53 protein-coding genes and 2 pseudogenes (1 of these 55 running past the window's edge) are annotated in these 57,671 nt (G+C 29.9%); 40 read left to right on the plus strand and 15 right to left on the minus strand.

Annotation, left to right across the window (positions count from 1 at the left end; genetic code table 11):
* Window positions 1-293: 293 nt before the first annotated feature.
* From B3W71_RS05760 to B3W71_RS05815, 12 genes are all read left to right on the plus strand, one after another.
* Window positions 294-956, plus strand: a complete 663-nt coding sequence (locus tag B3W71_RS05760) for an HAD family hydrolase (RefSeq protein WP_346887989.1) — start codon at window positions 294-296, stop codon at window positions 954-956.
* Window positions 957-1,505: 549 nt separating this feature from the next.
* Window positions 1,506-1,829: a CD3324 family protein gene (locus tag B3W71_RS05765; protein ID WP_346888041.1), complete on the plus strand. Its 324-nt coding sequence runs from the start codon at window positions 1,506-1,508 to the stop codon at window positions 1,827-1,829.
* Between the two features lie 316 nt (window positions 1,830-2,145).
* The gene (locus tag B3W71_RS05770) at window positions 2,146-2,604 is read left to right on the plus strand and encodes a GNAT family N-acetyltransferase (RefSeq protein ID WP_346887990.1); all 459 of its coding nucleotides are present in this window, start codon (window positions 2,146-2,148) and stop codon (window positions 2,602-2,604) included.
* A 283-nt stretch (window positions 2,605-2,887) separates the two neighbouring features.
* Window positions 2,888-4,063 carry a hypothetical protein gene (locus tag B3W71_RS05775; RefSeq protein WP_346887991.1) on the plus strand — a complete coding sequence of 392 codons (1,176 nt, stop codon included), beginning with the start codon at window positions 2,888-2,890 and terminating at the stop codon, window positions 4,061-4,063.
* 386 nt (window positions 4,064-4,449) lie between these two features.
* The gene (locus B3W71_RS05780; RefSeq protein ID WP_346887992.1) at window positions 4,450-5,205 is read left to right on the plus strand and encodes a GNAT family N-acetyltransferase; all 756 of its coding nucleotides are present in this window, start codon (window positions 4,450-4,452) and stop codon (window positions 5,203-5,205) included.
* A gap of 102 nt (window positions 5,206-5,307) precedes the next feature.
* A complete protein-coding gene (locus tag B3W71_RS05785) occupies window positions 5,308-5,940 on the plus strand; it encodes a GNAT family N-acetyltransferase (protein WP_346887993.1) in 633 nt (210 codons plus the stop codon).
* 344 nt (window positions 5,941-6,284) lie between these two features.
* The gene (locus B3W71_RS05790) at window positions 6,285-7,163 is read left to right on the plus strand and encodes a GNAT family N-acetyltransferase (protein ID WP_346887994.1); all 879 of its coding nucleotides are present in this window, start codon (window positions 6,285-6,287) and stop codon (window positions 7,161-7,163) included.
* Window positions 7,164-7,479: 316 nt separating this feature from the next.
* The gene (locus tag B3W71_RS05795) at window positions 7,480-8,643 is read left to right on the plus strand and encodes an ABC transporter substrate-binding protein (protein WP_346887995.1); all 1,164 of its coding nucleotides are present in this window, start codon (window positions 7,480-7,482) and stop codon (window positions 8,641-8,643) included.
* A gap of 81 nt (window positions 8,644-8,724) precedes the next feature.
* Window positions 8,725-9,618: a branched-chain amino acid ABC transporter permease gene (locus B3W71_RS05800; protein WP_346887996.1), complete on the plus strand. Its 894-nt coding sequence runs from the start codon at window positions 8,725-8,727 to the stop codon at window positions 9,616-9,618.
* Window positions 9,619-9,622: 4 nt separating this feature from the next.
* Window positions 9,623-10,711 (plus strand): branched-chain amino acid ABC transporter permease, encoded by a 1,089-nt coding sequence (locus tag B3W71_RS05805; protein ID WP_346887997.1) that lies wholly within the window; start codon window positions 9,623-9,625, stop codon window positions 10,709-10,711.
* Window positions 10,704-11,549: an ABC transporter ATP-binding protein gene (locus tag B3W71_RS05810; protein WP_346887998.1), complete on the plus strand. Its 846-nt coding sequence runs from the start codon at window positions 10,704-10,706 to the stop codon at window positions 11,547-11,549. The genes B3W71_RS05805 and B3W71_RS05810 overlap by 8 nt, the downstream gene beginning before the upstream one ends.
* Window positions 11,539-12,267, plus strand: a complete 729-nt coding sequence (locus B3W71_RS05815) for an ABC transporter ATP-binding protein (RefSeq protein ID WP_346887999.1) — start codon at window positions 11,539-11,541, stop codon at window positions 12,265-12,267. Before B3W71_RS05810 ends, B3W71_RS05815 begins: the two co-directional genes overlap by 11 nt.
* Here B3W71_RS05815 and B3W71_RS19255 read toward each other — a convergent pair.
* Together B3W71_RS19255 and B3W71_RS05820 are read right to left on the minus strand one after the other, a co-directional pair.
* On the minus strand, window positions 12,251-12,565 hold the full coding sequence (locus B3W71_RS19255) for an IS3 family transposase (RefSeq protein ID WP_414631989.1): 315 nt from the start codon (window positions 12,563-12,565) through the stop codon (window positions 12,251-12,253). The two genes, B3W71_RS05815 and B3W71_RS19255, sit on opposite strands and share 17 nt — an antisense overlap.
* 241 nt (window positions 12,566-12,806) lie before the next feature.
* On the minus strand, window positions 12,807-14,849 hold the full coding sequence (locus tag B3W71_RS05820; protein WP_346888000.1) for a methyl-accepting chemotaxis protein: 2,043 nt from the start codon (window positions 14,847-14,849) through the stop codon (window positions 12,807-12,809).
* A 438-nt stretch (window positions 14,850-15,287) separates the two neighbouring features.
* On the opposite strand from B3W71_RS05820, the gene B3W71_RS05825 reads away from it, so the two are divergent.
* The 4 genes from B3W71_RS05825 to B3W71_RS05840 all read left to right on the plus strand — a co-directional run bounded on the left by B3W71_RS05825 (window position 15,288) and on the right by B3W71_RS05840 (window position 20,811).
* Window positions 15,288-15,881, plus strand: a complete 594-nt coding sequence (locus tag B3W71_RS05825; RefSeq protein WP_346888001.1) for a LuxR C-terminal-related transcriptional regulator — start codon at window positions 15,288-15,290, stop codon at window positions 15,879-15,881.
* Between the two features lie 57 nt (window positions 15,882-15,938).
* The gene (locus B3W71_RS05830) at window positions 15,939-17,468 is read left to right on the plus strand and encodes a carboxypeptidase M32 (RefSeq protein WP_346888002.1); all 1,530 of its coding nucleotides are present in this window, start codon (window positions 15,939-15,941) and stop codon (window positions 17,466-17,468) included.
* Window positions 17,469-17,542: 74 nt separating this feature from the next.
* A complete protein-coding gene (locus tag B3W71_RS05835; RefSeq protein ID WP_346888003.1) occupies window positions 17,543-18,799 on the plus strand; it encodes an MFS transporter in 1,257 nt (418 codons plus the stop codon).
* Between the two features lie 65 nt (window positions 18,800-18,864).
* Window positions 18,865-20,811, plus strand: coding sequence for a Xaa-Pro dipeptidyl-peptidase (locus B3W71_RS05840; protein ID WP_346888004.1), 1,947 nt, complete (start codon window positions 18,865-18,867; stop codon window positions 20,809-20,811).
* Window positions 20,812-21,164: 353 nt separating this feature from the next.
* Here the strand turns inward: B3W71_RS05840 and B3W71_RS05845 are convergent, their stop codons facing one another.
* Complete coding sequence (locus B3W71_RS05845) at window positions 21,165-22,403, minus strand: helix-turn-helix domain-containing protein (protein WP_346888005.1); 1,239 nt, start codon at window positions 22,401-22,403, stop codon at window positions 21,165-21,167.
* Window positions 22,404-22,624: 221 nt separating this feature from the next.
* Between B3W71_RS05845 and B3W71_RS05850 the strand changes: the two genes are divergently transcribed.
* From B3W71_RS05850 to B3W71_RS05880, 7 genes are all read left to right on the plus strand, one after another.
* Window positions 22,625-24,889: a glycoside hydrolase family 3 C-terminal domain-containing protein gene (locus B3W71_RS05850; RefSeq protein ID WP_346888006.1), complete on the plus strand. Its 2,265-nt coding sequence runs from the start codon at window positions 22,625-22,627 to the stop codon at window positions 24,887-24,889.
* Window positions 24,890-25,032: 143 nt separating this feature from the next.
* Window positions 25,033-27,405, plus strand: coding sequence for an ABC transporter permease (locus tag B3W71_RS05855; RefSeq protein ID WP_346888007.1), 2,373 nt, complete (start codon window positions 25,033-25,035; stop codon window positions 27,403-27,405).
* 14 nt (window positions 27,406-27,419) lie between these two features.
* On the plus strand, window positions 27,420-28,181 hold the full coding sequence (locus B3W71_RS05860) for an ABC transporter ATP-binding protein (protein WP_346888008.1): 762 nt from the start codon (window positions 27,420-27,422) through the stop codon (window positions 28,179-28,181).
* Between the two features lies 1 nt (window position 28,182).
* Window positions 28,183-28,863, plus strand: coding sequence for a response regulator transcription factor (locus tag B3W71_RS05865; protein ID WP_346888009.1), 681 nt, complete (start codon window positions 28,183-28,185; stop codon window positions 28,861-28,863).
* Window positions 28,850-30,121: a HAMP domain-containing sensor histidine kinase gene (locus B3W71_RS05870; RefSeq protein WP_346888010.1), complete on the plus strand. Its 1,272-nt coding sequence runs from the start codon at window positions 28,850-28,852 to the stop codon at window positions 30,119-30,121. Before B3W71_RS05865 ends, B3W71_RS05870 begins: the two co-directional genes overlap by 14 nt.
* Window positions 30,122-30,286: 165 nt before the next feature.
* Entirely contained in the window at window positions 30,287-32,524 is a 2,238-nt protein-coding gene (gene helD, locus B3W71_RS05875; protein ID WP_414631990.1) for an RNA polymerase recycling motor HelD, read from the plus strand.
* A gap of 425 nt (window positions 32,525-32,949) precedes the next feature.
* Window positions 32,950-33,570, plus strand: a complete 621-nt coding sequence (locus tag B3W71_RS05880; protein ID WP_346888011.1) for a hypothetical protein — start codon at window positions 32,950-32,952, stop codon at window positions 33,568-33,570.
* Between the two features lie 69 nt (window positions 33,571-33,639).
* Here the strand turns inward: B3W71_RS05880 and B3W71_RS05885 are convergent, their stop codons facing one another.
* Window positions 33,640-34,254, minus strand: a complete 615-nt coding sequence (locus B3W71_RS05885) for a GNAT family N-acetyltransferase (RefSeq protein ID WP_346888012.1) — start codon at window positions 34,252-34,254, stop codon at window positions 33,640-33,642.
* A 173-nt stretch (window positions 34,255-34,427) separates the two neighbouring features.
* Here B3W71_RS05885 and B3W71_RS05890 point away from each other — a divergent pair, with 173 nt between their 5' ends.
* Complete coding sequence (locus B3W71_RS05890; protein ID WP_346888013.1) at window positions 34,428-34,694, plus strand: hypothetical protein; 267 nt, start codon at window positions 34,428-34,430, stop codon at window positions 34,692-34,694.
* Window positions 34,695-34,865: 171 nt separating this feature from the next.
* Entirely contained in the window at window positions 34,866-35,030 is a 165-nt protein-coding gene (locus B3W71_RS05895; RefSeq protein ID WP_346888014.1) for a hypothetical protein, read from the plus strand.
* 75 nt (window positions 35,031-35,105) lie between these two features.
* Here B3W71_RS05895 and B3W71_RS05900 read toward each other — a convergent pair whose 3' ends face one another.
* The gene (locus tag B3W71_RS05900) at window positions 35,106-35,669 is read right to left on the minus strand and encodes a GNAT family N-acetyltransferase (RefSeq protein WP_346888015.1); all 564 of its coding nucleotides are present in this window, start codon (window positions 35,667-35,669) and stop codon (window positions 35,106-35,108) included.
* Between the two features lie 321 nt (window positions 35,670-35,990).
* On the opposite strand from B3W71_RS05900, the gene B3W71_RS05905 reads away from it, so the two are divergent.
* On the plus strand, window positions 35,991-36,470 hold the full coding sequence (locus B3W71_RS05905) for a GyrI-like domain-containing protein (RefSeq protein ID WP_346888016.1): 480 nt from the start codon (window positions 35,991-35,993) through the stop codon (window positions 36,468-36,470).
* A gap of 107 nt (window positions 36,471-36,577) precedes the next feature.
* Here the strand turns inward: B3W71_RS05905 and B3W71_RS05910 are convergent, their stop codons facing one another.
* Window positions 36,578-36,850 (minus strand): DUF3795 domain-containing protein, encoded by a 273-nt coding sequence (locus tag B3W71_RS05910; protein ID WP_346888017.1) that lies wholly within the window; start codon window positions 36,848-36,850, stop codon window positions 36,578-36,580.
* 423 nt (window positions 36,851-37,273) lie between these two features.
* On the opposite strand from B3W71_RS05910, the gene B3W71_RS05915 reads away from it, so the two are divergent.
* The 4 genes from B3W71_RS05915 (at window position 37,274) to B3W71_RS05930 (ending at window position 41,633) form a co-directional block, all read left to right on the plus strand.
* Window positions 37,274-38,068: a DUF1835 domain-containing protein gene (locus B3W71_RS05915; protein WP_346888018.1), complete on the plus strand. Its 795-nt coding sequence runs from the start codon at window positions 37,274-37,276 to the stop codon at window positions 38,066-38,068.
* Between the two features lie 298 nt (window positions 38,069-38,366).
* Window positions 38,367-40,055, plus strand: coding sequence for a methyl-accepting chemotaxis protein (locus tag B3W71_RS05920; protein WP_346888019.1), 1,689 nt, complete (start codon window positions 38,367-38,369; stop codon window positions 40,053-40,055).
* 353 nt (window positions 40,056-40,408) lie between these two features.
* Window positions 40,409-41,011: an HAD family phosphatase gene (locus B3W71_RS05925; RefSeq protein ID WP_346888020.1), complete on the plus strand. Its 603-nt coding sequence runs from the start codon at window positions 40,409-40,411 to the stop codon at window positions 41,009-41,011.
* Window positions 41,012-41,225: 214 nt separating this feature from the next.
* Window positions 41,226-41,633, plus strand: a complete 408-nt coding sequence (locus tag B3W71_RS05930; RefSeq protein ID WP_346888021.1) for a GNAT family N-acetyltransferase — start codon at window positions 41,226-41,228, stop codon at window positions 41,631-41,633.
* Window positions 41,634-42,039: 406 nt separating this feature from the next.
* Here the strand turns inward: B3W71_RS05930 and B3W71_RS05935 are convergent, their stop codons facing one another.
* A complete protein-coding gene (locus B3W71_RS05935; RefSeq protein WP_346888022.1) occupies window positions 42,040-42,231 on the minus strand; it encodes a ferredoxin in 192 nt (63 codons plus the stop codon).
* Window positions 42,232-42,477: 246 nt separating this feature from the next.
* On the opposite strand from B3W71_RS05935, the gene B3W71_RS05940 reads away from it, so the two are divergent.
* The 5 genes and pseudogenes from B3W71_RS05940 to B3W71_RS05960 all read left to right on the plus strand — a co-directional run bounded on the left by B3W71_RS05940 (window position 42,478) and on the right by B3W71_RS05960 (window position 46,137).
* Window positions 42,478-43,284, plus strand: a complete 807-nt coding sequence (locus B3W71_RS05940; RefSeq protein WP_346888023.1) for an MBL fold metallo-hydrolase — start codon at window positions 42,478-42,480, stop codon at window positions 43,282-43,284.
* Window positions 43,285-43,734: 450 nt separating this feature from the next.
* Window positions 43,735-44,739, plus strand: coding sequence for a phosphotransferase enzyme family protein (locus B3W71_RS05945; protein WP_346888024.1), 1,005 nt, complete (start codon window positions 43,735-43,737; stop codon window positions 44,737-44,739).
* 35 nt (window positions 44,740-44,774) lie between these two features.
* Window positions 44,775-45,224: a hypothetical protein gene (locus B3W71_RS05950; protein ID WP_346888025.1), complete on the plus strand. Its 450-nt coding sequence runs from the start codon at window positions 44,775-44,777 to the stop codon at window positions 45,222-45,224.
* A 136-nt stretch (window positions 45,225-45,360) separates the two neighbouring features.
* Window positions 45,361-45,603, plus strand: a pseudogene (locus B3W71_RS05955) (DUF6262 family protein); the annotation flags it as partial.
* A 75-nt stretch (window positions 45,604-45,678) separates the two neighbouring features.
* A complete protein-coding gene (locus tag B3W71_RS05960; RefSeq protein ID WP_346888026.1) occupies window positions 45,679-46,137 on the plus strand; it encodes a GNAT family N-acetyltransferase in 459 nt (152 codons plus the stop codon).
* Between the two features lie 374 nt (window positions 46,138-46,511).
* Here B3W71_RS05960 and B3W71_RS05965 read toward each other — a convergent pair whose 3' ends face one another.
* The 8 genes and pseudogenes from B3W71_RS05965 to B3W71_RS06000 form a co-directional block, all read right to left on the minus strand.
* Window positions 46,512-47,138, minus strand: coding sequence for a VanZ family protein (locus B3W71_RS05965; protein ID WP_346888027.1), 627 nt, complete (start codon window positions 47,136-47,138; stop codon window positions 46,512-46,514).
* Window positions 47,139-47,290: 152 nt separating this feature from the next.
* A pseudogene (locus B3W71_RS05970) lies at window positions 47,291-47,575 on the minus strand (GNAT family N-acetyltransferase); the annotation flags it as partial.
* A gap of 90 nt (window positions 47,576-47,665) precedes the next feature.
* Window positions 47,666-48,445 carry a class I SAM-dependent methyltransferase gene (locus tag B3W71_RS05975; protein WP_346888028.1) on the minus strand — a complete coding sequence of 260 codons (780 nt, stop codon included), beginning with the start codon at window positions 48,443-48,445 and terminating at the stop codon, window positions 47,666-47,668.
* An 87-nt stretch (window positions 48,446-48,532) separates the two neighbouring features.
* Entirely contained in the window at window positions 48,533-49,738 is a 1,206-nt protein-coding gene (locus B3W71_RS05980; RefSeq protein ID WP_346888029.1) for a GNAT family N-acetyltransferase, read from the minus strand.
* A gap of 106 nt (window positions 49,739-49,844) precedes the next feature.
* Entirely contained in the window at window positions 49,845-50,714 is an 870-nt protein-coding gene (locus B3W71_RS05985; protein ID WP_346888030.1) for an AraC family transcriptional regulator, read from the minus strand.
* A 508-nt stretch (window positions 50,715-51,222) separates the two neighbouring features.
* Complete coding sequence (locus B3W71_RS05990; RefSeq protein ID WP_346888031.1) at window positions 51,223-51,810, minus strand: restriction endonuclease; 588 nt, start codon at window positions 51,808-51,810, stop codon at window positions 51,223-51,225.
* A 277-nt stretch (window positions 51,811-52,087) separates the two neighbouring features.
* Window positions 52,088-52,432, minus strand: coding sequence for a hypothetical protein (locus B3W71_RS05995; protein ID WP_346888032.1), 345 nt, complete (start codon window positions 52,430-52,432; stop codon window positions 52,088-52,090).
* A gap of 13 nt (window positions 52,433-52,445) precedes the next feature.
* Window positions 52,446-53,432: a 3-oxoacyl-ACP synthase III family protein gene (locus B3W71_RS06000; RefSeq protein WP_346888033.1), complete on the minus strand. Its 987-nt coding sequence runs from the start codon at window positions 53,430-53,432 to the stop codon at window positions 52,446-52,448.
* Between the two features lie 400 nt (window positions 53,433-53,832).
* On the opposite strand from B3W71_RS06000, the gene B3W71_RS06005 reads away from it, so the two are divergent.
* The 5 genes from B3W71_RS06005 to B3W71_RS06025 all read left to right on the plus strand — a co-directional run.
* Window positions 53,833-54,315 (plus strand): dCMP deaminase family protein, encoded by a 483-nt coding sequence (locus B3W71_RS06005; RefSeq protein ID WP_346888034.1) that lies wholly within the window; start codon window positions 53,833-53,835, stop codon window positions 54,313-54,315.
* Window positions 54,316-54,450: 135 nt separating this feature from the next.
* Entirely contained in the window at window positions 54,451-55,755 is a 1,305-nt protein-coding gene (gene brnQ, locus B3W71_RS06010; protein WP_346888035.1) for a branched-chain amino acid transport system II carrier protein, read from the plus strand.
* A 170-nt stretch (window positions 55,756-55,925) separates the two neighbouring features.
* The gene (locus tag B3W71_RS06015; protein ID WP_346888036.1) at window positions 55,926-56,465 is read left to right on the plus strand and encodes a nitroreductase family protein; all 540 of its coding nucleotides are present in this window, start codon (window positions 55,926-55,928) and stop codon (window positions 56,463-56,465) included.
* Between the two features lie 50 nt (window positions 56,466-56,515).
* The gene (locus B3W71_RS06020) at window positions 56,516-57,049 is read left to right on the plus strand and encodes a GNAT family N-acetyltransferase (protein ID WP_346888037.1); all 534 of its coding nucleotides are present in this window, start codon (window positions 56,516-56,518) and stop codon (window positions 57,047-57,049) included.
* A gap of 192 nt (window positions 57,050-57,241) precedes the next feature.
* On the plus strand, window positions 57,242-57,671 hold the 5' portion of the coding sequence (locus B3W71_RS06025; protein WP_346888038.1) for an MBL fold metallo-hydrolase. Its footprint extends 608 nt past the window's final position; only the first 430 of its 1,038 coding nucleotides appear in the window; its start codon is at window positions 57,242-57,244; its stop codon lies off the right edge, out of view.

Here is a 57,671-nt window from a genome sequence, read left to right on the forward strand (position 1 = left end):
GTAAAGATTACTGTAAAATCAATGCTTTGAAACATATTATACAGTCATTTACTAAATATAAATTGTGAATTAATTAAAATTGAAAACATTCTTTGAAAGTTGAATAATAGGATATTAGGAAAGGTTTTGATTAACATAAATTATTTTTTGTGGAATAAGTTGCATGGTACAATTTATAGATAGTAGCGAGTAATTATATCATATAGTAATGTATTAGTAATATTAACAGAAACAGCTAGATATAATGTGATAGATATTGCTAGAATTAACTATTAGAAATAGGGGAGTAATATATGATTTTTGATACGATACTTTTTGACTTGGATGATACTATACACGATAGAAACAGGTCATTGTGTAGGTTTGTTGACCTTTTTAAATTAAAATATTTTGATAGCTTGGATTATAATAGTAAGTTAATAATGAAAGACATTTTTTTTGAAATTGATTGCCAAGGATATAAGCCTAGAGAAGAAATGTTTAAAGAGTTGCAAGATAGGATTTTATGGAAATACAAGCCGAATTTAAAAGAGCTAATTGATTTTTGGAATGTGGAGTTTCCTAAATGTGCTGTACCTATGCCCAATCTATATAATGTTTTAGATTATTTTATTGATAAGAACATAAAAATGGGAATTGTAACAAATGGTAATTCTGATTTCCAGAATACAAAAATAGATAAATTAAATTTGAGAAAATATATGAAAACTATTATTATTTCTGAAGAAGTTGGTATTAGAAAGCCTGACCCAAAAATATTTAATCTTGCTTTATCTAAAATAAATTCAAATAACAAAACGACATTGTTTGTTGGAGATAACCCTTTAATTGATATAAAAGGAGCAATTGATTCTAGTTTAATTCCTATTTGGTTAAGTCATGGACAAGTATGGAATATAAAAAACTATATACCAGAATATATTATTAATAATATTTTTGAACTTATGCAAATATGAGTAAAATAGTCTAGCTAACATAATTCGTATATTTCTTCTAATAGGTAACAACTATATAGTTAAGTAATTTTTTAGATACCGTATTATTCAACCTGAATATGCGGTATTTTTGTTTTGAAATTCAAATATATTATGCAATTTGTAGATTGAACTAAATCGCTAAAAGCGATAGCTGGTGTAGTGATTAAATGTATGAAAAAATAGAAAAAATTTTGAAGTATAAATATAAAATTACTTGGACTACATATTATTACTAACTCTCTTTATGATATATTTATGCTAGTGTAGAGATTTAATTATAGCTTATATGAGATAAAAAATTGAATAAAAAAGAATAAATGGAAGGATTTCATAGTTAAACATATAATTATATATTATGATATAAAAAAGGAGTGATGTTCTATGAGAAGTTACAACATATTTAATCATACTGTAAGTGATATGCTTCAAGCAAAGATCATAATGACTCAGTTAGCTATGCTTTGCTTGGAGCCTAATGTAACTGTTAGCTAAAAACTAGGCTCCCATAATACATAAGCTTACTTTTTCATAGATCTTTGCCTTAATTTACAAAAATTAAGGAGGAGCAGAAATATGGAATATGTTAAAGCACACAATGTGTTACCAGAGGAGATAATAGAATTAATTCAAGAATATATAGATGGGGAGTATTTATACATCCCTAGAAAAAGTGAAAATGAAAAAGCTTGGGGCGAAAAAAATGGAACAAGAGACAGCCTTAAGAAAAGAAGTAATGAAATTTACGAAAAATATACTTGTGGAACTAAAGTTTCAGAACTTGCAAATGAATACTTTCTTTCAGAACAAAGTATAAGAAAAATTATAAGCAAAGAAAGAAAATTAAGTTCCTAAATGTAGAATTAATAAAAAACGTCTTATCATCAATATAATTTTGATAATAAGACGTTTTTTGTTCAACTTTAATATAGAACTGTTTTGGACATATAATATAACTTTATTAAATAGTAGAATTATAGTATGTAAACTTTAATAAATTAAAAATTGATAATTATGATTAAAATTAATTTATTAGTAGATTTTGTAAGGGTGAACAGTATTTATCGGTTATATGAATTCTTAGATTAAGTTTAGAAGTGATACACCTATATGAAATATTTCAATATGAACTTAGACTATTAAAATAAAAGGTATTAAGGGGGAGTATAAAATGGAAGGGATAGTTATTAGAGAATACCAGCAAAAGGATTGGTCGCGTTTGATAGAAATTCACGACAATGCCCGCGTTGTTGAACTACAGCTTGCAGGACTGAGTGATGCGTTTATTCCACTTGCTGAGGCTGCTTTTAACGAAGGTCTGTTTGATTATAAGGTTTGCGTTGCCTTGGTGAACGATAAAGTACTTGGATTTGTTGCATATTCGGATGATGAGCTTGCGTGGTTGTACGTTGACCCAGTATATAAGAGTCGGGGCATCGGTAAATGTCTGGTTAAGTATGTAGTTGAAAACAACGCGAAAAGGCCTCTTTGTGTAGAAGTTTTGGAGAAAAATGAGCCAGCTATACATTTATATAAGTCAATGGGCTTTGAAACGGCTGATATATGTTCCGGAGCAATGCCAGGTAACGAATCATTTCGTGTTACAGTGTGCTGTATGCAGAAAATATAAGCATAATCTGAAGCTGATAAATTCGAATTTAAAGCATCAGGGGTTCGAAGATAGTATGGTTGAACAAGCTATATTACTTTATAAGCTTATTATCAAGCAAAAAGATAAATAACACATTAAATTACAGTACTATTCAAATGAATATGCGGTATTTTTTACGTCGCATTTCAAAAACAATGTGAACTAATAACTTGTTATACACTTAAAAGTGCATAAAATGAAAGGAGGTGAACTTTAGTAAGAGTTTGGTACTTACAATACACTCTCTTACTAAAGATAAATAATGAGAGAAAAGAATAAGACAATTGAAGATATAAAGGTAATTTTAAAAGATTTTCAGAAACAGTATAACGGAGGAAATCACTATAATGTAGAAGTTTTTGTTAAGAAGTTTTTTGTAGATGAGAAAGATACAAGTCTTATAGGGGCAGGATTAAATAGCTGGTGTTTTGGAATAGAAAATATAAAGGATGAAATAAATGGATACTGGACAAAGGAAGAAAAACATTTAAAGCATATGGAGCTTGATATAGATAATGCAGTTATAAATTTAGAAGATAAAGCAGCTGTTGTATCTGTTTCTGGCAAAAGCATAAGAAATATAAGTGAAGAAAAAATATATGAGAATATGATAAATAAATTATCTAAGGAATTAAATGATGACAATGTATCAAGGGGAACCTTAGCTAAACTTTTACATGAAATTTCAGAAGGGATATATAATACAATCTTGGGAGAAAAATATATAAGCCTAGAAGAAAATTATATAGAGCCTTTTAGAGTGACCATGGTAATGGTTAATATTAATTCAAAATGGATGATAAAACATATGAAGATATCCTTTAGTGGAAATGGATTAGAGATAACACCTGCTGATCATAATATTGAGGATAAATTTAAAATTATTCCAATAGAGAAGGAAGATAATTTAGAGATAAGTGAAATTCAAAAGGTATTACAAACCTTTCAAGAAGCTTATGATAAGCGTGATGTCAATTTAGTAGATAGCTATGGCGATGAGCTACTTCATAATGATGAAGAACTGTTTATATTTGGAACAGATCAAGGAGAAAATTTTCATGGATTTAAGGAAGGAAAGGAACTATTTGAAGGAGATTGGAAGTATTGGGGAGATTTTAATCTAAATAGAGAAAATGCATATATTTCTGTTTTAGATAATGTAGCAGTAGTTTATTCAAAGGCACTTATAGAATTTACTTGGGGAGAAGACAATGTTTCTCGCTGGCCTAAAATGAATTTAAATTACTATTTAGATGAGACGGAAAAATCTAGCAAGGAAATGACATATGGAATGCTAACAGCAATAGCTAATTGTCTAGATATTATAGTAAATGCTAAAGAAAAACCTCTTTATGCTATGAAATTCCTTGGAGTACTAGTAAAAAAAGAAGGCAAGTGGAAATTTAATCATATGCATTTTTCAGATATAGCTGAGTAAACACTAAAGCATATGAATTCTATGATGTAGTTTAATACAACTTTTATGTTTCATAATATAGAAGAGGAAAAATTGCAATTGAGTAATTTGGTAATTAGACCATATAAGCTTAAAAATAATTCAAGTAAATTGTAAGTGTTTTAGAAGGAAGTGAAGGCTCCATTAAAATGCACAAAAAACTTGGATGCGAACAGTAAGGTGTTTTAAGGCAAAATATTTATACAGATTGAAGATATTGTGATGAAATATGTTTTGGATTAACAAAAGAAGACTATTTAAAAAATATAGCAGAGAAATAAATTTAAAAGACTTAAACAACATAGTTGATTATTTTAACAATTATGTTGATATAAATAATTTTTATATTAAATGGTGGGGAATAAAATATGTATACAAAAACTGAAGTACTTAGTATAGCAAAAAAACAATTGGCGCTGGATTATAATTGTCAACCTTTAGACTTTGAAAAAGAGGGAAATACAATTACTGAAAATAAACTCCTAAATGGTATGCGTATCTATGGTGGAGATGATGAATTCTTCCTCAAAATAATTAGTATAGGGGGAAAAGCAATAATCTATGCTGATGAAAAAATAACACCCTGGCTTAAAGAAAATATCCTAAAGCAAAATGCCGAATGGTTGTTTGATTATCGTAAGCTTAGGGCTATAGATAATAAATTAAGAGAATTTGGTCATGAAATTGATGAGATGCCTCACTTTTATCTACCTAATCCTGTTACTTGCGATGTAAAGCCAATTACTACAATAAAATGGTTTCGAAAACAAGAGATATTACAATTTCGGGGAGATAGTAGATTTGAGCAAGCTTTTGTTTTTGATGATAATTACTCAGATGTTCTTGGAGTTGCTGCTTTTGATGGTGATATTATAATGGGGATGGCAGGGACTAGTGAAGATAGTAAAACTTTATATCAGATTGGTATTGATGTGTTACCTGAATATAGAGGAAAAGGTATTGGTACAAATCTAGTTGCATTATTAAAACAGGAAATGCTAAAGCGTGGAAAGATACCTTTTTATGGAACTTCAGTATCTCACATAATTTCTAAGAATATTGCTATAAATGCTGGCTTTTTTCCTGCATGGGCTGAAGTGTATTCAAGAAAATTAAAAGATTAAGTTAGAAAGAATTATATATTATGCGAAGGTGTATGGCATGGAGATGTATTTTTCCTATTTGATTCTTTAAAACGACAAAGAGATAAAGAGTTACTAGAGAGAATGTTTCATCATGCAGAAACACATCTCTCTTGCTTTAAAAAAGACTATGAAAATAATACAAGATACTTACATGTAGTCATTCCACCAGAATATGATTTGGTAAAAAAGATAGCAAAAGAGAGAGGGTATGAGTTATCCCAAAAAGTGGAGAGACCTTTAATACTTCCGTTTTCAGAAAAGAAGTTTGCTATTATACTTCCAAATGGATATAGAATAATTGATGGAACCCAAACACCAGATTTTTTTCTATCTAATACTCATATGTTTTCTTTTAACTATACACTTCCTATAGCAGAAACAGGGGAAAGAGGATTTCACGATTTAAGAAAAATGCCAGGGTATAAACCAGAGCTTGATTTATGCGTATTGGATGATGAAGGAAAACCAGTGGGATTTGCTATCATTTGGTACAACGAAAAAATGCCTTATTGTGAATTAGAGCCGCTTGGAGTTGTATGGTGGTATAGAAGAAAGGGAATAGGAAGGGCATTGATATATGAGGCAGCTAATCGAGTTATGAAGATGTCACCACAGTGTAGAGGAATGCTTGGAGGAGATCAGCAATTTTATTGGGATTTAGGTTTTAAAGTTGAGAGAATTAGTGAAATTTGGAATTGGAGAAAAAAATTTTAATAGTACGCAATTTTCATATAAAGTGTAACAAATATATAATTTAATAATTTATTCATAATACCGTATTATTCAACCTGAATATGCGGTATTTGTGTTTTGAAATTCAAATATATTATGCAACTTGTAGAAATTGCCAACTAATTAAAATTAAAAGTCGTTCTTTGAATACTGAATCATAATATATTATAAATTGTATGTTATTACATAAGTTGTTTGTTGTGTAATAAATTTAATAGTACAATTTATAGATAGTAAGGAGTAATTGTAGATATTATACAACAAGGACTGTTTGCATTTTGTTGATTTGAAATGAAGTGCAATGCTTATTAAAGGAGAGTAATAAGGTGATAACTACATTTAAAACGAAAGTTCTTACAACACAAGAAGAAATTGATAAAGTTACATCAATGCAATCATCAAGTCCGGAGCAAAATTACTACTTGAAGCAGGCTATTCAAGATGGAGAAATAAAGTTAGAAGATTGCTATATCTTAGAACATAATCATCAAGTGCTTGCACGCGCAATTATTATGAATGGTTGTTATTTAGGATTATATACGTTGGAGAATGTTAGTGAAGAAAGTGCAAATGAATTTTTGGCAAACGTTTTAAAGCAATATCCAAATAGGAAATTTAGAACAGACTTGTATTCAGACAAAAAGAATTATAACATTGTATTTTCAAGTTTATTAGCAAATGGATTCAAAGATATCACTCACAAAGAAAGCTATACTATCCAAGTAACACCAGTTTATAAAGACAGTAAATTATCATTTAAAGCTATAGATTTAAATGATGAAACGCTGTTGGTTGATTTGTTTATTCAAACTAGCAGAGATAATAAAGACAGCTCAATTCTAAAGGAAATCAAAGAAAAAGGACTGAAAGATGGTTCAAGAGATTTCTTTTTAGAATTGAAGCAGTTAGACTTCGAAAGGGAACTATGGGCAATAGCTTATTTTGAAAATAAACCCATAGGATTTATAATTATTACACGACTTACAGACAGTGATGCAGGGATTGGTTATATAGGCGTTGTACCTGAATATAGAGGAAATCATTTTTCACAGGATTTAATCTTTAAGGCAATTAGCCTCGCTTATCAATACAAAATAAAAAAGTTGATTGCAGATATTGATGTTGAAAATTATCCTATGAGAAATAATTTAATTAATTGTGGATTTACATTGGATTGTACTGAAATAAGCTTTTTGATGGAGTAGGAAGAACTTCATATTGAATAGACTTTTACAAACTAAATTAAACCTTCATTTAAGAAGAGAAAAATCGAAATATAGTAGTTATTACCCACCTATATCTCCATAGGTGGGTATCTTTATATTTATATTTAATATCCCTTAAGAAGCTATTTCTGTATGAAAAATTTTAGCTATTTAACTAGTTAAAATAGTTGCAATATTTCTAATATTGCAATCATATATATTTAAATAGGCAAATATTATTCATTCTTTATATTTAAGTACTTTAAATTATGACATTTTTAAATTTTATCTTAATTATTAATTGGAGGGGATATTAATGAAAAAACGTGTAATTGCATTGACACTGGCTATGATTCTAGGTATAAGCTTTTTACCTGGTTGCAGTAATAAGTCAGCTGATGACGACGTAATTAAAATTGGTGTTTTTGAGCCGCTAACTGGAGAAAATGGTGGTGGTGGATCTCAAGAGCTTGATGGCATTAAATATGCCAACAAAGTCTATTCAGAAGTACTTGGGAAAAAGGTTGAATTGGTTATTGTAGACAACAAGTCAGATAAAAGCGAAGCAACTACAGCAGTTACTCGTCTTATCGAAAAAGAAAATGTTGTTGCTATTATAGGCTCCTATGGCTCTGGAGTTTCAATTGCTGCTGGAGATATTATTAAAAACTCTGGTATTCCTGCTATTGGATGTTCTTGTACAAATCCTATGGTAACTCAAGGTAATGATTATTATTTCCGTGCTTGCTTCCTAGATCCATTCCAAGGTACAGTTATGGCAAACTATGCAATTAAAAATGGTGCTAAGACTGCTGCTGTTATTACTCAAAATGGTGATGACTATTCAACAGGTCTTGGAAATTTCTTCAAGAGTTCTTTTGTTGATTTAACTGGCAATAAAAATGCCATTGTCTCTGAAGGTGTATTTCAAACAAATGAGCAAGATTTTAATTCAATTTTAACTAATATTAAATCTGCTAATCCGGATGTAATATTTGCTCCTTCCTCAGTAGCTACAGCTCCACTTATTATAAAGCAAGCTCGTGCCCTTGGAATTACTTGTCCAATCATGGGTGGAGATACTTGGGAAAATCCTGCAATTGTTGATGTAGCGGGTGAAGATGCAGAGGGTATTGTAGTATCTACTTTCTTTGATGAGAATGATGCTACTTCTACTGCAGAAGCTAAAAAATTCGTTAGCGGCTTTAAAAAAGAACAGAAGGATTCAACTTCAATTATTCCAGCAGTTACTGCCCTTGGATATGATGCTTACATCGTTTTACTGGATGCTATAAAAAGAGCCGATTCTACTGATGGTGATGCAATTCGTGAAGCACTAGCTGAGACTAAGGATTTTGAAGGGGTTACTGGTACAATTAACTTTGATAAAAATGGCGATGCTATAAAGAATTTAGCGGTTATCAAAACAGTTAAAAATGGTAAGTTTGTATATTTAGATACAGTTACCGTTGAAAAGTAATTTTAATGATATATATAAATAGTTGTGGGGCATTTTTTGTGCTCCACGTTTTGAAAAATAAGAAAGGATGTGATCATAGCTATGAGCTTTAATATTTTTATGCAACATGTTGTCAATGGTATTTCTATTGGTAGTTTGTATGCACTAATTGCCATTGGATACACTATGGTTTATGGTATTTTACGTCTTATAAACTTTGCTCATGGTGATATTTTTATGATGGCAGGTTATTTTCTCATATTTACTATGGTAAATTTTAGCCTTCCTTGGTTTATTTCTATTCCTATAGTTTGCATTCTAACCATACTCTTGGGCGTATTTACAGAACGTATTGCATATAGGCCTTTAAGGAATGCACCCCGTATGTCTATAATGATTTCGGCAATAGGAGTATCATTTTTATTAGAAAATTTAGCAACATATCTTTTTACAGGGGTTCCAAAGGGCTTTCCAGAACTACCTATACTAACTCATATTATTCATGTGGGGGAGGTTTCCTTTCCTGTTGTATCTATAATAACTCCTGTGATTACTATTATTTTGCTAATAGCTCTTTTATATATTGTTAATCATACTAAGGTTGGTATGGCAATGCGTGCAGTTTCAAAGGATTATGAAACTGCTAGGCTTATGGGAGTCAAAATTAATTGGGTAATTGCAGTAACCTTTGCCATTGGGTCCTTACTAGCTTCAGTTGGGGCAATTTTCTGGGGCTCTAAATATCCTTCAATATATCCTTTAATGGGAGTAATGCCTGGTCTTAAGTGTTTTGTTGCCGCTGTTTTAGGTGGAATTGGTAATATTTTTGGAGCTGTCCTTGGTGGATTGATATTAGGTATGGGGGAAACTTTATTGGTTGCTTTTCTGCCCAACATGACGGGGTATCGTGATGCCTTTGCATTTATTTTATTGATTGTTATATTACTAGTTAAACCTACTGGACTTTTAGGAGAAAGGATTACAGATAAGGTGTGATAATATGAAAAAGAAACATAAAATAATTTATTCAATTTTATTCATTTTAGCTGTGGTAGTAATACTTATTCTACTGGACAATAAAATAATTGGTAATGCCTATATAAGACGTATTTTGAACCTGGCAATTATTTATGCCATAGTCAGTGTTTCAATGAACCTAGTTAATGGCTTTACTGGTCTCTTTTCTTTAGGCCAGGCTGGCTTTATGGCAATTGGCGCTTTTACTGTTGCAGTTTTTACAGTGCCTGTAGAACTTAGAGAGTCTATATTTTATATTAAACCGATGGCACCTTGGCTTGCTAATATAGAGCTTTCATTTCCTATTGCACTGCTTCTGGGTGGAATATTTTCTATGATTGTGGCACTGATTATTGGGTGGCCTGTACTTCGTTTGAAGAGTGATTATTTGGCTATTGCAACTTTGGGATTTTCAGAGATAGTGAGAATAGTATTTACTAATACACAATCTATTACTAATGGTGCCTTAGGAATCAACCGTATTCCTCCTATTAAAACTATGTGGGTGCCTTTTGGAGTTGCCTTTATCTGTATTGCATTGATGCTACTACTAATAAAATCTTCTTATGGACGTGCTTTTAAAGCTATTCGTGAGGATGAAACTGCTGCGGAGGCCATGGGTATTAACCTAGCACGCCACAAGGCATTATCCTTTGCAGTAGGTGCCTTCTTTACTGGTATTGCTGGAGGACTATATGCTTCATTGCTAACCACCGTTGACCCTAAACAGTTTTATTTCACATTAACCTATAACTTCTTACTTATTATAGTTTTAGGAGGTATGGGAAGTGTAACAGGAACTATTATTGCCTCATTCTTAGTAACCGGAGGCTTAGAATTGCTTCGTTTCTTTGATGAACCTTTATCTATAATGGGTGTAAATATTCCTATTTTCAGACCAGGACTAAGAATGGTTATATTCTCTTTATTATTAATGGCTATTGTACTGTTCTATAGTAAAGGGATTAGGGGAAATAAAGAATTTTCTTGGGACGATATTGCTTCTTTCTTTAAGAAAATTAGGGATAAGTTCTCTAAGGTTAAAGCTTCAGGAGGTGATATGGATGTGTAAGAATATATTGAGATTAGAAAATGCTACTATGCAGTTCGGTGGGGTGGTAGCTGTTGATAATCTATCCTTAGAAGTAAATGAAGGAGAGATAGTTACTCTTATTGGACCTAATGGTGCCGGAAAAACTACTGCTTTTAATGTTATCACAGGTGTATATGCTCCTACCAACGGTTCAGTATATTTTAAGGATGAAATGATAATTTCAAACTTTCCAAAAGGCTCTATGAAAAATCTTTATGCTGGACAAAATTTAGGTAAATATACTAAAACCATTGAGAAGACACCGGATAAGATTACTCGTCTTGGAGTGGCACGTACCTTTCAAAATATTAGATTATTTAAAAATCTTACTGTTTTTGAGAATGTACTAATTGCAAAGCATATGCGTTCAAAGGCCGGTTTTCTTTCAGCTACTCTACGTTTAAATTATAAAGAAGAGCGTTCAATGGTTAAAGAGACTATGGAGTTATTAGAAATCCTTAATTTATCTCACTTTAAGGATGAAATTGCAAGCTCACTACCTTATGGACAGCAAAGGCATCTAGAAATTGCCCGTGCTTTAGCAACAAAGCCCACTTTATTATTATTAGATGAACCTGCTGCAGGGATGAATCCACAAGAAACTGATGAATTAACTAATTTTATAAAGGACATTAAGGAAAAGTTTAATTTATCTGTTTTTGCCATTGAGCATCATATGGATTTAGTTATGGATATTTCAGATCGCATATATGTGTTGGATTTTGGTAAAATGATTGCCTCTGGAACCCCTTGGGAGATTCAAAGTAATCAAAGGGTGATTGATGCTTATTTGGGGGTGCATGAAGATGAAGAATGATAATTTATTACTTATTGAAAATTTAAATGTCTCCTATGGTGGAATTAAAGCAGTAAAAAATATAAGTCTTTCAGTACCTGAGGGAAAGGTTGTTACACTAATTGGTTCCAACGGTGCAGGAAAGAGTACCATCCTTCGTTCTATTGTAGGTTTAGTTCCTGCTCAAGGTGGAACAATTACCTTTAATGGGGAAAATCTTATTGGAAAACCAACGGATGAAATTGTATCAAAGGGAATAACCTTAGTTCCAGAGGGTCGTGGTGTATTTCCAAATCTTACTGTGGTAGAAAACTTAAAAATTGGTGGATATATGCGTAAGGATAGCTTAGAGGAAGATCTTGCTTGGGTTTATCAGTTATTTCCTCGTCTTAAAGAAAGATCATGGCAGATGGCTGGAACTTTATCTGGTGGTGAGCAGCAGATGTTAGCTGTAGGAAGAGCCCTTATGAGCAGGCCTAAACTAATCATGATGGATGAACCTTCACTAGGACTTGCACCAATTATTGTACAAGATATCTTTAAAATTATCAAAGAAATTAATAAAAGGGGAGTAACTATTTTACTAATAGAGCAAAATGCAAATTTAGCCTTGCAAACTGCGGATATTGGATATGTAATAGAAACAGGTAATATAACCCTTACTGGTATGGGAAGAGAACTTTTAAATGATGAATCTGTAAAGACTGCATATTTAGGCAAATCTAGAAATAAGAAATAAATATTAGCATTTTATAATAGGTGAACAGCACCCTGTCAAGTAGACAGAGCAAATAATAAAAAATATATGTTGATAAGGTATGATTTCGATATTCTATCGGAGTCATATCTTTTAACTTTTTCTGTAATCTCTTAGTATTATAAAACTCTATATATTCATTTATTGCTTGTCTCAATTCTTTGTATGTATTGAGCTTTTTTAAGTAATATATTTCTGATTTAAGGGCGCCCCAAAATCCTTCCATAGGACTATTATCAATGCAATGACTAACTCGAGATATGCTCTGAGATGCTTCCATTTTGTTTAACTTATGTTTAAATACTTTAGAGGTGGTAACAAAAATATGTTAAATCTCAATAAAAAATTTAGACTACAAAAAAGTACTTAGTAAATAACCTCTGTTATTTACTAAGTGCTTTTTTATAAAGACATAAGGCATCTTCAAAAAATAANNATACTTCCCATCTTTGACTTATTATTTATTTTCAGATGCCTAATCAAATCATATAAAATTTTTATAAATTTTATATGGTTTACTTTTATATTTTAAATACATTTAATTCTTCTTTTAACCCTTTTGAAAGCTCTTTAAGCTGTTTTGAAAAATTATTTATTTCATCTACTGAACTATTGAACTCCTCTGTAGACGCAGCAATTTCCTCAGTAGTTGCTGATAATTCTTCAGAAATTGATGTGCAATTTTCTATTTTTTCACTTATAGCACATTTCCCTTCAGCTATTTCATTAGAGCTAGTCTCAACTGCCTCTATTTTTGGTAACATTTCATTAATTAAATTTTCAATACTTCTAAATGAATCTATAGCTTTTTCTACACTTTCCTTTTGAGAGCGTATTTCAGCACTCATCATTTCCGTGGAATTTGTAATATTTTTATTTTCTACTATTATTCCACCTATTAAATTGCTAATTTCTACAGCTGACCCCTTACTTTGTTCTGCAAGTTTTCTAACTTCTTCTGCTACTACTGAAAAGCCTCTTCCACACTCACCAGCTCTTGCTGCTTCTATGGCTGCATTTAATGCTAAAAGATTAGTTTGCTCTGAAATTGAATTTATTATGTTAACTATGTTATTTACTGAATCTATTTTTACATTCATAGCATTTATAGTGTTTACAAATGATGAAAAGCTTTCTCCAAAGTTTTCTATAGATAGTACTAGTTTAGAAGTATCACCTTCACTTACAATTGCTTTTTTATGAATTTTTTTTGATGAATCATTTAGTAAACTTACATCCTTAATCATTTCATTTACCTTATAATTAAAATCATCTATGGAAGTGTTTATAGAAACTAAGTCATTAGACTGACTTTCATTACCTGCTGCTGTTTCTTGTACAGATTGAGTAATCCCATCCGATACATTAAGCATGTTTTCCGTTGTATCTGACATAGTTCTCATATTAGAATTTATTGTGTCCGAAGCCACCTTCACTGAAGAAATAATATTTTTTATACTTTTCTTAGTTTTTTCCATAGATCTATACATGCTTCCAATTTCATCCTTTTTTCGTAATTCCTTTTCCTCTATATCTCCTGTAAAATCTCCAACTGAAAAAGCATTTAATGCACTTTCAATTTTTTTGAAATTTTTAGAAAGACCATTTGCAATAAAATAATTAACTATGCATATAACTATGAAGCCCAAGAAAACAAACACAACCAGAACATATGATGTTTTTGTTAATGGCTCCATAATCTCTGCTTCTCTAATATAAAACCCCAGTGACCATCCAGATGTATCTTTAATTGGGTGATATGCTATATATTGATTTGCCCCAAGATTATTACCATATGTTACTTTATCTACTCCACTTTCTCCTGCCATCATTTTGGCTTCTAAATCTGCTAGATTCTTATATCCAGGTTCGGTTTCCAACAACTTTGTAGTATTATATTGGCTGGTTACAAGTTCAAAACTACTGTCCCCTACCAGAGTACCTTCTTTATTCATTACATAAGCTTGCCCTGTTTTTCCATATTTGATTTGTGAAACAATTTTAGAGAAATTTTCTGCTTTATCTACTACTGCTAAAACTCCAATTATCTTTCCATCATCTAACAATGGTCCAGAATAAATCATTTCATATTCATTAGTTACATCTGATAAATATGGACTAGTTACATGTTTCATTCCCTTCATTCCATCAATAAAGAATTCTTCATTAGATACATTTTTCTTTACTTCGTTATTTACAACATCACCATTTGCATTTATAACAAAAATATCAGTAAGATCATACTTGGACTTAAATTCATCTATTTTATTCCTTTTTTTATCTTCATTTACATCTGAACCTAACATACCACTATTAGAGATAACATCTGCAATCATTAATTTTTTATTTACTTCTGATGAAATTAACTGTGCACCTTCTGCCGATATTTCTTCCATTAAGCTTTTTATACTTGTAGTAATTACATTACCACTTATCAATCCCATTAATGACAAAATAGATAATAATATCACTCCAGAAGATATTAAATTTTTTATCATTAATTGTGCTTTAATTCCGTTAAAATTAAAATAACCTTTCTTTTCCTTATTATCTTTTCTCCCCATAACTTAAGTCCCCCTTCTTTATCTAAATATATTATTTATATCTAAACATTACTTTATTACATATAAATAGTCGTACGATATTTCATTTCCTTTATAGTTTCTATGGTATTTGTTATAATATTTTAATTTTTTAGATATTTTATAAATATATACTTCCAAGTACTCCTATAAATCTAGCAATATTTATGGGTTTAGTATTTTCTCCTGCAAATTCATCCTTTCAAAATGTAATTAATAAATAGTACATTGAACTTAGAAGGTATGGAATCATGATCATACTAGTTTGAAACTATTAGAGTTATGAAGATAAAATATTAGAAAATTTGAAATATATTGAAACGGTAAACATATTATGGTAACATTTACTTATAAATAAACAAAATACAAAAATATTTAGTAAATAATAAACGAATGTTGATTTTATATGAAATTTAATTATTGGGAGAAAAAATAGAAGATAATAGAAAGAAGAATAAGATAGATATGGATAGAGGGAAAAATTTTAAAGATTTACGTATTGATGAGTTAAAACAAGGATACGTTAAACAAGAAGATAATACAGGATATAACTGTATTTTTTGCGGCGAATATTTTGAAGAGGGAGTAATTTATTCAAGTAGAGAAAGAATGGTTAGTGCTGAAAAAGCTGTACAAGAACATGTAGAATATGAGCATAGTGGTACTTTTAAAAGTTTGATTGAATTAGATAAACAGATAAGTGGGCTATCAGATGTACAAAAAAGTATTCTTAACTGCATGCATAAACAAAAGGATGTTAAATTAATTGGAGAAGAAATGGGAATAAGTCCAGCTACAGTAAGATCGCACAAATTTAATTTACAAAAATTAAAGCGTGAAGCAAAAATATTCTTGGCATTAATGGAAATGGTAGAAAAAGAAGATAGTTCAACTAATAATAAAAAAGCTATTGATGATTATGAGGAGATCCGGAATATAGAACAAGCTACAAGTGAAGATATGTTTTCGTTAAATTCTCTACATCCATTTTTTACACAATTCAGATACAAATAAAAATGCATTTATTTTCAGATGCCTAATAGAAATATTGAAAAGGAAGGAGATATTATAATGGCTAAAGGTAATAAGACTTATGAAACCAAATTAGCAGATTTTAAAGACATGGTAAAAAAAATAGAGTATTTAAAATATACATTAAATTCTTTAGTATATTGGGATAAAATAACTAACATGCCAGAGAAAGGTCTTGAGTATAGAAGTGAAGTTATGTCTTATCTAGGTGGTGAGTTATATAATAGATTTTCAGATAAGAAACTGAGAAACTATGTAAGCTATTTTGAAGGTAAAAAGGAAAATGAAAAGTATGTTGACTCTATGATTAAACGTATTAAAAGAAATTATAGTTATGTAAGTACAATACCAGTAAAAGAATATACTCAGTACATAACTCTTATTGCAACGGCAGAGCGTCAATGGGAGAAGGCAAAAAAACAAAAAGATTTTACTATCTTTTCTCCATATCTTGAAAAGATTGTGGAAACTTTTAAATCTTTTGCTGAGTATTGGGGATATGAAGAGAACCCTTATGATGCATTGATAGGATACTATGAAGAGGGAGTAACAGTAAAAGAAATTGATACTATGGCTAAAGAGTTAAAAGAGTTTGTAATTGAGCTATTATCAAAAATTAGAGAAGAAGGAAAAGAAATAAATGATAGTTTCTTTAAAATCGAAGAAGAAATATCAAAAACAAATCAAAAGCAATTATCTGAAGATTTATTAAAAGCTATTGGTTTTGATTTTTCAGCTGGTCGACTCGACGAGGGGTCACATCCAACTACTTTAGCTAGTTCTCCAAATGATGTAAGGATTATAACATCCTATAGTGAAAATGATGTTAGAGTTGGAATATTTAATACCTTACATGAAGGTGGTAAAGGGCTTTATGAACAAGATATTGATGAAGAGCTTTTAGGAACTATGTTAGCAGAAGTTTCTTCCTTTGGAGTTGAAGAGGCAGAAGGTAGGCTATATGAAAATATTATCGGAAGAAGCCATGGGTTTTGGAAGCATTTTTATAAACAAAAGAAAGATGAATATAGTTGTATGAAAGATGTAACTATAGAGGAGTTTTATAAAGGGATAAATAAGGTTCAACCATCACTTATTCGTAATGATGCAGATGAATTGACTTATATACTACATATAGTTATTCGTTATGAAATAGAAAATGATCTTATAAATAATAGAATTAAAGTAGTAGATTTGCCAAAGATTTGGAATGAAAAATATAAGGAGTATCTAGGAGTAGAGCCTAAAAGTGATGATGAAGGAATACTACAAGATATTCATTGGGCGGCGGGATATTTCGGATTCTTTCCAAGCTACTTTATGGCAAATTTAATGTCAGCGCAATTTATGGCTTCCATAGATAGAGAAATAGGCCATATAGACAAATTATTAGAAGAGGGTAAGTTAGATGTAATTCATAAATGGTTATCAGAGAATGTTCATAGACATGGTGCAATATATTCACCAACCGAACTTGTAGAAAAGGCAACGGGGGAGAAGTTAGAATCTAAGTATTATATTAATTATCTTCGAGATAAATATTTCGAGGTTTATAATTTAGGCATCTGAAAATAANNTAGACAAGCATTCTGACTTATTTATTTTTTGAAGATGCCTTAAATAAAAATTAAGGGGAGATTAAAATGGGAAAAAGAATTGAGAAACTTGGCTTTAGTGAGAAAACGGCAAGAAACTTTATAGCTATCTTACTTGTAGCCTCAGGAGGAGCCATAATTTATGGTTTACCTTATTTTAGATATGACTATTATGATGCATATCTTCAAGCCTATAATTTAACTAATACTCAAATGGGCGTATTTGGAAGTATATTTGGGTTTTTTGGTATGGTTTCATACCTATTTGGAGGCTATTTAGCTGACCGCTTTTCTATTAGAAAGCTTTTAACAGTTTCGCTTATAGGTACAGGATTAGGTGGCTTCTTGCATCTATTACCGTTAAGCTTTGGTGCTCTTGTATGTTTATATGCTTTCTGGGGCTTTACATCATTATTTGCATTTTGGCCTGCTTGTGTTAAAGCTGTGCGTATATTATCTTCGCCAGAAGACCAAGGAAAGGCCTTTGGATGGTTTGAAGGTGGTAGAGGAGTTGCAGCTGCTGTTATGGCCCCTCTTGCAGTTATTGTATTTCAACTTGGAGCTAAGAGACTTGATGATGCAACAGGTATGAGATATGTTATTATTTTCTACTCTATAATAACAATTATGAGTGGATTACTTGTATTCTGGAAAATGAAAGATGAGAATATTGGTGAAAGTGAAAAACTATCTTTTAGAGGAATAAAAAATGTTCTACGTTTACCTGCAGTGTGGATAATAGGAATGGTAACTTTCTGTAACTATGTATTTACATTATCACTATATTATTTTACACCTTATGCAACAGGTATCTTAGGTATGACAGTTACCCTTGGAGCAACTTTAGCTGCTGTAAAAAGATTTATTTCTCCAATTTCAAATGTAGGTGGCGGATACATTGCGGACAAGGTTGGAACTGGTAATTTGCTTTTAGTGTCATTCTTAGCTATGGCAGCAGGAACACTAGCAATATTATTCCTACCTCTTTCAGCAAGTTCAACAATAGTATTTATAATTCTTTACTTAGTAATATACTTCTTCTACAATGTTAACTATGCTTTAACTTGGGCTATGATGGGCGAAGGAAATATTCCAGAGCAATACTCAGGAACAGCAGCAGGAATAATAGCAACAGTAGGATATCTTCCAGAAATATTCTGTTCATTACTAGCAGGTATCTTAATAGATGGATACCCTGGAGTAACAGGCTTTAGATATTACTTTGGATTCTTAATAGTAATGTTATTAATTGGAGCAGGATTTGTTTTAGTTTGGAAAAAGTATCTTAAAAAACAAAAACAATAAGGCATCTGATTTATTTATTTTTAGAAGATGCCTAAATATACAAAAGTAGAATCTTAGGAGGAATCATGAAGGACATGATAAAATTGAATGATGCATTGAAAAATAAGAGCACTGGGGTTTTAATTAAAGATAATAAAACTCAACCTATATTTGATTATAAAGAATGTATTTTTGAAAAAGTATATGTTGAAACTCCAATAGATACAGATGGAGATGGAAAGCTTGATTTAATTGCTGTATATATCCGTAGGCCTAAGGAGACATTACATGAAGTTAAAGTGCCTGCTATATATGTTGCAAATCCATATATGATGGAATGTAATGAAGAGTGGTACGTAACACATAATGTGGACAAGGATTTAAAGATTTTTGAACAACAACACATCTCTAAGGAAGATGTTACATATAATTTTGAAAATAAAAAAGAAGTTAAAGTGTTAGAAGAAAGAAAAACATTGGGATATGCAACTACGTCTCCAACTGAGGAAATTCCTTTAGATTGTATCACTGATTGGTATAGTTACTTTAATAGCAGAGGCTATGCTTCAGTATTTTGTGGTGGACTTGGAACAAAGGGTTCAGAAGGTTTTAATAGTTGTGGTTCTGTAGAGGAAACAGCTGCTTTTAAGGCAGTAATTGATTGGCTAAATGGTAGATGCAGAGCTTTTACTAATAGAAAAGATAATATTGAAATAAAGGCAGAATGGTGTACAGGAAATGTTGCTATGTCAGGAAAATCTTATTTAGGAACAATGTGTATTGCTGTAGCAGCTACAGGAGTTGAGGGATTGAAGACTATTATTCCAGAGGCTGCAATATCAAATTGGTATGAATATTATCGTTATAATGGGCTTAACTCACCAGCCATAGGATGGCAAGGAGACGATTTAGATCTTCTTACAAAATATTGCTTTAGTAGAAGTATGGACGAGGATTATGAAAAGGTACAAGAAGCATATAATAGATGGTTAGAAAATTTGGTTAAAGAGGAAGACCGTGAAAGTGGAAATTATAATAAGTTCTGGGATGAAAGAAATTATTTAAATCTAGCAAATAAAATTAAGGCGGCTACATTTATTGTACATGGATTAAATGATTGGAATGTTATGCCTAACCAATGTGATCTTTTATGGAAAGCTCTTGAAAAATATGATGCTCCAAGAAAGATGATTTTACATCAAGGAGATCACATATATATTCATGATTTAGAAAGTGGAAACTTTAACGAGATTATGCATATGTGGCTAGATTATTGGTTATATGGAATCGATAATGGGGTTATGGAAAAAGTACCAAATGTTTTAATTCAAAGTAATTTAGATCAGAATAAATGGTACAGTTCATTTAATTGGCCAGCAGATGGAAGTTGCTTAAATAAGTTTGATATTGGACAAGTACCAGAAGAAGTTACATTTGTTGATGATTTATCTGCTACTATATACCATAGAGATAAAAATAACTTGTCAGAATGGTCGGATGAGCTAATCATTAGTGAAGTGAAAGAAAAGGGACATTTTATAAAATTTCTAGGTGAAAAATTAGAAGAAGAAGTAAGGATGAGTGGTAGGGTAAAAGTATCTTTTAGTGCTGCAATTGATAAACCAACGACTATTTTAAGTGCCATGTTAGTAGAATATGGTGAGGATAATCGTATGCTTGTGAAACAAGAGATTGCAGAAAAGGATGGAATTACTTGGGGACTTAATACACCTAAGTCGGATATAAAGAGATTTATTTATGAAGAAATGCCTTCAAAGTATAGAGTTATTTCTAGAGGCTGGATGAATGCACAAAACAGAGAATGTATATGGAATAAAGAAGCAATAGAACCAGGAGCTTTTTATGATTATTCATTTACTATGATACCAATAGATTATACAGTAAAGGCTGGTCATAAGCTTGGAGTTATACTATATGGAACTGACGCAGAGGCTACTCAAAGACCATTTACAAAGACTGAAGTTACAGTAAAAACAAAATCTATAAAAATAGAAATTCCATTTGTAGAGTAAACAAGTAGAAATATCATTGTAGATGTTATAAAAATAATGGATATAGATGTTCAATCAATAGATTTTTGGAGAAGTTCATTAAAACCTATTGAAATAGATATTGAAAAATTTATAAATATAGCATAAGTGAAAAAGAACTGCTTGGTTTGAGCAGTTCCTTTTTATAAAAATTTGTGAATCAAAATTCTACTGAAACATTATATTGTCTTAAAAAGACAATACTCTCCACCACAACTATTTTAATACATGGTAAGGTGATTTAAATGCCTAGGCGAAATTGCTGAGTGTTATTCCAAAGTGCTGAGTGTTATTCCAAAGTGCTTTTTAATTTACTCTGGTAAAGTTTGTTTATTTTAAAGATGGTATCTTTCTCTATAATCTTTAGGGGTTGTACCTGTGAATTTCCTAAATATTTTAGTAAAATAACTTTGATCTGTGAAATTGAGCAATGAGCATATTTGATGTATAGATGTATTGGTGAATGTAAGTAAATTTATTGATTCATTAATCTTGGTTTGTTGAATATATTCACTCATAGAAATTCCAACTTCTTTTTTAAATAGAACAGACAAATAGCTTGGGTTTAGATTAACAGCTTTTGCTATGGCTTCACGATTTAAATCTTCGTATAGATGGCTATAAATATAATTTTTACAAAAAATAATAGTTTTAGAGTAACATTTATTCTTAGTTTGTGAAACTTTTTCTGAATATTTAAAGAGCACTTCCTGTGCCAAGGAATAAATATCATTGATTGTATTCAATTCCTCAAGTCTTTGAATAAAGTCATCACTCATAGTTAAAGCAATTTCTGAGTGAAGCCCTCCTTCAATTGCTGCTCTAGATGCTAAGGTTATAAGAGAAATCATTATATTTTTTTTTGTACGAATGTAGCTAGATTTTGACAAAACTACATGTTCAAAATTTTCAAATAATGCGCTGTTTAAACTCTCAAATTGATCAAAGCGACCTTCTTTAATCATATTCAAAAATTCTTTCTCATATAAAGGATCATGATGAAATAATCCTGTTTCTAGTGTTTTAGAAACTGAAATCTCTGACTTAATAGGTTCTGCTATTTGCTGAATAAGATCTACGTCACTTCTTAATATATTCTCAGAAGCAACTAATGTTTTGTTAATCATATAAAAAAGTATTATGCTTATATTTATTAACTCCTGGTTCTGAAGAATAGGGATAGCACCATAATAATTTAATATTTGTTCTCTTTTAGTAAATGCTTGGAAGTCATTTATCAATATGTTTATATTTAATTCAGATAATGTAACAGGAGTAGAGGGTCCAATTAGAACTGAGCCTTGAATTATGTCGTTCTCCATAATGCTTATAATAATATACCTTTCGAAAAAGTGTGATTTTCTTATAACAGGAAAGTTGTATTTCTTATCAGGCTCAAAGTTCAATGATCTAAATAAATTTATTTTTTCATTGCTGTATAGAGGATTTAACATTTGATTATTTGCACTTTCGAAGAGAATTTTACCAATAGGATCTACAATGAAAGATGATAAATGAAAAGTATCTGATGCCAGTTTACAGAGTTCCTTTACAGTTTCAAGAGATGAGTTCATAGAATTATTCCTCCTTCGATCAATTTCTGGAAATTTACTTATATTTTCAAAAGCTCATAACAATAATACAAGAAATGAAACAAAAATACTATAAAAAAATATTTGAAGATATTATCATGGATTAGAGTAAACGAATACAAGGGATGAATATATAAAAATGATTAAATAAATATATGTTTTGTGTAATTCCTACACGAGATATCATAGAAAGGAAGATAAATATGACAAGAGACATCAAAAATATTATTTCTCAGATGACACTTGAAGAAAAAGCAGGTTTATGCTCAGGACTGGATTTTTGGCATACAAAGTCTATAGAGAGACTTGGTATACCATCAATTATGGTAACAGATGGACCTCATGGGCTCAGAAAACAGGCTGGAGAGACAGATCATCTTGGATTAAATGCTAGTGTCCCAGCTACCTGTTTTCCCTCTGGAGCCACACTTGCTTCTTCATGGGATAAAAGCCTTATAGAGAAGGTAGGCTCTGCTTTAGGCCAAGAGGGACAGTCAGAAAATATTGCAGTTATCTTAGGACCAGCAGCAAATATAAAGCGTTCACCTTTATGCGGCAGAAACTTTGAATATTTTTCTGAGGATCCTTACTTATCCTCAGAAATGGCTACAAATCACATTAAAGGAGTTCAGAGTCAAGGGATAGGTACTTCACTTAAGCATTTTGCTGTTAATAATCAGGAGCATAGAAGATTATCTGTAGATGCAGTTGTAGACGAAAGAACCTTAAGAGAAATATATCTTGCAAGTTTTGAAGGTGCTGTAAAGAAGTCTCAACCATGGACTGTAATGTGTGCATATAATAAGGTAAATGGAGCTTATTGTTCTGAGAACGAATATCTTCTTACATCTATCCTTAGGAATGAATGGGGATTTGAAGGTTTTGTAATGTCCGACTGGGGTGCAGTTAATGAAAGAACAGAAGGGCTTCAAGCAGGACTAGAGCTTGAAATGCCTTCAAGCAATGGAATCAGGGACAGAAAGATTGTTGCTGCAGTAAAAGATGGAACACTAGATGAAAAAATTCTGGATACAGCAGTAGAAAGACTCCTAAATGTAATATTTAAAGCTATGGATAACAAAAAAGAAAATGCAGTTTATGACAGGGATTCTCATCATAAGCTGGCAAGAGAAGTTGCCAGAGAGTGTATGGTACTCCTAAAAAATGAAGATAATATTTTACCACTGAAAAAGGGAAAAAATATTGCAGTGATAGGAGCCTTCGCAACTAAACCAAGATACCAAGGGGGTGGAAGTTCTCATATAAATACCACAAAGCTAGATAATACACTTGATGAAATAAAGGCTTCAGCAGGAGATAGTTCAAACATTATATATGCACAAGGTTTTGACTTAAATAGTGATGATATTGATGAGAAATTATTTAATGAAGCAAGGGAAGCTGCGGTTAAGTCAGAGTCAGTGGTTATATTTGCTGGCCTTCCAGACAGACATGAATCAGAGGGTTATGATAGAAGTCATATGAGAATTCCTATTAATCAGATAAAGCTCATTGAGGCGGTGGCAGAGGTACAGAGCAATATAGTAGTTGTACTTAGTAATGGATCACCTATTGAGATGTGCTGGTTAGACAAAGCCAAGGCTGTATTAGAAACTTACTTAGGAGGACAGGCAGGTGGTGGAGCAATAGCAGATTTATTATTTGGAGATGCTAATCCTTGTGGTAAGCTTGCAGAAACTTTCCCTAAGAAGTTAAGTGACAATCCATCCTACTTAAATTTCCCAGGAGAAGGAGATACTGCTGAGTACAAGGAAGGCTTATTTGTAGGCTACAGGTACTATGATAAGAAAGAACTAGAGCCATTGTTTCCATTTGGATATGGTTTGAGCTATACAACCTTTGAGTATACAAGTATGGACATGGATAAAAAAGAGATAATGGATACAGAAATACTGGAAGTTAAGGTTAAAGTGAAAAATACTGGTAAGGTAGCAGGAAAAGAAGTAGTTCAGCTATATGTAAAGGATGTGGAAAGTAGTGTAACTAGACCATTAAAAGAGCTTAAAGGTTTTGAAAAAGTGGAGCTTAACCCTGGTGAAGAAAAAACAGTAACCTTTTTGCTAGATAAGAGATCTTTTGCTTACTATAATGTTCAGATTAAAGACTGGTATGTAGAAACAGGGGATTTTGAAATATTGGTTGGAAGCTCATCAAAGGATATAAAACTAAATGCTTTAGTTAAAGTTACATCTACAGTAGCATTAAAAAAGGTATATACTAAAAACTCAACAATAGGAGAAATGATAAATAATCCTGCAGCTGCAGTAGTATTTTATGAGCTGTCAAGGCCAATACAGGAAATGTTTGGACAAGGAGCTGCAAGTGACATTGGAACAGACCTTAAAGAAATGACAAAGGATTTTACACTTCGTGCACTTTCATCCTTCGTAGGTATAGATGATAGTGTCATTGAGGCTGCTCTTGAGAAGATAAATATGAAAATTTAATCATAATAGATGACATTATAAAATAGCAATACACTTACAGCTGATAAATGTAAGTGTATTGCTATTTTATTTAAGGATTATTTAATAATTAGTAATTTATAATAAATTTATGGTTAACAAATAATTTATGAGGGGTAAGATTTATGTTTTTTAGAATATTGAAAAAAGATTTAAAGAGAAAGAAATCAATGAATATTATTCTTTTAATATTCATCATATTAGCAACAACATTTTTAGCAAGTAGTGTAAATAACTTAATTGCGATATCAGAGTCTGTTGATTATTTTATGGATAAGGCTAAAGTACCAGACTACATGATTTCATCTTATGATAGGGGAGAAAATAAAGAGTTTGATAATTGGATTAATAATTCTAAGTTTATAAATTCTTATGATATTGATAGAAGCACAATACTTTCTAAAGATAATATTAAAATAAAAGAAGATGAAAAACTTCAAGATTTTGAACCTTTTGGAGAAACTTTACTTGCAGCACAACCAAAGAAGTATGGGAAATTACTTGATAATAATGGAGAAGAAGTTATTTTAAAACCAGGAGAAATTGCTTTTTCACTAGCTGATAAAAGTAAAAATAATTTAGAAGTTGGAGATAAAGTTGTCATTACTATAGGTGATATTAAAAAAGAATTTTCAATAAAGATGTTTACTAAGGATGCTATTTTTGGATCAAGCATGAATGAGATGAAAAGGCTTCTTATAAGTGATGAAGATTATGAGATTTTCAAATCATGTAAAGAAGCAGGTGTTATAAATAATTATTATATAATGTCAGATAATACAACTGCATTAGAAAAGGAATTTAGAGGGATAGATTGTAATACAATAATTAATCTTGATAAATCATTTATTAACACCAGCTTTATTCTAGATATGCTACCATCTGCAACTTTAATTATAGTAAGTATTTGCCTTATCTTAATTGCATTTTTAATTTTAAGATTCACAATAATTTTTACTTTACAGGATGATTTTAAAGAGATAGGAGTCATGAAGGCTATTGGTCTTAGAGAGTTTGATATTAAAAAGGTTTATTTAATAAAATACCTTGCAATAGCAATAATCGGAGTACTAATTGGGTTTGTAGTAAGCTTTCCCTTTGGTAATACATTGTTAAAGCAATCTTCAGGAAATATTTTAATGAAATCTTCCACCGGAAATACCTTTGTTAATATAGCATGTTCTATTTTAGTAGTTTTAATAGTTCTTTTATTCTGCTATACATGTACAAGAAAGTTAAATAAGTTTTCAGCAATAGATGCAATTAGAAATGGAAGTACTGGTGAGAGTTTTAAAGGTAAATATAGATTGAAACTTAAGAATTATAAAAAGATTAGAGTACCAATGTTTATTGCTTTCAATGATATTTTATGTAATCTTAAGAGGTTTGTAGTTCTAATTTTAACCTTCTGTATTGGAACAGTTTTAATTATAATTCCTTTAAACACAATAAATACCTTAAAAGATGGAAATATTATTAAGGCATTTGGACTAGATTATAGTGACGTATTAATTGAAACTGATGAAATGGACAAATATACAAATGGAGCTAACAAAGAAGAATATTTAGAAGATATAGAAAGCCTTAGAGAATCATTTAGAGATAGTGGGGTAGATATAAAAATTTACGGAGAAACAATGTATAGACTTAAAATTTATGCTGGCGACAAAGATAATGTTCTTCCATTAATGGCACTCCAATCTCAAGGAAGTGATAGTAATAATCACAGTGTTTTAAAAGGTAAGATGCCTGAATTAAAAAATGAAGTAGCAATAACTGAAGCTGTAGCTGAAAAATTAAATGTTTCTATTGGAGATACAATTTATACACAAATAGATAAGGAAAAAAAGGAATTAATAGTAACTGGTTTGTATGAAAGTATGGCTAACAGGGGTGAATCAGTAAGATTAAGTCCTAAAATTGATATAGATTTTAAATATTTAGCAATCACATTCCCTTTTCAAGGTAATTTCGAGGGAAGTGTAGAGCCACAAGTATTAATAGATAAATTAAAGGATAAGTATCCAAGCTATTCATTTAAAAATTCACAAGAATATGTTTCAAGATATATAGGAAGTAGTTTAGATCAACTTGATACTATGAAGAATTTAATTGTATTAATAGTAATATGTATTAATGCTTTAATTACAATTTTAATGATGAAAACTTTCATTACTAAAGAAAAAGGAGAAATAGCAATGCTAAAAAGTGTTGGCTTTAGAAATAGCTCAATTAGATTTTGGCAATCAGCTAGAATAAGCATAGTTCTTGTAGTTGCAATTATTTTAGGAATTATATTGTCTAAATTCCTTGGACCTGTAACATCAGGTCAGATATTTGCAATGATGGGTGTTCATAACATTGTGTTTAAGGTAGATGCATTTGAAGTATATATAGTTTATCCGATTATATTGCTTGTAGTAACTACAGCTATTGCTTACTTAAGTGCTGGGGCTGTTAAAAAAGTAGATTTAAAAGAAATTAATAATATGGAATAAGGTAGGGATTTGAGATGAGTTCATTAAAAGTTATAGATTTATGTAAAACTTATATTATAAATAAAATACAAAATAATGTTTTAAGAAATGTAAACTTTGAAATTAATGAAGGTGAAATGGTTGCTATTATGGGACCTAGTGGTTCAGGTAAATCAACTCTTCTTTATGTAGTTAGTGGAATGGGTAATTTAACTGCAGGAAAGGTAGATTACTTTGGAAAGGAAATTGGTAGTCTTACTGCAAATGAAATGAGTGATTTAAGACTCGATGAAATGGGATTTATCTTTCAACAAATGCATATGTTAAAAAATCTTTCAATATATGATAATATTATACTACCAGCATATCAGTCAAAAAGAGGAAAAGATAGAAAAGAAATCAATAATAGAGTAAGAGAGTTAATGCATAAGCTTGGAATAAGTGAAATTGCAGAAAATGATATAAATGAAGTTTCGGGTGGACAACTTCAAAGAGCTTGTATTTGTAGAAGCTTAATTAATTCTCCAAAGATGATTTTTGCTGACGAGCCTACAGGTGCTTTAAATCAGCAAAATTCTAGGGAAGTTATGAAGGAACTTAATAAAATTAATCAAGATGGTACAACTATTATGCTTGTTACCCATGATATGAAGGTTGCAGCTAAGTGCGATAAAATAATGTATATTGAAGATGGATCAATAAAAGGTGAAATTGATTTGGAAAAATTTATTGAGGAAAATAGTTTTAAGGATAGAGAAAGAAAGGTCAATAATTGGCTAATGGAGATGGGATGGTAATATGGTAGATTTACTTCTAGTAGAAGATAATTTAGAACTTGCAGATTTGATTTGTACTTTTTTAAAAAAAGATGGATTTAGCATTATAAATGTGGAAAGTGGAGAAAGCGCATTAGAATTTCTTCAAAAGGATATTGCTAAGATTGTGCTTTTAGATATAATGCTTCCTGGTATAGATGGTTTTACAGTATGCTCTAGCATTAGAAAAAATCATAATATACCAATTATAATAATGAGTGCAAAGGTTGATAAAGAGGACAAGATTAATGGCTTTACACTTGGTGCAGACGATTATATTGAAAAGCCAGTAGACATTGATATTTTAGGTGCGAAGGTTTCAGCATTAATGAAAAGAAACTATGAGCTTAAAGCAAAACGCACAATTATAAATTCAGGTGCTATTTCAATTAATAAAGAAGCAAATGAAGTGTATCTTAATGGAAAATTATTAACCATGACCTCAAAGGAGTTCGAACTATTACTTCTACTTGTAGAGAATCCTAATAAAACTTTAAGTAAGGAGTATCTATTTAATAAAATTTGGGGCTTAGAAAGTTTTAGTGAAAATCAAACACTAACTGTCCATATAAAGATGCTTAGGGATAAGATTGAGGAAAATCCCAAGAAGCCAAAAAGAATTGTAACTCTCTGGGGAGTAGGATATAAGTATGAAGAAATTTGACAAAGTAATCGCTATTACTCTTTTGGTTTATTTAGTAATTTCACTCGGACTACTTGCATTGCTTAGGGAAATGAATAACAAATCAAGTAGCGAATATAAGGTAGAAATAAACAGAATATATTTAGGCTTAGTAGAGGGTGTATCCTTTACTGAGCCTGACTTAATTTCTTATGAATTTATAAAATCAGTGTCATTTTTACCTGAGTCTGCACAGACAAGCAAAGGTGACATCGATGAATTTTATAAAAGCACAGATGGATTAGAATATGAAATAAAACCTTGGTATAGTGGAGATAAGTTATTAGGTTATTTAAGATTTAATTATGTAAGTAGGAATTCTAATAATAGTATTTTATTAAAAGTAGAATTTATGTTATTTATATTTGCAACAATAATAATATCAGTTCTATTGTATGTTAGAAATTCAATTCTTAAGCCTTTTAATATTCTAAGTGAAATGCCTTACGAATTATCAAAAGGTAACCTTAAGGAGGAGCTTAAAGAAAATAAAAATAGATATTTTGGTAAGTTTGTTTGGGGAATTAATATACTTAGAGAAAATCTAGATTATCATAAAATAAAAGAGCTTAAGCTTGAAAAGGAAAAGAAGATTTTACTACTTTCAATTTCACATGATATAAAAACACCATTGAACACAATAAAACTTTATGCAAAGGCCATAGAAGATGAAATCTACGATACTAATGAGAAGAAAATATTAGCAGCAAAACAAATACAAGAAAAATCATTAGAAATAGAAAACTTTGTAAAAGAAATAATAAAAACATCAAGTGAAGATGTCCTTGAAATTGAAGTTAATAATAGTGAGTTTTATCTAAAGGATTTAATAGATAAAGTAATAGTAACTTATAAAGAAAAATGTACTTTGAAAATGATAGATTTTATCGTAGGAGATTACAGTAATAAATTAATTAAAGGTGATTTAGATAGAGCTTTTGAAGTTATAGGAAATATAATAGAAAATGCATTTAAGTATGGTGATGGTAAGGAAATAAAAATATCTTTTTATGAAGAAGATTACTGTCAGCTTATTAAAATATTCAATAGTGGAGAAACAATAAGTCAAAATGAATTCAATCATATTTTTGATAGTTTCTATAGAGCTAGCAATGCAAAAGACAAGCAGGGAAATGGTTTAGGACTTTACATCTGCAAATATATAATGAAAAAGATGGATGGAGAAATTTTTTCAGAATGTGAAAAGGGAGGCATGAGTTTTACATTAGTATTAAGATAGACAGTTTATAGTATAAATTTAATGAGGATTATTTTAATATACTCTCTCTACACTTTAATTATACCATATATATATAAGTAATTATAGACTAGTAATTTAAGGTGCATGTGCTAAAATTGCAATATTAACTCTAAAGTGCAACGCTCATTACAAGGGGGAGATATTTTGTCAATAAATAAATCTGAATGGCTAGTAGAAATGGAATGGTTAGAAAAGGTACTTAGGGAGGTAAAAAAACAATTAGAAGAAAAGAAAAACTCCAAAGATAATTTTAAAAAAGAGGCTATTGAAACCCAAAGAGAACTATGGGAAAATGTTGGAGCTGTTTCAGTAGAAAATGGTTTACAACATATAGTGGATTTTATGCAATTCATTAATACTATGAAAATTCAAAAGAGGAGCCATGAATTTGAAAGAAAACTAGTTGATAAATATGAGAAGATGATTTCATCTCCTTACTTTGCAAGAATGGATTTTACGGAAGAGGGAGAAGAAAAAGCTGAAAAGTGCTATATTGGAATTTCTAACTTAATTAATGAAGATTTTGATTTTCTTATATATGATTGGAGGGCTCCAATTTCTAGTATGTTCTATGATTATGAAATTGGAAGTGCTTATTATAAATGTCCTGATGGGATTATAAATGGTAAAATATCAATGAAAAGGCAATATAAAATTAGTAATGGCAAAATTGATTATATGTTTGACAGTAATCTAAAAATAGATGATGAAGTGTTGCAAGATATATTAAGTAAAAGTAGTGATAATAAAATGAAGGCTATTGTAACTACAATTCAAAGAGATCAAAACAAGGCAATTCGTAATGAAAAATATAAAAATTTAATTGTCCAGGGGCCAGCAGGAAGTGGGAAAACTTCTGTTGCTCTTCATAGGATTGCCTATTTATTATATAAGCATCGTGATGTTATAACATCTAAAAACATAGTGATATTTTCTCCAAACAATATTTTTAATGATTATATTTCTAACGTTTTACCTCAACTTGGGGAAGATAATATGCTTCAGACTACATTTAAAGAATATATGCATAAAGTTCTAGAGGATATAGGTGGTAAAGAAGATTATTGTGAAATGATGGAGAATATTTTTGGCTATAAGAGTGAGCAGTATTATGATATTAGGATTAAAAGTTTAAAATTTAAGTCTTCTGTTGAGTTTGTTAATTTATTAAAAGTATATATAGAACACTTAGAAAAAATGGATAGAGATTTTAGAGATATTACTTTAAGAGGTGAAACTATAATTTCGGCAGTGGAAATACAGGAATTGTTTTATAAGGACTATGAGAGGCTTCCTCTTAAGAGAAAGTTAGAAAAGCTAAAGCAAAGAATTTTATATCTTATAGAACCTTATGAAAAAAGATTAGTGGATAAAGCAGTGAAAGAAATGGAAGAATATGGTGAATATTTAGAGAAGAGTGAAATAGTTAAAGTAAGTAAATCCTTAGTAGGCAGAGAAATTAAAGCTATAGTTAATGAGATGGAAGAAAAAACAAAATTTGATTTGATGGATTGCTATAAAACCTTTTATGAAGATTTAGAGGGCTTCTTAAAAATGGCAAATATTAAATATGATAATGAAAGTATTAGAGAAATTAAAAGATATACCCTAGAAAATTTAGGGGCTAAAAAGATAAATTATGAAGATCAAATAGCTTTATTATTTATAAAAGGAGCTATAGGTGATATTCCGAAAACAGAAGAAGTAAAGTATGTAATTATTGATGAGGCTCAAGATTATGCACCATTACAGTATGAAATTTTTAATCAATTATTTAACAGAGCAAATAAAACAATCCTTGGTGATATATCTCAATCTATTAACCCTTATATGAATGTTGGAAGTTATAGCAATATTGTAAATATACTTAAACCTGAGGATACTTCTATAATAAATTTAACTAAAAGTTACAGATCAACAATGGAAATAACTAAATTTTCACGAAAAATATTAAGTGAGGAAATTCATGATGAATATGTGGAAAGAAGTGGGAAATGGCCAAAGTTAACAGGTTTTTTAGATGAAGAAGATATAAATGAAAGAATAGTGGAAGAGGTAAAAGTTTATAAGAATGATGGGCATAATTCCATAGGAATAATAACAAAAAATGTTGATGAGGCACAGAGGGTTTACAATTATTTAAAGGATAGGATTAATGTTAAAATGATTGTAAGTGAGGATGATGAGTATGTTAATGATATTTTAGTTATTCCTGCATATCTTGCTAAGGGTTTGGAATTTGATGTGGTTATGATATATAATGCCAGTGATTTAAGGTATAAGGATGAAGAGGATAGGTTGCTACTTTATACAGCTTGTACAAGAGCCCTCCATGTTTTGGATATATTTTATTTAGGGAATGTATCATCATTATTAAAGTGAAAATAAATAAGGTAGACTGAAAAAGTCTATCTTATTTATTATAAAAAATGTAATCAAAATTTGAATTTGAAATACTATTAATTATGTTGTATAAGTGAAAGTTTACACTTTTTACTTATGGAAAGGAGAACCGTACCACAAGTAGCTGAGGTCTCCATTATTAATCATTGATATTTCTACGTGGATCCATTATTTATAGCTATATAATAAATTTAGAATATTCCCCAAAGGTGAGCAATTAAATTGGATCCTTTTTATAGTTTATCTGAGGTTGTATTTTATTTATCATTTATCGTTGCTTAAAGAAACTGAAATGCAGTTTCTCTATTTATGTTTTCAGCATATATACCGGTATAATATAATGCTTTTGAATTATATTATTTTTATGTAAAATGTAGATATAATCATAGATAGGAAGTGAGAAAATGAATCATAAAATACAAAGAATTAACAGCTATGAGGATGATAGGTTTGACAAAGATATTTTAAATCAGCATGGTGCCTTTATTGTTGATGAAAATTATAAATGCAGCTTTAAAATAATAAATAAAGATTCTGTCATTGTACTTTTTGATAAGGAAGTTGATGTGTTTCAATTGATAGATGAATTTAGATTTTATTCTGGGCATATTATTAATTTCTATGGCGAAGATATGGAATTAATAAAAGCTTTTCCACCTATTAATATATTTTATATAAATATTAAGGATATTCAACCTTCACAGTTTTTCGTGGATATGGACAAAGTTAAAGCTATAGAGTCTTTTATAAAAAGTGAAGAAGATATAATCATTTCTCTAGCAAAAATAAAGGATTCTTTTATATCTTTGGATGGACATACTAGACTTTATTATGCAGTAAGTAAGGGATATTCTAAAGTAAAAGGATATTTGACAGAACCAGGTGACTATGTAGAGGGCTTTGTAGAAGAAGCAAGGAAAAGAAAAGTTTATTCACCATATGATATTGAATTAATATCACATGAAGAATATAAGATAAAGTGGCATAAGTTTTGTGATAATTTTTTTAGAGAAAGAATGAAATAGCAGTAATTTAAATTAAATAATCAATAAAAGTATTGAGCTGGGATTTGCTCAATACTTTTTCTATTAATATTACTTTCTTAACACCCAATAAGGCATAGCAGGAACTTCATCTTGATATATCGGAATTTTTACATCCTTTCGTGATGGACCATAAATAGCTTTATGATTATGCATTATCTTAGAGATTTCTGATGGGCTTGATATAAAGTCATCACTAAGAATTAAAGCTTGCCATCTCATGCCACATGTAGCCATCTCGTACACAGGTTTAAATCCATTTCTTTTATAAAAGTTTATTCTACGTTCACGTAAATTATTTTCAGAAGGAGAGTCTTCAGAAACAGGTAGTTCTGATTCTGCTATTATATATTCATTTTTGTAGTATTTTTTAAGGGCTAATAGAATTTGACTTCCTAGTCCTTTATTGCGTAAGCTTGAAGACACGCCAAGATAATCTAAGAGTAGTAAATTTATATTTGGAGATTTCCAAATAGTTGCATATCCAAGCATTTGATTAGAATGTTCATCAAATAGGCCTAATAAATCATAGTGACCGGAATTTCGAAGCTTTATAATATCGGCTAGAGGCTTTCTTTCTTGTGAGTTGAAATGATTTTCAAACTCTTGTGTATACCAGTACGTTACCTCTGAATCTGTCATAAGACGAAGATTTAAATCACTCATTTTTGTCACTCCTATCGTCATTAAGTATTTACTAATATATTACTATCTCTTTATTACCGTTAAATAACTAGATAACCATAAATTTGATAGTATGACAATATTATAGCATATATAAGTTTAATATACCAGCAGGGTATTGTAGAGATTTGTTTCTACATGTAGAGGAGAAATATTTGATAGAGTTAAAGACTATTCTTGAAAAGGAGTTATATGAAATAGCACAAGTATATCTATTTGAAGAGTTAAAACATAAAGGCCTATTTGGGGTGCCTAGTGAAAAGTTATTAGGGAGAGTTGGAGATTTAGTTATATTGCCTAAAGAAAATAATGTTCTTTGGTGGTATGAAAAAGATATATTTGAGGTTACATTTCTAGGAATGCATGGTGGAGCAAGTAAAGAAGAGATGGAAATACCATTTCTATTTTATATGTTTAAATAATATTTTAGTAACTTAAGTCGCAAGCTACTTCGAAAAGTCCCCAGGGAGACATAAATAAGTCATGAACACAATTTGATTGTATCTGCCTGATGGAAAGGGTGGAATAAATGAGAGAGGCTGTAATGACAAAGGTCAGGTTTTAATGTTGAATAATAAGAATGGAGTGAGTATATGTCTAAAGCAAATGACAGAGATATGGTTAGAGTACAGTATAATTCAGATAAGAATTTAAATGCTAGACAAGCTTTACATTATGGTTTCAGTACAAATAAGTATGGATGGTTTAATTGGGTATTTGATCAATATAAGTTTAAATCTAATGATAGAGTTAGTTAAAGAGTATTGTTGATGATATTATATTTTTCAAGGGAACACATGAGTTCCCTTGAAAAATTACCAAGTAAGGTATTATTATTTTGAACTATAATAATCTTCTTTTAAAAGTGCATAAATAGAAGCGTCACAAATTCCTTGATTATTAATGTCAGCATTACGCAATGTTCCCTCAAACTTCAAACCACATTTCAACATTACTTTACCTGAATTTGGATTTTTGGGGTCATGCCGAGATTCAATACGTTTAACTCCTACTCTTTCAATTAAAAATGGAATAATTCCCTTAAATGCCTCAGAGGTTATACCTTTGTGCCACCATTTTCTTCCGATACAGTAACCAATATGTACCATGTCAATTTCTTCATTCATATGAACAACATTAATAGTCCCAATAGGTTCATCGCCATTTTCTTTTAATATAATTGCCCATTGGTAAAATTTATCGTCAGAATAATTGTCAATCCAGTCTGACAATATACTTTCGGCTGTTTCGACAGACATAATAGGTGACCATGTTAAGAATTTTGTTACTTCTATATCGTTTCCCCAGTTATTAAACAATGCTTGTGAATCAGATAGATTAAATTTACGTAATTTCAATCTATCTGTTTCTATTTGTACTGTTCCTAAATTATTCATCGTTAACCTCCAACTATATAAATACTATCTATTTCGCTTTTTCATAACTATCCATTTATCCGATTATATACCATAAAACACAAAATTACAAATATTAGGCGATGATATACATAAATTGCTTTCCTTACTTCAAAATCCTTTATTTTTATATCAGATAAGTAATGCTCCAAATTTCATATTTGGATAGTAGAACTTACTCATTCGAACGCATGTGAGAAGGAGTTACATTTAAGTGATGCTTAGTATATAATTAAATAAATTTACAATTGAAAGAAGTGGCGGAGTAGGGAGCTATTCATTAGTTTATATGGGGGGAAGCAAATGAATATTGAAATCAAAAAATGTATTAAAAGTTCTTTTTCAGTAATTGGTAAAGAAGGCTCAACGAAAGAGGAAAATGGTTTTGTAAGTAGGCTATGGAAAAATGCCAATAACCACTTTGATGAGGTTGAGTTTCTAGCAAAGAAAGATGAAAAGGGAAATGTTTTAAGCGTTTGGGGATTGATGAGTGATTTTTCAAGAAACTTTAAACCTTGGGAAGAGAATTTTACAAAAGGATTATATTTAGCAGGGATAGAAGTCATGGCTGATGCCGAAGCACCTGATACTTGGATAAAGTGGACAGTTCCTGGATTTGAGTACCTTTATATCAAAGTTGATAATGAATACGAAGAAGCCTTTTCTTATGTTTTAAATTACATGGATAATAATAATATTAAATTAGCAGGTGCTGTGTTTGACTATAATTGTCCAGAGGAAAATGGACAATTGTATTTATTTTTCCCAATTAGAAGATTATAGATAAGCGGTTGGAGTTGTTTTTATAAAGAGCAAAGTTGATAATTTAACTGTCACTCCTTTTGATATATATTATTATTATATTGAAATGGTAGGATATAGCATTATGATTATTCTTTAGGGATTTTCTTTGTTGCTTTCCATTGCAACCATCTAGTATCTAAAACAGTTGATTTATCTCTTGTCATTATTTCATTGCATGGAAATTTATTGCAAGTTCCACAAAATTCTATTTTATGCATATCAACGCAATCAAAAGTATAGCAATCTCCCTTTTGATGTGCTGTACGACAACCAGTACAATCGCCTTGAATATAATCCGGACAACTACCACAATAAAAACCACATTTCCCTATCAGACTCATAACTTGTTTATCATCCATTGAAACTTAACCCCCTGTAAGGTTTATACACAATAGTATTTAACTATAATCTAATAAATCATAGACTATTTATATACCAATTATAGCATTAATTATAAAAAAGTAGTATAATTTAATATTTATGCTACTTTTTTGTGCAGTTAGAGGCTAAGCAAAGGAAATATTTGTTGAATATGGTATCAATTATTGAGGCAGGGTAAGAGAGATGGTACAATATAGACGATGTTTATAAATATGAACCTTATCTTAGTGATATATTTACAAAGAATAATAACATAAGGGCTTGAATTAGAAAACAGTTATAACGGCTAAGAGATAATGGAATATTAAGATTTAAAAGTAGAGGAGTTTATAAGAAAACAGATTAATTTATAACTATAATATGAGAATAAAACAGTTGTTGTTTATAGCGGAGGGTTAATGATGAAAAAAATAATACATATATGTTTTTCTGATAGTGCCATAGGAAGTGTGAAATATGCTATAAAAAAAGGTGTAATTGAAGGTGAAAAAGTGATAGGACTTGTTGATGATTTATCAAACGGACCTATAGATGATATTGCTAATATGAACAGAAGAATTGAGTGGCTTAAAAAAATATATATTGAAGAAGGAAATGAAATTTCTCAAATAATCAAGGATTATTATAAAAAAATTATTAAAGATATAATGAAACTTAAGGATGAAGATATTTATCTATGGTACGGTAATAGCGCAAAGGAAATCTGTGGGATGTTACATATCTTATCAATGCTTGAAGATAAGATTCAGAACGTATATACCATTAATGTATCAGAAATTACTTATAATACTGGAAAAAGAAATGAATATATACCACGAGTTGTAGGAGAGGTTATACCTGAAAAGTTAGGAGAATTTATAGGAAGAAGAAAATCAATGGACTTTGAAAGGTACTCCATTTTAATGTCATTATGGGATAAACTGAAGAGAGAGAATTCCAATCTACGTGTTTATGAGGATAATCAGGTTAAAAGTGCTCACATAGATCACTTTGATGATATGATACTATGTTATACGTGTAAGAAGTTTATGCATAGTGTAAGAACAATTGGAGAAGTTATAGGCAAAGCTGAAAGTTATGTTTCTGATACGTTTATTTTTTGGAGAGTAACAGAACTAATAAGAAATGGGAAAATTTCTTATAGAGGGAATTTAGGTTTTATGAGAGAACTGGAAATAAAAAAGAATAATAGGTGATATTGTTGAAATTAATTTTACATCTGAAAAATTATATTTTTATCTAGTTTAAGTATATGCATGGTTATATAGGTGAAAATGTATGTATAGAACTAGTTAAATATAAAAATATAAAAAGCAGTAGAATTTTTGGATTCTGCTGTTTATAACAGTTGAGTGAAATAAAAACATAATTATAAAATCACCTTAAAAAAGTAATACAGTTACTTAGTGGAATTTGTAAATTAGCATGATATAATCAATATTATGGAATAGATATAGCAATATTTATCAATTGAATAGTTTGGGGGAGACTAATATGAAAATATCAACAAAACTTAGTGCAATGATTTTATTGATTATTCTAAGCACTGGAATGTTAATGTTCTTTACACTATCATCATTAAACAACATATTTGCAAAAGCAGATGAACATCAAACAAAAAATACACCTTTAATGATTACTACATTATCACTACAAAAAGACATAGTTCAAATCCAACAATGGCTTACAGATATTTCTGCAACACGTGCGAAACCGGGATTTGATGATGGATTTGATGAGGCCGCTAAGTTTTATGAAAGTGCAAAAAATAATATTAATAAATTAAAAAAATTAGGTGGAGATGGACAAACTCTAAGCTCAATTTCACAAAATTTAGATGCTTACTATAAAATGGGTATAGACATGGCAAATGCATATATTAAGGATGGAACTGATGCTGGAAATCTATATATGGAAAAATTTGATCCTTATGCAGTGAAAATGGAAGAAAGTGTTAATGGCTTTTTAGAACTAGCAGAGACTAATTTTAATGCTGGAAGTATGAAGATTGAATCAAGTATTAAGGCTTTACATAGAAGTTCATTACTTATATTTAGTATTGTCACTATAATAAGTATTATGATATTCTTTTTTATTCAAAATCTTGTAATTAAAAAAATACATATGTTTACAAATGTTCTTAAAGATATTTCAGAGGGCAATGGAGATTTAACCAAACGAGTTGAAATTAAATCTAAAGATGAAATTGGAACTATGGCAAAATATTTTAATACTTTTGCTGATACTGTTCATAGTATTGTAGTATCAGTAAAAGGGTTATCAAAGGATGTATTCACTTCATCAGAAGAACTAACAGTAAACTCACAGCAGTCTGCAACAACTGCTGAAGAGGTAGCACAAGTTATAGATGAAATTGCAAAGACTGCTATGAATCAAGCTGAAATAACAACTGAAGGCTCAGAAAAGCTTATGGAACTTGGAAGTCTTATAGAAGAAGATTCAAGTAATATAGAAATACTGACAGAGGCATCAGAAAAAGTGAACGAACTAATTAAAGAAGGGCTAGTGGTAATTGATAGATTATCAATGATAACAAAAGAGGTTACTATTGCATCAAAAAGTGTTTATGATAATATCATGAAAACAAATGAAAACTCCAATAAAATTAGCGAGGCAAGTAATATTATTACTTCTATTTCAGAACAAACCAAATTACTGGCTTTAAATGCAGCCATTGAAGCTGCCAGAGCGGGTGAGCATGGTAAGGGGTTTGCTATAGTAGCAGAGGAAATTCGAAAACTTTCTATACAATCTGCAGAATCAACAAAGATAATCGATAGCATGGTTAAAACCTTACAATCAAATTCAAACAATGCAGTAAAAACCATGTTAGAAGTAGATAATATTTATAATGAACAAATTAAAAATGTTAGCGTTACAGATAGAAAATACAAAGAAATTGCAGATGCATTAAAAGAGTCAAATGATGCAGTGCTAATAATAAACGAAGCAGAAAAACAAATAGAACATATGAAAAATCAAGTGTTAGTTACCATGGAAACACTTTCATCTGTGGCAGAAGTAAACTCGGCAGGAAGTGAGGAAGCTTCAGCATCAATAGAACAGCAAACTGCTTCTATTGAGGAAATAGCTAATTCAAGTAGAAACTTATCACAGATGTTCTTAGAGCTTCAAAAATTAATTGAAAGATTTAAAGTATAATGTTTATATATGAGGAATTAGATCTAGCATCTGTGGTCTTGGGGAAACGGGGAATACTAGCGATTCAAAAATTATAAGTACATTTATGAATAATAGCAATATTACTCTAAGGAAGTAGTCTATTTAGTAAGGATATATTATTTATGAACTAGCTAAATAAGAAACAGTGGAATTTCAGGATTCTGCTGTTTTTTTATGCAGTTACAGGCTAAATAAAGGAAATATTTATTGAAAATGGTATTGGTTTATTGAGCGGTGAATGGGGAGGTGGTAAAATAAAGGTGTAACTAGAGAGATGGATATATGGGTAATGCACCAGAAATAAAGAGAAAATAGTAAAGTGGGAGAATAGAATGATTAAAAATGTTGTATTTGATATAGGAAATGTTTTATTGAAATTTGAGCCTAAAACCTATCTTACTACAAAATTTACTTGTGAGGGCAAGGTTGAAAAAATACTAGATTTAGTATTTAGGAGTGATGAATGGTTAATGCTTGATAGAGGAACTATCACTGAAATTCAGGCAATAAAGGTACTTAGTGAAAGACATGTTTTATATAGTGAAGCAATAAAAGATGCCTTTAATGGGTGGTATGATATATTAATACCAATGGAAGATACTATAGATATTTTAAAACAATTAAAAGATAAGGGTATTAATACATATTATTTGTCCAACTTTCATCAGTTAGCTTTTGAGCATGTAATAGAGAAAAATGAGTTTTTTAAACTATTTCAAGGTGGCATAGTATCTTATAAAGAAAAATTATTAAAGCCTGAAAAAGAAATATACATGAGACTACTAGAAGAATATAATTTAAAATCGGAAGAAACTATTTTAATTGATGATACATTAGCTAATATACAGGGGGCAGAGATTGTTGGAATTAACACAATACACTTTAAAAATTCACAAGACTTAATGGCTAAACTTAATGAATTACTAATATTTTAGATGATGAAACATATTTCTCTAAATGCCATAAAAAAACTATGTGTAAGGGAGTTCAAAATGAGTATTAGAAGTGCAGGAATTTACAATGTTATGCAGAATATATGCTACTAATATAATATTCATTTTTGAAGGAGGATTAACATGGGAAAGCTATTGTACCAAATTATATTTAAAGTATCATATTAAGATATTTTAAGAATTTGGAGATGAATTTATGATTGAGTATGTTAATTGTTTAGATAATATTAAAATTGAAAATATAAAAGGATTTTTTGTGGATTGGCCAAATCCACCATCACCCAAGAAACACATAGAATTATTAGAAAAAAGTGATTACTATTGGTTGGCTATTGATAATGATAAAGTAGTTGGTTTTATAACCGCTATATCAGATAATGTTTTAAGTGCATATATACCTTTTTTAGAAGTTCTTCCAGATTATCAGGGTTTTGGTATTGGCACAGAGTTAGTAAAATTCATGATAACCTCATTAAAGCACCTCTATATGATTGATTTGCTATGTGATGAAGATGTAGTTGGCTTCTATAAGGGGTTAGGCATGTATAAATCTCAGGGGATGATTATACGTAATTATCATAGGCAAAATGGTGAGTACAGGTAAGTCAGTTTAGTAATGCAAAATATTAAATAAAAATGGATGCTAAATTTTCATATTAGTGTCCATTTTCTTTGCTTATTTGCATGTTTTTTCCAAGATAAAAAGCTTTAAGCATATAAAAAGCTATGATTTATCACAGAATTATGAGAATGTGGTTGCAGAGATTGTGTAGGTTTGAGAGAGTTAGGAAATCAGGACAGGATAGATGATTAGATAATTTAACAAAATTAAAGTGAATGGTAAACTGTATTTTAATGGCATATTATAATTAAAGGGGCCTTCACAAAATAGTTTACTAAACTTTATAAAATGGTGAGAGACAATAATATAAGTTCATGCTCAACATTAATTTAGGATTAGCGTATTTTGTGAAAGTCCCTTGTGTACTTTGTTATAGTAAAAAGTATTTTTATTCTTTAATATCAATGGCATCTACAGGACATTGATCTCTTCCTTCTACAGCACCATCTTTAAGCTCATCAGGAATATCTCCAGATATAGCCTCAGCTTTATCACTTTCATCAAATGAATAAACTTCTGGGCAAAGACCAACGCAAGCTCCACATGAGATGCAGGTATCTTTATTTACTATTGCTTCCATATTTATTCCTCCTTAACCAAAATATATTAACAAAGTTAGTATTCGCAGGAATTCATTTCATATACATATAAATTAGTATTTAATATATATGGTTCAATGTAATGTAGCCCACGCATATACAAAAATAACTGATTTTAAAGAAAGAGAATTTATATTTGTTTAATTATATAGAAATTATTGCTATAATTGGGATATAAGCAAACTATGATGCAATATTTATTTGTATTAAGCAAAGGGGGAAAAAAGGTGAAACTAAAAGTTTTAGTTGATAATAATACATATATTGACCAATATTATTGTGGTGAACCTGCTGTTTCATATTATATTGAAGATGAGAACACTAGGTTACTGTTTGACGTAGGGTACTCTGACTTATTTCTGAAGAATTCAAATGCATTAGGTATAGATTTAAAAAATATAAGTGCTATTGTTATTTCACATGGTCACGATGACCATACAAGGGGATTGAAATACTATTTTGAACAAAACCGCAAAAATAATGTTTCTATTATTGCTCATCCAGATGCATTTAATGAAAAGGTAGAAGATAATTTAAAAATTTGCTCTCCTATTTTAAAAGAGGAACTAAAAACAAAGTGCAATCTAATTTTTTCAAAAGAACCTGTTAAAGTTAGCAAGAATATAACTTTTTTAGGGGAAATACCCCAAACAAATGATTTTGAAAATAGGAGACCAATTGGTAAACAAATTGTTGGTCAAACTTCAACTGATGATTATGTAATGGATGATACAGCACTTGTATATAAAAGCGAAGATGGCATTTATGTTATTACAGGATGTTCTCATAGTGGGATATGCAATATAATAGAATATGCAAAAGAAGTATGCAAAGATAATAGAGTATTAGGAGTTATAGGAGGATTTCATTTATTTGAAGTAAATAAACAGGTTAATAAAACTATCGATTATCTAAAACAGAACAACATAAAAGAACTATATCCTTGCCATTGTACTTCATTTGCTGTTAGAGCAGAAATACATAAAGTTTTGCCAGTGAAAGAAGTTGGAGTAGGGTTGGAAATAAATTGGTGATATTATAGAAAATGAACATGTGTTATAGTAATAAACATTCTTCATAAAATATAAATTAAGGGGAGTCATTTCATTTTTGACTTCCCTTAAAAATTAATACATCATCAACATTATTTTAAAACATAACCAAAATGTTAAATATTTAAAATTTTATATAGGTAAAATGGGAACATTTTAAAAAGTTAACTTTTTGCATAGGTAACTTCTTAAATAGTTGCATTATATGAGGTTATAAGGTTCTAATAATCTATAAGTGACACTCCAAATCTAACTATAAGCATTTATGAGGTCTGGTTAATCATCAGTGAAAGAGATTTCTGAAGCTTCTACCAATATATAGCCTTTGATTCCAAATAAATAAAATTAAGGTATAATATATAGAATAATAGATAACATTAGATTATTGTGTCTCAATAATTTTTTTATTTGGTGTAAATAGGGAGGAAAATGATGATGGATAACAACTCAATTTTAAATGAGATTTTTAGACTTTTTAGGCTAGATATATTAGAAGTTAATATTAATGAGATTGGTAATTCAACTAATTTAATTTATGATCTACAAGATGAAAACAATGCATATATTTTAAGAATTTCAAAACAACCTTTTTATAATTTGTCACAGTATGAAGCTGAAATGGATTATGTAAACTATCTGTTTTATATGAAAGTAAATGTATCAAAAGTTATTTCATCTATAAATAATAAGCTTGTAGAAGGTATATATGATAATGATGAATGTTATTTTGCTTCAGTATTTGAAAAAGCTAAAGGACATCTTCCAAGAGTAGATAATATTAATGAATGGAGTGAATCGTTATTTTATAAATGGGGAAAGACCATGGGTAAAATTCATTGTTTAACAAAGGATTATAATCCAAAAGACGGAATAGTTAAGAGGAAACAATGGAATGAAGACTTTAATTTTAAAGGAGAATATGCATTTACTGAAAAAGATTGTGTTATTTATAATATATGGACTGAAATAATAAAAGAAATGAATACTTTTCCTAAAGATAAGGACTCCTATGGTTTGATACATAATGATTTTCACCAATGTAATTTTTTTATTTATAATGACGAAATAATCGTTTTTGATTTTGACGATTGCTTATATCATTGGTATGTTTGTGATATTGCAATTTCTATTTATCATTCTTTACAAACAATTCCTATAAATAGTGTACAAGAGCGTAGGGAGTTTGGAGTTAAATTTATTGAAAGCTTTTTAAAAGGATATTTAGAAGAAAATAAAATTGAAGAAAAATGGATAGATAAAATACCATTATTGTTAGAGTATAGAAGGATTTGCTCTTATAACTTTATTTTAGAATTATGGAGAAAGAATGAGCTTAATGATAATCAGAAGGAGTACTTAAAAAATATGAGATATGATATTGAGAATCGAGTGCCATATATTGATATTAACTTTAAGGAGATGAAAAGATCTAAGTGAAGTAGTAGGATTAATAGCAAAAGGGGTGATGGCGCATGAGTAAAAAGAAAACTATATTCATTTTAATTTTTATCCTACTATTATGTATTGGTATATTTTTTAGTTATAAATTTATTAAGGAGAAAAATACTTATTCTAATATTATTCAGGCAAATTGGGAAGTCGAATTGCCATTAGAGTATAAAGAAATTTATTCTATTGATAGTGGACCTAGCTTTTTAGGTGATGGTAAAAGATATCATATATTTGAATATGCTAATAAAGATGAGATAGAAGAGGTTTTAAATTGGCAATCAGGTAAAAACATTATTATGGAATCGAGTGTAATTAGTATATTAAAAGATTTAAAGGTTCCAGATGAATATATACCTAAATTAGAGGGTGATTATAAATATTATTTTAAAACTAAGAGCGATTCTTCAATGCTATATATTGTCTTCAGTGAGGAAGCTAATAGAGTATATATCGTTGAGGATATAAGATAATTTTATAAAATAGAAATACCTTAAAGTATTTCTTGTCTTTAACTAAGATAATGTAGAGATAATTAAAGTGTCCAATATTAAAAATTGAAGGGGACATTGATTTAGGAGAAAGATTAAAAAGGTTAAAGTAAAAATAATTAATTTTAATAGTGTTTCTCAACTTAGCGGAGTGTCTAAGACATTCCTCTATAACAACAAAGAAGTAAAAGAAAGAGTTGAAGAACTTAGAGATAAGCAAGTAAATAAAGCGATAAATCAAAGAGCCAAATATGATAAAACTGCAAAATCAAAAGATATTGTCATTATGGCTAAAGATAAAAAGACTAAGGAACTTGAAGAAGAAAATAAGAAACTTAAACAACAATTAGAAGTTCTTTGAGGTAAATTATATGAAAAGATGTAAAGTGGGCAATTGGAGGAAATTGCGTCCAAATTAATTTTAGGGAGGTATCTTATGTATCAATATTATAAGGGATTGATTATTAGAGAAGGAGCAGATGGACTTAAAGGGGATACGATTAAAAAAATGTACAATGAGGTTGGTTGGGTGTCTGCAAGTCAACCGTCATGGCTAGATGAAAAGTACGAAATCTGCTTTAAAAATTCATCATGGGTTTTCACTGTCTGGGATAAGGAAGATATGATAGCTATGGTAAGGGTTGTATCAGATAGAGTTATGACTGCAACAATCCAAGATCTAGCTGTGAAAGAAGAGTATCGAGGAAAAGGCATAGGTAAAAAACTTGTGGACCTGTGCTTAGAAAAGTTACCCCATGGGAATTGGTGGGTGCATACAACTCCAGAAAATTATGACTTCTATAAAAAATGCGGATTTGAAATTCCTCAAATATCTGATAGTTCAACAATGACATATATGGGATATATTAAGGCTAAATCAGAAGGGCATAGATAGATAATGTTTTACATTTTTCTTAAAATGTGCATCAAATTGTAATTAAAGAATAATTAAGTTATAGACTATATTGTTTATAGGTATTCTATGCATAAACATAGTTATTACAAGGTATTAATACATTGTATACTAGATATGTAAAGGGGTGTATAATATGGAGCCAATTTGGATGATTCTGATTTTTTTAGGAATATTGATAGTGGGTATTTATTTACTTAACAAGATTGACAGTAGGAAAGTAAACTCATTTAACAAGGAAAGTAATCATAACTTATCACAGATACATGAAGATAATAATAAAAACGTACCTAGGTTGTAGAGCAGAATTCTTCAACCTTTTTAATTAAAACTAGTTTTAGTTTAAATTAAATAAACTAATCCATGTTAAGATAAGTCCTCAATTTAGTTTTATAGATTATTTTAAATATATAGTATCCTAATAGTCCACCTATAGTATTTAAAATTAAATCATCAATGTCTACTGATCTTCCTGGAAAACTACTTAGATAAGTGATATTTTCTATTAGCTGCAATACTTCTATAGATAATGAAGTCAAGAAAGAGATAATAATAACATTTTTAATACTTCTAATTTCTTTTTTGTACATTGATAAGTATCCAATAAAAGGCATTAATAATAATAAATTACCTAACAAGCTCCTAAGGTAAAAGAAATGCCCAATATTATTTTCTTGAAGAGATATAAAGCTGTTAATGTAACCTTTAAATGGGACTAGATTAATACCTAATCTTTGATCTAATGAAACGGTGGACTTTAATTCTGTAATACTTTCTCCAAACATTATTGAAATAGGGAATAATGTCACACCAACTAAACCTATTATATATAATGCAAATAAATTAGTCATAATTTCTTTTCCTATTAATATATTTTTACCTTTTCTTTTTCTTATTACCAGGGTTATTACTCTTGAAATAATCCATATAGAAATTCCAAGTAATAGCACTGTATCGAAATCAAAAGTGTATCCTTGTACCAATTTTATACCTCCTTTATACTTATGAAATTATAATGTTAAGGCTTTACATAACCATATGAGTCTAAAGAATATATTGTTTAATTTTAAAGGGCTATATTTCATTAATTAGTTCAGAGTATATGAAGATAGATGATTTTATTTATCTTTACTTTTTAGCAGTATTTCATTACATAGAATTCACCAAGTCCAAGAGGAGTTTCTTGCTGATTTGTTTCTATAATATTAAATCCTTGAGATTTATAGCAGTTTATAGCTCTCTCATTCCATGTTCTAACTTCTAATACAATAGGTTTATTAGGAAATCTCTTTTTACTTTCCATAATAGCTAGCTTAGTAATTATTTTTCCTAATCCATTACCACAATGACTTGGCTTGATTCCAATTCCAAAGGACACATAATCTCCTTTATCTAGTAAACTTATAAATCCTACTAGCTCTTTATTTTCATTATTGTATAAGTAATTTTAATTTGAAATACTTTATTATTGAGTTGTATAAAGAGATGTGCATAAAAATTATTTTATAAACTATGATTTATGAGCTATTAAAGTAAATTCTCCTGGAATATTTTGATGAGAATCAAACCTCGGGCCTTCAACAAGTTTTTCAATGATAAATCCTGCTGAAGCAAAATAAGTGATAATTTCGCCTATTGTCCAATATCTTAATAGGCACTTTGGAAATTCATTACGTTCATTCTCAGGAAAAGTTTTTTCATATGCTACTTCAGCAACCTGTAATGTATTCTCAAAGTAGTCTCCAGTCAGTTCCAATGCATAATCTCTAGTGTCAAAAATATCACGTGTTTTAAATATTTTTCTAATAGGATGGAAATCATTTAGAACTAGTTTTCCACCTGATTTTAGAAGAGAGGATATCTTCTTTGAAACCTTGTCTAAATCTGAAAAGTAATGAAGTATTCCACCTTCTAAATAAACAATATCAAAACTATTAATCATTTCAGCAATATCTAAATCTAAAAAGTCTGATACTATATAGGTTAAATTCACACCAGCTTCTTTAGCGACTTCCATTGCATATTTCTTATGCTCTTTAGAGATGTCTACAATAGTTACATCAGCACCAAGCAATGCTAATGGTATTGCCTTTTTACCACAGGAACCAAGTAAATTAGCAATTTTCTTTTCTTTAACATCACCAAGATATTGAAGGTGGTTTTTCAAGTATTTTTCAGGTTGCAGTATCATATTTTTAGCTACATCACTAGGTAAACCTTCTTCATTTACTCGATATTCATATGCTCTATAGGACCATGCTTTCTTATTTATTTCACCTTGGTCATTCATTAATTATATACCTCCACTTCTATTTTAAATTAATGTTATATCATCTATTATTAATACATGACTTTTTATGCACAATAAATTAATAGTTTAGAAGTAATATGGATTATAAAGAAACTTTTTGGGAAACCATTCATCTAATATTATTCCAACCTCTGAATTCGATAAGGTAATCCACTCCTTAAATTCTAATTCTTCTACTGAGTATACACCATATAAAAGTGATGTAAGCCCTTTTATATCCATCTTTACATGTGATTCTGCATTATTACATTTATTCATTTTTAGGTTATTATCAACAACTTTAAGCTTATAAACACCATTATTCCATTGGCAATACTCATCATGCAATTCTAAAATGATCTCGCCTTCTAAATTCACTTTGATATCATTAACTGCTTCTATTGCTTCAATAATCCTAACCATCCATGGATGGTTATTAATCTTCACTTCGAAGGGTCTTGCTGTATCACTTAACCAACTGAAGAAATTAACGCCATATGGAATTCTTAACTCTATATGTGAGAATTGATCTTTATGCTTTGCAAAATATCTGAATAACATCACTCTGCTTTCTATGTCTTTCCAATACATTTCTGCTACAAAAATTCTTCCGTTCTCTCCAGAATCTATTTTAATATATTTTGCTGCTGCCATAATATTATTATTTTTCTTTATGAACACTACAAGTACACTATCATGATCTTCTTTCCAATATTCACTCGACATATCATTAAGAAAAACCAGTCCATGATGTTCAAATAAATCAAGTTCAAATTTAAATCCTTCAAATTCAGCTTGTACATCAATGGCTCTTACTCTTTTTTCTTCCCATGTACCATCTATTTTAGATACATCTCCTAAATAATGAGAAAATCCATCAAGAGAGATTTTAACTAATAAGTTGTCATTTGTACCAACATAGCCAAAAGCATCATAGAAGCTTTCTTTGAAAGGATGTAACAAACTAACAGATTGTTTCTTTTCTTTCATATCTAAAAATATTGCTTTTGTTAAATCCTTTACATATCCATGTAAACGGTATTCGGGAAAAGTAGCAACATGAGAGACTCCTCCCATCTTCTTAATTGTACCCCTGACTGATTGATTAAAAGTATAGTTCCTTATCATGGATACTAAATTTTCGTCTTCAAACATTCCTAATATTTCATCTGATGTATAGAATGACAGTTCATCTTTGGATGGTGTATTATCAGTCCATTGACGGCCGGTACAATAGACATGTAATTCTCTTACTTGTTCAAGATTATTAGCTTTTACTTTTCTAATTTTCATAATTTTATTCTCCTAATAAAAAAATTAATTGTAATATACTTTTAAGCATAGAATTATCATAGTATGATTTAGCGGCGAAATATAATGTTTACGCCGCTTTGTTTTATTATTTTTTAATAATAGCAATCCAAACTTCTTGATGATTCTCTTGCATATAGCACTCAATAACAGGAAGGTCAGCTAATTCATATCCTGAATTAGGAAGCCATTCGCTATAAAATTGTTTATAAACCTTTTGTGTTGCATCGGGTAGTTCTCCATTAGCTTCAAAGATTGTCCATGTTGCAGCAGGGTAAGAAAACTCCTTCATTCCTTCTATAGGTGGGACATGTTTGCAGTCTGGCATATCAACATGATTTGTCACTGCTACAATATATTCCATTTCTTCAGCCTCTCCCCATTGACCTCCTTGAGCGATTCCTAAAAATCCTGCAGGTCTATAGTCAGGAAAGTTGTCAAAGAACATTTTCATAGTCCCATCCTTCCATGAGCTTTCCCAAATTTGAGGAATTGCTTCAAAGGCTTCGGCTGTTTTTACTTTGTGTGATATCCCCATTACTCTAAATGCAGGCCACTGTTCAATTTGATAATTCATATGATTTTCTCCTTTTATTGTGATTTGAAAGGAAAGTTTAGGACAGGATTTTAACTGAACTGTTTCATTTCTAACACTTGAAGGTAGTACTCCATGAAAATTTTTGAATGCTCTAGTAAAGGAATCTTGAGATTCGTATCCATACTTTAAGGAAATGTCAATTATTCTTTCAGAGCTATTTAATAAATCAAAGGCTGCCATAGTTAAGCGTCTGTTTCTTATATATTCAGATAGAGGCTTGTCCGCTATATATGAGAACATTCTTTGAAAATTATAAATAGAACATCCAGCAATTTTTGAAATAGTTTCATAGTATACTTCACCGTCAAGGTTTTCTTCTATATAGTTTATCGACTCATTTAATTTTTTAATCCAATCCATTCTTCTCACTCCCAATTTAATAGTATCTTTTTTAGAGTATTTGTACTCGATATTTCATGCCGTATTATGTAGCCTCATTAGTATAAATTTATCAGGCGTTTATATTATTTATTTCTACATAGCATAATGAATATTCTTCATTTAACATACTCCATATCTCCTTTAATTTAAACTATTCTCTCTTTTACTAATTATTTGTTAAATGCTAATATAATTTAGATAAGTTAATTTTATCCATATTATAACATAGTTTTAAATAGCAAACTATTTAATTTTTAAAGATCATATTTTACTCATATTTTACTCATATTTTACTATTTAATTCATGATATATTGTATTATAGTGCAAAAAATACCGCATATTCATTTTTGAATAATACGGTATTCAATGATAAACGTATGTAAGATATGATGAGCAGGGTAATATTACTTATATTTTATAAGTTATTTATTCTATCTATAATTAATTCCTGATATATTTACTTTATGTTGTTTTACATCTAACTCTCTAAAGCTCTATAGCTAATTCATAATCATCTTGATTTTCGTGAGCTTCTATAAGTTTTAAGATATTATCCATGGTATAGATTTTAAGGGATAAATCGCTATTTGCCTCTAACATACCGATATATTCTAAGGCATTAGGGGACACACTACCAGTGGTAACGATGATACCTTTTTTTATATTGTTTGCTACCATGGCGCCAACTAGTTTTTGGCATATAACTCTTCCTATAAAAAATTCATCAGAACCATTATTCTCATCCTTATGGGCTAGAGTTGGATGAAAATCATACTTTCTACACTCTACATAGATTTTTTCATCATTTGCATTTGTAAGAATTAAATCAACGCCACCATCGTTGCTAGGAGGAGTTAACTCAACATTTTTATATTCAGGGCTATTTTGAAAAAGCCATTGACAAAAGCCTTCGAATTCAAATCCTGTCAATCTATTTATATTTTCTTTTTTAATTCTCATAGTAAATTTTAGTTGTTCATTTTTAAAGCCTCTTATTTTTTCAATAAATGGAGTAAGACTTTTAAAAAGTATTATGAGAACTATAAGTAGTAAAAAAATCTCATATTTATTCATTATAATCACCTCTGTAATAATTATTGTCATTATAAAAAATAATTAATCAATAAGGGGATATCACCATTAGCAGTTATAGTAAAATAACTATATTCAGATAAAGTTAAATCAATTTAATTAACTTTAAAGATATAAAGAGTAGAAATAAAATTATTAAACTATAAATTAAAGGCCAAATAGAAACAAGAAATTCATTTCTATTTAGCCTTTTGCTATATTAAATTATTTTAGATTTTTATTAAATATATTTTAGATATTTAAATTAATAATGTACTTTTTATAAATCAGATAAACTTCGTACAAACTCTACATTCATATTTAATGATTGTAAAAGTCTCTTTAATTGCATAAAAGCAATAGATGAGTTTGGTTGTGATGAAATAATATTTTTAAAACCAGTATCCCTATACATCTTCATGCAATTTTCAAGAGCTGGAACCATATCTGGTTTTGCAGTTAATAATTCTGAACCTTCAAGGGCAAGAGTAAAATTAGATGCAACTATAGATTTTACAGTCTTCTTATAATCATTTAGGAAATTTTTAGCTTCCTCCTCTTCAAAATATCCACCAATATGGATAAATAAGATCTTCTTAGTATTGTTTAACTCTATTTTATACATTTAAAGTCCTCCTTTAAAATTTATATAAAAAAGCTCCCATTGTATATCCAGAACCAATTGAACAAAAAATAACGAGATCTCCTTTATTTATTTTTTTATTTTCTATAGCTTTATTAAATGCGAAAAATGGACTAGTACATCCAGTATAACCATATTCATCTGCTACAAAGGTGTAAGAGTCGCTACTAAGTTCTACACCTAATTTTATAAGTGTGGATTTTACATCGCTGTGTGAAAACTGTGAAAATAAGAAGTGTTTAACATTCTTTATAGATTCGTTTTCATCTTTTAATAATTTATTAATAAGCTTCACCCATTCATCACTAATATAAGATACATCATAATTTATCCATGCGTATTTTTTTTCATCTACAGTTAGATTTTCATCATATATATGAGACATTCCACATTCAGGAAACACCATATATTTATGATTTTTAGAATCTGTATGGTAAACAGAACTAAGAACCCCGCCATCCTCAGTGTCGCTAGTAAGAAGTACTGCAGAAGCACCATCTCCGGCAGTAGAATTTACTAATTGACAGTCACTTTTAGCTAGCAGTGAACCATATGAGGCACCTACAATTAAAGCTTTTCTATATTTGCTTTTAGCTTTCATATAGGCTGCCACATTATCTATAGCTACCATCATTCCTATACAATTATCATTAAGGTCATAAGTTAAATCACAATTACATGCATCTATAGCTTCTCTTATTAAAAGAGCATTGGTAGGAATTAAGTATTCTAGAGAATCACTAACAAATACAATGATATCTAGTTCTGAAGCTTTAACATTAGCTTTTTCTAAGCAGGATTTAGCAGCTTCAATGCTCATAGTAAGAGCGTTTTCTGTATTGTTATCAATTAAATATCTAGACTTTCTTCCCAAATGATTTAGAAGTTTTTCTATGTCTTGTCCATATTTATTAATATAATACTGATTTTCTACCTTCTTTTTAGGATGGTATATTGTAATTTCTTGAATTTTTATCCCCATAAAGTCGCCCCCAAAGTATGATTAAATATTATATGGTAAATACATTAACATATATACAAAATATTACAACATATATTAAAATATGTCAATGTATTCTTGCAATTATTAAAAAAATAAGTTATTATGTAAAAAGTAACTATATTCTGGCATATATAAATTTTAATAAACAAAATTTACTGGAATTTTATAGTAAAATTCAGCACTTTAAATAAACATTCCGAAACGGCTGAGAGTTAATAATATAAATACTTATTCAATATTTATTTAGATTAGCTCATTTTGCGAAAGCCCCTACAAAATAAAAATTTTTCATATAAATTTCGTAGAAGATTAAAAAAGTCTCTTTAATCATGAAGGTTTTTAATATAAAATATTAGTAAACACTTCAAGGAGGGAACATATGAAGAGAAAAGATTATATTTCTTGGAACGATTATTTTATGAGTATTTCTTTATTATCAGGAATGAGAAGTAAAGATCCATCAACACAGGTTGGAGCTTGTATAGTTGATTGTAACAATAGAATAATTTCTATTGGATATAATGGGTTTGTTAATGGATGTAGTGATGAAGATTTTCCTTGGAGTAGAGATGGGGAATTTTTAGAAACTAAATATCCTTATGTAGTTCATGCCGAGCAAAATGCTATATTAAATGCTAGGGGGAAGTCTTTAGAGGGATGTAGACTATATGTGAATTTATTCCCTTGTCATGAATGCGCTAGAAATATTATTCAAGCAGGAGTAAAGGAAGTTTATTACCTTAGCGATAAGTATTCTGATACGGATTCCACCAAGGCTTCAAAATATATGTTTGAAAAGGCCAAAATAAAACTAATTCAATTAACTCCAAGTATAGACAAAATAGAGATAAATTTAAAATAACCCTATTAAAGAAAAATAAAAAGGAGTATCTCAGAGGAAAATTATGAGATGTCTCTTTTTATTTTTGATAAAACTTCAGGTTGAAGTAAATACTAAATAAATATATTTATTATTATTTATTAAAGGCGGGATGAAATGAAAAATAAAGATTATATAAAGGATTCTATAGTAGTTGGATTTGCTCTATTTGCTATGTTTTTTGGAGCAGGAAATCTTATATTTCCAACATTTTTAGGAGTGGAATCAGGAACAAGTTGGATTACCGGATTTTTGGGATTTGTTTTAGCAGATGTAGGTTTAGCTATATTATCAATCATGGCTGTAGCAAAATGTAATGGAGATATAAGTGAGATATTTGGAAAAGCTGGTGAAAAATTAGCAATTGTTTTAGGTGCTGCGATAATGATATGCCTAGGGCCTCTTTTAGCAATACCAAGAACAGCGGCAACAACCTATGAAATGGGCATTGCACCAATACTTAATGGCGTTAGTCCAATAGTATTTTCTATAATATTTTTTATTATGACAATGATTTTATCTATAAAACCTTCTAGAGTAATTGATATAATAGGGCAGGTTTTAACACCAATACTAATTATAACTCTTCTATTGCTTATATTAGTTGGAATAATAAATCCAATAGATTCTGTTAATGTAGCGGCAAGAATAGAAAATGTATTTGCAGAAGGAGTAATTCAAGGTTATCAAACTATGGATGCATTAGGAGCTGTAGCTTTCGCCTCTATTATAATAACAACATTAATTAATAAAGGATATAAAAGCGAAAAGAAAAAGATAAAGTTAACCTTTCAGGCTTGCATGGTTGCAGCTATAGGATTAGTGGTAGTATATGGAGGTCTTGCTTATTTAGGAGCTACAATTGCAAAAGGATATGAGAACATACCATTAAAAGAAATAGTTCAAACATCAGTAATAGTGAATATAACAGATATACTACTTGGAAAACCAGGGAAAATATTGCTAGCTGTAATAATAGGTCTTGCATGTCTTACAACAGCAATAGGCCTTACCGCTGCAACAGCCCAGTATTTTGATAAGGTATCAAAGGGAAAATGGAAATATAAAGAGATTGTTATATTTGTTTGTGTATTTAGTGGTATAGTAGCTAATTTTGGAGTGAGTAGCATAATAAAGTTTTCACTTCCTATATTAAGTATTATATATCCACCAACAGTTGTGTTGATAATACTATCTTTATTTAGAGATAAAATTAAAAACAATAATGTATATGTTCTTTCAACCTATACAGCTTTATTTGTAAGTGTAGTAACGGTTCTAAATGATATGGGAATAGGAAGTTCAATAGGTATACCAATAGTAACTACACTTCCTTTTGCAAATTTAGGGTTTAATTGGGTAGTTCCAGTTTTAGTAGCAGGCATAATAGGAAGTTTTGTTCCAACAACTAAGGAACTATAATCTAGATTCAAATTAAAATGAATTTGACAAAGCAATTAGTTTAAAAGTCGGAAAATAAATAATATACTATATAAACATTTTATAATAGCTATATGTAAATAAATACTTACAAAGAAAAAGTTCCTATAAAATAAAGTAGAAATATAAAAATAGTATTGAGGGTAGATGTTATGATTAAAGCAATTGAAGATCGTAGAAGTATAAGAAAGTATATGAATAAGCTAGTGGAGGATGAGAAGCTACTACAAATTCTTGAAAGTGCAAGACTAGCACCATCAGGTAGTAATACTCAACCATGGCAAATCATTGTAGTTAAGGAGCAGGAAAATAGGGAGAAGGTTGCCAAGGCTTCTTATAATCAAAAGTGGATGGTCAGTGCACCAGTTCATCTTGTATGTGTGGCAGATATAAAAGCTAGATTGCCTAAGAGTAAGGATCTTTATATCGATGAATATAGCAAGGAGTTTGAAGTGAAGCAAATGATTAGAGACACTTCGATTGCCATTGAGCACATGGCCCTTACAGCTACAGACTTAGGGCTAGGAACTTGTTGGATTGCTTGGTTTGAACAAAAGGACTTTAGACCAGTTTTAAATATTCCAGAGGACAAATATGTAGTTGCAGTATTAACTTTAGGTTATCCAGATGAAGCGCCAAATCCACGTCCAAGAAAGAGCCTAGAAGAAATAGTTCACTATGAGCAGTGGTAATTCAAGGTATACAAAGGCTTATTAGATAGGACTAAAACTGGGGGGGCTATATGAATAATATTGTATATAGAAGATTGACAATAGAAGAATGTGAAAAAATTAAGGAAATTAATCCATGTCAGTATATTGGCAAAGCATGGAGAGAAGTGAATAGAAAGCGTCAATTGATTGAAATAAATTATCAAGATATAGATTGGCCAAATGGATATGAATATCATTTTAGTAATCTCAAGAAAACTATTTTAAGTGATGGCATTGCTTTTGGCGCCTTTGGAGCTGACAATAGATTGTTAGGATTTGCAACGCTTAATAGAAATCTCTTTGGAGAAAGTTTTGATTATGTTTTACTAGACCAACTTTTTATTTCCTTAGAACACAGAAGTAAGGGTATAGGAAAGAAGTTATTTACTCTTTGTATAGATGCTGCAAAACAGTGGAATGCAGATAAAATATATATTTGTGCAGGTTCAGCTGAAGAAACCATAGCATTTTATTTTGCCATAGGTTGCAAAGAGGCAGTAGAAATAAATAAGGCCTTATATGAAAGTGACCCAAGGGATTATCAATTAGAGTATATAGTGTGATACAGGAATTTATAAAAAATGGTTGAAGAGTAGAAAATTTTGATGTTACCTTAATGACAGCAGTAGAAATCATTAAGATAGAGGATTCTGTACTGCTTTAGTACTAGATAATAAAATATTTAAGTATTATAATAGAATATGTTGCAAAAAAATAATGGAATGACATTAGAAGTAAAAGATAAGGAGATACTGATGATAAGAAAATTGTTTGAAGATATATACCAAATAGAAGTGGAGCTTCCAGACAATCCTTTAAGAGCATTAAATGCTTACCTAATTAAAGGTGATGAAAGAAATCTACTAGTGGATACAGGCTTTCGTAAGGTTAGATCCCTAGAAAGCTTAAGAAATAGTTTAAAAGAATTAAATGTGGACATGAAGAATACAGATATATTTTTAACCCATCTCCATGATGATCACGTAGGTCTTGTACCATTTCTTTTAAACTCTGATAATAAGGCCTATATTCATCCTAGAGAAAGTGAAGAAATATGCAATTTAAGAAAAGCCACCTACATAGATGAAATGAGCATATTTAATGAAGCTATGGGTTTTCCAGAAGGAAAGACAGTAGAAGCTATAAAGGCTCTAAGGGATCAAGAAGGTTTTGAGGAAAGCTTCA

Origin of the sequence: Clostridium sp. UBA1056 (assembly GCA_002316385.1) — a bacterium.
GTDB lineage: Bacteria > Bacillota > Clostridia > Clostridiales > Clostridiaceae > Clostridium_J.

Excerpts from the sequence above, each read along its gene's own strand:
- B3W71_RS05760 (WP_346887989.1), top strand. The coding sequence starts at position 294 with ATGATTTTTGATACGATACTTTTTGACTTGGATGATACTATACACGAT.
- B3W71_RS05770 (WP_346887990.1), top strand. The coding sequence starts at position 2,146 with ATGGAAGGGATAGTTATTAGAGAATACCAGCAAAAGGATTGGTCGCGT.
- B3W71_RS05775 (WP_346887991.1), top strand. The coding sequence starts at position 2,888 with ATGAGAGAAAAGAATAAGACAATTGAAGATATAAAGGTAATTTTAAAA.
- B3W71_RS05780 (WP_346887992.1), top strand. The coding sequence starts at position 4,450 with ATGTATACAAAAACTGAAGTACTTAGTATAGCAAAAAAACAATTGGCG.
- B3W71_RS05785 (WP_346887993.1), top strand. The coding sequence starts at position 5,308 with ATGTTTCATCATGCAGAAACACATCTCTCTTGCTTTAAAAAAGACTAT.
- B3W71_RS05795 (WP_346887995.1), top strand. The coding sequence starts at position 7,480 with ATGAAAAAACGTGTAATTGCATTGACACTGGCTATGATTCTAGGTATA.
- B3W71_RS05800 (WP_346887996.1), top strand. The coding sequence starts at position 8,725 with ATGAGCTTTAATATTTTTATGCAACATGTTGTCAATGGTATTTCTATT.
- B3W71_RS05805 (WP_346887997.1), top strand. The coding sequence starts at position 9,623 with ATGAAAAAGAAACATAAAATAATTTATTCAATTTTATTCATTTTAGCT.
- B3W71_RS05810 (WP_346887998.1), top strand. The coding sequence starts at position 10,704 with ATGTGTAAGAATATATTGAGATTAGAAAATGCTACTATGCAGTTCGGT.
- B3W71_RS05815 (WP_346887999.1), top strand. The coding sequence starts at position 11,539 with ATGAAGAATGATAATTTATTACTTATTGAAAATTTAAATGTCTCCTAT.
- B3W71_RS19255 (WP_414631989.1), bottom strand. The coding sequence starts at position 12,565 with ATGGAAGCATCTCAGAGCATATCTCGAGTTAGTCATTGCATTGATAAT.
- B3W71_RS05820 (WP_346888000.1), bottom strand. The coding sequence starts at position 14,849 with ATGGGGAGAAAAGATAATAAGGAAAAGAAAGGTTATTTTAATTTTAAC.
- B3W71_RS05830 (WP_346888002.1), top strand. The coding sequence starts at position 15,939 with ATGGCTAAAGGTAATAAGACTTATGAAACCAAATTAGCAGATTTTAAA.
- B3W71_RS05835 (WP_346888003.1), top strand. The coding sequence starts at position 17,543 with ATGGGAAAAAGAATTGAGAAACTTGGCTTTAGTGAGAAAACGGCAAGA.
- B3W71_RS05840 (WP_346888004.1), top strand. The coding sequence starts at position 18,865 with ATGAAGGACATGATAAAATTGAATGATGCATTGAAAAATAAGAGCACT.
- B3W71_RS05845 (WP_346888005.1), bottom strand. The coding sequence starts at position 22,403 with ATGAACTCATCTCTTGAAACTGTAAAGGAACTCTGTAAACTGGCATCA.
- B3W71_RS05850 (WP_346888006.1), top strand. The coding sequence starts at position 22,625 with ATGACAAGAGACATCAAAAATATTATTTCTCAGATGACACTTGAAGAA.
- B3W71_RS05855 (WP_346888007.1), top strand. The coding sequence starts at position 25,033 with ATGTTTTTTAGAATATTGAAAAAAGATTTAAAGAGAAAGAAATCAATG.
- B3W71_RS05860 (WP_346888008.1), top strand. The coding sequence starts at position 27,420 with ATGAGTTCATTAAAAGTTATAGATTTATGTAAAACTTATATTATAAAT.
- B3W71_RS05865 (WP_346888009.1), top strand. The coding sequence starts at position 28,183 with ATGGTAGATTTACTTCTAGTAGAAGATAATTTAGAACTTGCAGATTTG.
- B3W71_RS05870 (WP_346888010.1), top strand. The coding sequence starts at position 28,850 with ATGAAGAAATTTGACAAAGTAATCGCTATTACTCTTTTGGTTTATTTA.
- B3W71_RS05880 (WP_346888011.1), top strand. The coding sequence starts at position 32,950 with ATGAATCATAAAATACAAAGAATTAACAGCTATGAGGATGATAGGTTT.
- B3W71_RS05885 (WP_346888012.1), bottom strand. The coding sequence starts at position 34,254 with ATGAGTGATTTAAATCTTCGTCTTATGACAGATTCAGAGGTAACGTAC.
- B3W71_RS05895 (WP_346888014.1), top strand. The coding sequence starts at position 34,866 with ATGTCTAAAGCAAATGACAGAGATATGGTTAGAGTACAGTATAATTCA.
- B3W71_RS05900 (WP_346888015.1), bottom strand. The coding sequence starts at position 35,669 with ATGAATAATTTAGGAACAGTACAAATAGAAACAGATAGATTGAAATTA.
- B3W71_RS05905 (WP_346888016.1), top strand. The coding sequence starts at position 35,991 with ATGAATATTGAAATCAAAAAATGTATTAAAAGTTCTTTTTCAGTAATT.
- B3W71_RS05910 (WP_346888017.1), bottom strand. The coding sequence starts at position 36,850 with ATGGATGATAAACAAGTTATGAGTCTGATAGGGAAATGTGGTTTTTAT.
- B3W71_RS05915 (WP_346888018.1), top strand. The coding sequence starts at position 37,274 with ATGAAAAAAATAATACATATATGTTTTTCTGATAGTGCCATAGGAAGT.
- B3W71_RS05920 (WP_346888019.1), top strand. The coding sequence starts at position 38,367 with ATGAAAATATCAACAAAACTTAGTGCAATGATTTTATTGATTATTCTA.
- B3W71_RS05925 (WP_346888020.1), top strand. The coding sequence starts at position 40,409 with ATGATTAAAAATGTTGTATTTGATATAGGAAATGTTTTATTGAAATTT.
- B3W71_RS05930 (WP_346888021.1), top strand. The coding sequence starts at position 41,226 with ATGATTGAGTATGTTAATTGTTTAGATAATATTAAAATTGAAAATATA.
- B3W71_RS05935 (WP_346888022.1), bottom strand. The coding sequence starts at position 42,231 with ATGGAAGCAATAGTAAATAAAGATACCTGCATCTCATGTGGAGCTTGC.
- B3W71_RS05945 (WP_346888024.1), top strand. The coding sequence starts at position 43,735 with ATGATGGATAACAACTCAATTTTAAATGAGATTTTTAGACTTTTTAGG.
- B3W71_RS05950 (WP_346888025.1), top strand. The coding sequence starts at position 44,775 with ATGAGTAAAAAGAAAACTATATTCATTTTAATTTTTATCCTACTATTA.
- B3W71_RS05960 (WP_346888026.1), top strand. The coding sequence starts at position 45,679 with ATGTATCAATATTATAAGGGATTGATTATTAGAGAAGGAGCAGATGGA.
- B3W71_RS05975 (WP_346888028.1), bottom strand. The coding sequence starts at position 48,445 with ATGAATGACCAAGGTGAAATAAATAAGAAAGCATGGTCCTATAGAGCA.
- B3W71_RS05980 (WP_346888029.1), bottom strand. The coding sequence starts at position 49,738 with ATGAAAATTAGAAAAGTAAAAGCTAATAATCTTGAACAAGTAAGAGAA.
- B3W71_RS05985 (WP_346888030.1), bottom strand. The coding sequence starts at position 50,714 with ATGGATTGGATTAAAAAATTAAATGAGTCGATAAACTATATAGAAGAA.
- B3W71_RS05990 (WP_346888031.1), bottom strand. The coding sequence starts at position 51,810 with ATGAATAAATATGAGATTTTTTTACTACTTATAGTTCTCATAATACTT.
- B3W71_RS05995 (WP_346888032.1), bottom strand. The coding sequence starts at position 52,432 with ATGTATAAAATAGAGTTAAACAATACTAAGAAGATCTTATTTATCCAT.
- B3W71_RS06000 (WP_346888033.1), bottom strand. The coding sequence starts at position 53,432 with ATGGGGATAAAAATTCAAGAAATTACAATATACCATCCTAAAAAGAAG.
- B3W71_RS06005 (WP_346888034.1), top strand. The coding sequence starts at position 53,833 with ATGAAGAGAAAAGATTATATTTCTTGGAACGATTATTTTATGAGTATT.
- brnQ (WP_346888035.1), top strand. The coding sequence starts at position 54,451 with ATGAAAAATAAAGATTATATAAAGGATTCTATAGTAGTTGGATTTGCT.
- B3W71_RS06015 (WP_346888036.1), top strand. The coding sequence starts at position 55,926 with ATGATTAAAGCAATTGAAGATCGTAGAAGTATAAGAAAGTATATGAAT.
- B3W71_RS06020 (WP_346888037.1), top strand. The coding sequence starts at position 56,516 with ATGAATAATATTGTATATAGAAGATTGACAATAGAAGAATGTGAAAAA.